This window comes from Burkholderiales bacterium (genome assembly GCA_035518095.1).
Classification (GTDB): Bacteria; Pseudomonadota; Gammaproteobacteria; order Burkholderiales; family JAHFRG01; genus JAHFRG01.
The window spans coordinates 1-57,422 of sequence record DATIXX010000010.1; the positions used below are offsets into that span (position 1 = coordinate 1).

56 protein-coding genes, 1 tRNA gene and 1 pseudogene (1 of these 58 running past the window's edge) are annotated in these 57,422 nt (G+C 55.2%); 21 read left to right on the plus strand and 37 right to left on the minus strand.

Features of this window, described 5'->3' with window-relative positions:
• Positions 1-339 (minus strand): hypothetical protein (locus tag VLV32_02095; protein HUL40688.1); only part of this gene is annotated, 339 nt, incomplete at its 3' end.
• Between the two features lie 866 nt (positions 340-1,205).
• On the opposite strand from VLV32_02095, the gene VLV32_02100 reads away from it, so the two are divergent.
• On the plus strand, positions 1,206-1,643 hold the full coding sequence (locus VLV32_02100; GenBank protein ID HUL40689.1) for an OsmC family protein: 438 nt from the start codon (positions 1,206-1,208) through the stop codon (positions 1,641-1,643).
• 53 nt (positions 1,644-1,696) lie between these two features.
• Here VLV32_02100 and VLV32_02105 read toward each other — a convergent pair whose 3' ends face one another.
• From VLV32_02105 to fdxA, 6 genes are all read right to left on the minus strand, one after another.
• On the minus strand, positions 1,697-2,455 hold the full coding sequence (locus VLV32_02105; protein ID HUL40690.1) for an SDR family oxidoreductase: 759 nt from the start codon (positions 2,453-2,455) through the stop codon (positions 1,697-1,699).
• Between the two features lie 80 nt (positions 2,456-2,535).
• Entirely contained in the window at positions 2,536-3,264 is a 729-nt protein-coding gene (locus tag VLV32_02110) for an SDR family NAD(P)-dependent oxidoreductase (protein HUL40691.1), read from the minus strand.
• Positions 3,265-3,321: 57 nt separating this feature from the next.
• Positions 3,322-4,032 carry a glutathione binding-like protein gene (locus VLV32_02115; GenBank protein ID HUL40692.1) on the minus strand — a complete coding sequence of 237 codons (711 nt, stop codon included), beginning with the start codon at positions 4,030-4,032 and terminating at the stop codon, positions 3,322-3,324.
• The gene (locus tag VLV32_02120; GenBank protein ID HUL40693.1) at positions 4,029-7,457 is read right to left on the minus strand and encodes a UvrD-helicase domain-containing protein; all 3,429 of its coding nucleotides are present in this window, start codon (positions 7,455-7,457) and stop codon (positions 4,029-4,031) included. The genes VLV32_02115 and VLV32_02120 overlap by 4 nt, the downstream gene beginning before the upstream one ends.
• Positions 7,450-10,137: a PD-(D/E)XK nuclease family protein gene (locus VLV32_02125; protein HUL40694.1), complete on the minus strand. Its 2,688-nt coding sequence runs from the start codon at positions 10,135-10,137 to the stop codon at positions 7,450-7,452. The genes VLV32_02120 and VLV32_02125 overlap by 8 nt, the downstream gene beginning before the upstream one ends.
• A gap of 91 nt (positions 10,138-10,228) precedes the next feature.
• On the minus strand, positions 10,229-10,552 hold the full coding sequence (fdxA, locus tag VLV32_02130; protein HUL40695.1) for a ferredoxin FdxA: 324 nt from the start codon (positions 10,550-10,552) through the stop codon (positions 10,229-10,231).
• Positions 10,553-10,981: 429 nt separating this feature from the next.
• Here fdxA and trxA point away from each other — a divergent pair, with 429 nt between their 5' ends.
• The 3 genes from trxA to rpmE all read left to right on the plus strand — a co-directional run bounded on the left by trxA (position 10,982) and on the right by rpmE (position 13,038).
• The gene (gene trxA, locus VLV32_02135; protein HUL40696.1) at positions 10,982-11,308 is read left to right on the plus strand and encodes a thioredoxin TrxA; all 327 of its coding nucleotides are present in this window, start codon (positions 10,982-10,984) and stop codon (positions 11,306-11,308) included.
• 146 nt (positions 11,309-11,454) lie between these two features.
• Positions 11,455-12,714, plus strand: coding sequence for a transcription termination factor Rho (gene rho / locus VLV32_02140; protein HUL40697.1), 1,260 nt, complete (start codon positions 11,455-11,457; stop codon positions 12,712-12,714).
• 108 nt (positions 12,715-12,822) lie between these two features.
• The gene (gene rpmE / locus VLV32_02145) at positions 12,823-13,038 is read left to right on the plus strand and encodes a 50S ribosomal protein L31 (GenBank protein HUL40698.1); all 216 of its coding nucleotides are present in this window, start codon (positions 12,823-12,825) and stop codon (positions 13,036-13,038) included.
• Positions 13,039-13,079: 41 nt separating this feature from the next.
• On the opposite strand, the gene modC is transcribed toward rpmE, so the two are convergent.
• The 3 genes from modC to modA are packed head-to-tail and all read right to left on the minus strand — an operon-like array spanning position 13,080 to position 15,684.
• Positions 13,080-14,171, minus strand: coding sequence for a molybdenum ABC transporter ATP-binding protein (modC, locus tag VLV32_02150; GenBank protein ID HUL40699.1), 1,092 nt, complete (start codon positions 14,169-14,171; stop codon positions 13,080-13,082).
• Positions 14,155-14,862 carry a molybdate ABC transporter permease subunit gene (gene modB / locus VLV32_02155; GenBank protein HUL40700.1) on the minus strand — a complete coding sequence of 236 codons (708 nt, stop codon included), beginning with the start codon at positions 14,860-14,862 and terminating at the stop codon, positions 14,155-14,157. Before modB ends, modC begins: the two co-directional genes overlap by 17 nt.
• A 21-nt stretch (positions 14,863-14,883) precedes the next feature.
• Positions 14,884-15,684: a molybdate ABC transporter substrate-binding protein gene (modA, locus tag VLV32_02160; protein ID HUL40701.1), complete on the minus strand. Its 801-nt coding sequence runs from the start codon at positions 15,682-15,684 to the stop codon at positions 14,884-14,886.
• A 103-nt stretch (positions 15,685-15,787) separates the two neighbouring features.
• Between modA and VLV32_02165 the strand changes: the two genes are divergently transcribed.
• The 5 genes from VLV32_02165 (at position 15,788) to VLV32_02185 (ending at position 22,063) form a co-directional block, all read left to right on the plus strand.
• Positions 15,788-17,239, plus strand: coding sequence for a M48 family metalloprotease (locus VLV32_02165; protein ID HUL40702.1), 1,452 nt, complete (start codon positions 15,788-15,790; stop codon positions 17,237-17,239).
• A 47-nt stretch (positions 17,240-17,286) separates the two neighbouring features.
• A complete protein-coding gene (locus VLV32_02170) occupies positions 17,287-18,177 on the plus strand; it encodes a Kdo hydroxylase family protein (protein HUL40703.1) in 891 nt (296 codons plus the stop codon).
• A 12-nt stretch (positions 18,178-18,189) separates the two neighbouring features.
• Positions 18,190-19,884 carry a hypothetical protein gene (locus tag VLV32_02175; protein ID HUL40704.1) on the plus strand — a complete coding sequence of 565 codons (1,695 nt, stop codon included), beginning with the start codon at positions 18,190-18,192 and terminating at the stop codon, positions 19,882-19,884.
• Positions 19,881-20,756 carry an Hsp33 family molecular chaperone HslO gene (gene hslO / locus VLV32_02180; GenBank protein ID HUL40705.1) on the plus strand — a complete coding sequence of 292 codons (876 nt, stop codon included), beginning with the start codon at positions 19,881-19,883 and terminating at the stop codon, positions 20,754-20,756. The genes VLV32_02175 and hslO overlap by 4 nt, the downstream gene beginning before the upstream one ends.
• 116 nt (positions 20,757-20,872) lie before the next feature.
• Positions 20,873-22,063, plus strand: a complete 1,191-nt coding sequence (locus tag VLV32_02185) for an acetyl-CoA C-acyltransferase family protein (protein ID HUL40706.1) — start codon at positions 20,873-20,875, stop codon at positions 22,061-22,063.
• 104 nt (positions 22,064-22,167) lie between these two features.
• Here the strand turns inward: VLV32_02185 and VLV32_02190 are convergent, their stop codons facing one another.
• Entirely contained in the window at positions 22,168-22,890 is a 723-nt protein-coding gene (locus tag VLV32_02190) for an EI24 domain-containing protein (GenBank protein HUL40707.1), read from the minus strand.
• 196 nt (positions 22,891-23,086) lie between these two features.
• Here VLV32_02190 and phaP point away from each other — a divergent pair, with 196 nt between their 5' ends.
• The gene (gene phaP / locus VLV32_02195; GenBank protein ID HUL40708.1) at positions 23,087-23,629 is read left to right on the plus strand and encodes a TIGR01841 family phasin; all 543 of its coding nucleotides are present in this window, start codon (positions 23,087-23,089) and stop codon (positions 23,627-23,629) included.
• A gap of 442 nt (positions 23,630-24,071) precedes the next feature.
• Positions 24,072-24,278 carry a DUF6494 family protein gene (locus tag VLV32_02200; GenBank protein HUL40709.1) on the plus strand — a complete coding sequence of 69 codons (207 nt, stop codon included), beginning with the start codon at positions 24,072-24,074 and terminating at the stop codon, positions 24,276-24,278.
• Between the two features lie 16 nt (positions 24,279-24,294).
• Here the strand turns inward: VLV32_02200 and VLV32_02205 are convergent, their stop codons facing one another.
• Genes VLV32_02205 through orn form a run of 3 tightly spaced genes read right to left on the minus strand, consistent with a single transcriptional unit; the run spans position 24,295 to position 26,277 of the window.
• Positions 24,295-25,122, minus strand: a complete 828-nt coding sequence (locus VLV32_02205; GenBank protein HUL40710.1) for an NAD(P)-binding domain-containing protein — start codon at positions 25,120-25,122, stop codon at positions 24,295-24,297.
• Between the two features lie 41 nt (positions 25,123-25,163).
• Complete coding sequence (locus VLV32_02210; protein ID HUL40711.1) at positions 25,164-25,694, minus strand: TIGR02281 family clan AA aspartic protease; 531 nt, start codon at positions 25,692-25,694, stop codon at positions 25,164-25,166.
• 37 nt (positions 25,695-25,731) lie between these two features.
• A complete protein-coding gene (gene orn / locus VLV32_02215) occupies positions 25,732-26,277 on the minus strand; it encodes an oligoribonuclease (protein HUL40712.1) in 546 nt (181 codons plus the stop codon).
• A gap of 69 nt (positions 26,278-26,346) precedes the next feature.
• Here orn and VLV32_02220 point away from each other — a divergent pair, with 69 nt between their 5' ends.
• Positions 26,347-27,594: a M48 family metallopeptidase gene (locus VLV32_02220; GenBank protein HUL40713.1), complete on the plus strand. Its 1,248-nt coding sequence runs from the start codon at positions 26,347-26,349 to the stop codon at positions 27,592-27,594.
• 31 nt (positions 27,595-27,625) lie between these two features.
• Positions 27,626-27,934, plus strand: a complete 309-nt coding sequence (locus tag VLV32_02225) for a hypothetical protein (protein ID HUL40714.1) — start codon at positions 27,626-27,628, stop codon at positions 27,932-27,934.
• A gap of 8 nt (positions 27,935-27,942) precedes the next feature.
• On the opposite strand, the gene VLV32_02230 is transcribed toward VLV32_02225, so the two are convergent.
• From VLV32_02230 to VLV32_02250, 5 genes are all read right to left on the minus strand, one after another.
• Positions 27,943-28,875, minus strand: a complete 933-nt coding sequence (locus VLV32_02230; GenBank protein ID HUL40715.1) for a CobD/CbiB family protein — start codon at positions 28,873-28,875, stop codon at positions 27,943-27,945.
• Between the two features lie 72 nt (positions 28,876-28,947).
• On the minus strand, positions 28,948-29,454 hold the full coding sequence (locus VLV32_02235; GenBank protein ID HUL40716.1) for a GreA/GreB family elongation factor: 507 nt from the start codon (positions 29,452-29,454) through the stop codon (positions 28,948-28,950).
• A gap of 693 nt (positions 29,455-30,147) precedes the next feature.
• Entirely contained in the window at positions 30,148-31,335 is a 1,188-nt protein-coding gene (locus VLV32_02240) for a patatin-like phospholipase family protein (GenBank protein ID HUL40717.1), read from the minus strand.
• A 20-nt stretch (positions 31,336-31,355) separates the two neighbouring features.
• Positions 31,356-31,784, minus strand: a complete 429-nt coding sequence (locus tag VLV32_02245) for a hypothetical protein (protein HUL40718.1) — start codon at positions 31,782-31,784, stop codon at positions 31,356-31,358.
• Between the two features lie 303 nt (positions 31,785-32,087).
• Positions 32,088-32,705, minus strand: a complete 618-nt coding sequence (locus tag VLV32_02250) for a CoA pyrophosphatase (protein ID HUL40719.1) — start codon at positions 32,703-32,705, stop codon at positions 32,088-32,090.
• 734 nt (positions 32,706-33,439) lie between these two features.
• Here VLV32_02250 and VLV32_02255 point away from each other — a divergent pair.
• Entirely contained in the window at positions 33,440-34,336 is an 897-nt protein-coding gene (locus VLV32_02255) for a fumarylacetoacetate hydrolase family protein (protein ID HUL40720.1), read from the plus strand.
• A gap of 16 nt (positions 34,337-34,352) precedes the next feature.
• Here the strand turns inward: VLV32_02255 and VLV32_02260 are convergent, their stop codons facing one another.
• Both VLV32_02260 and VLV32_02265 read right to left on the minus strand, forming a co-directional pair.
• Entirely contained in the window at positions 34,353-34,766 is a 414-nt protein-coding gene (locus VLV32_02260; GenBank protein ID HUL40721.1) for a hypothetical protein, read from the minus strand.
• Between the two features lie 108 nt (positions 34,767-34,874).
• Entirely contained in the window at positions 34,875-35,303 is a 429-nt protein-coding gene (locus VLV32_02265; GenBank protein HUL40722.1) for a thioesterase family protein, read from the minus strand.
• Between the two features lie 108 nt (positions 35,304-35,411).
• Between VLV32_02265 and VLV32_02270 the strand changes: the two genes are divergently transcribed.
• Positions 35,412-36,611 (plus strand): pyridoxal phosphate-dependent aminotransferase, encoded by a 1,200-nt coding sequence (locus VLV32_02270; protein HUL40723.1) that lies wholly within the window; start codon positions 35,412-35,414, stop codon positions 36,609-36,611.
• 264 nt (positions 36,612-36,875) lie between these two features.
• Here the strand turns inward: VLV32_02270 and VLV32_02275 are convergent, their stop codons facing one another.
• From VLV32_02275 to VLV32_02325, 11 genes are all read right to left on the minus strand, one after another.
• On the minus strand, positions 36,876-37,037 hold the full coding sequence (locus VLV32_02275; GenBank protein ID HUL40724.1) for a hypothetical protein: 162 nt from the start codon (positions 37,035-37,037) through the stop codon (positions 36,876-36,878).
• 20 nt (positions 37,038-37,057) lie between these two features.
• The gene (locus VLV32_02280) at positions 37,058-37,756 is read right to left on the minus strand and encodes a transglycosylase SLT domain-containing protein (GenBank protein ID HUL40725.1); all 699 of its coding nucleotides are present in this window, start codon (positions 37,754-37,756) and stop codon (positions 37,058-37,060) included.
• Positions 37,757-38,348: 592 nt separating this feature from the next.
• Positions 38,349-38,687 carry a histone-like protein 2 gene (locus VLV32_02285; GenBank protein HUL40726.1) on the minus strand — a complete coding sequence of 113 codons (339 nt, stop codon included), beginning with the start codon at positions 38,685-38,687 and terminating at the stop codon, positions 38,349-38,351.
• Between the two features lie 232 nt (positions 38,688-38,919).
• On the minus strand, positions 38,920-40,062 hold the full coding sequence (locus tag VLV32_02290; GenBank protein ID HUL40727.1) for a ribonucleotide-diphosphate reductase subunit beta: 1,143 nt from the start codon (positions 40,060-40,062) through the stop codon (positions 38,920-38,922).
• Between the two features lie 35 nt (positions 40,063-40,097).
• Positions 40,098-42,953 carry a ribonucleoside-diphosphate reductase subunit alpha gene (locus tag VLV32_02295; protein HUL40728.1) on the minus strand — a complete coding sequence of 952 codons (2,856 nt, stop codon included), beginning with the start codon at positions 42,951-42,953 and terminating at the stop codon, positions 40,098-40,100.
• A 201-nt stretch (positions 42,954-43,154) separates the two neighbouring features.
• Positions 43,155-43,727 (minus strand): 1,6-anhydro-N-acetylmuramyl-L-alanine amidase AmpD, encoded by a 573-nt coding sequence (ampD, locus tag VLV32_02300; protein ID HUL40729.1) that lies wholly within the window; start codon positions 43,725-43,727, stop codon positions 43,155-43,157.
• Positions 43,724-45,088 (minus strand): sigma-54 dependent transcriptional regulator, encoded by a 1,365-nt coding sequence (locus VLV32_02305; GenBank protein ID HUL40730.1) that lies wholly within the window; start codon positions 45,086-45,088, stop codon positions 43,724-43,726. Before VLV32_02305 ends, ampD begins: the two co-directional genes overlap by 4 nt.
• On the minus strand, positions 45,085-46,827 hold the full coding sequence (locus VLV32_02310) for a HAMP domain-containing sensor histidine kinase (GenBank protein HUL40731.1): 1,743 nt from the start codon (positions 46,825-46,827) through the stop codon (positions 45,085-45,087). Before VLV32_02310 ends, VLV32_02305 begins: the two co-directional genes overlap by 4 nt.
• Positions 46,828-46,853: 26 nt before the next feature.
• A complete protein-coding gene (locus VLV32_02315; protein ID HUL40732.1) occupies positions 46,854-47,081 on the minus strand; it encodes a PP0621 family protein in 228 nt (75 codons plus the stop codon).
• A 42-nt stretch (positions 47,082-47,123) separates the two neighbouring features.
• Positions 47,124-47,200, minus strand: a tRNA-Pro gene (locus tag VLV32_02320).
• Positions 47,201-47,298: 98 nt separating this feature from the next.
• The gene (locus VLV32_02325) at positions 47,299-48,228 is read right to left on the minus strand and encodes a polyprenyl synthetase family protein (protein HUL40733.1); all 930 of its coding nucleotides are present in this window, start codon (positions 48,226-48,228) and stop codon (positions 47,299-47,301) included.
• 228 nt (positions 48,229-48,456) lie between these two features.
• On the opposite strand from VLV32_02325, the gene rplU reads away from it, so the two are divergent.
• The 4 genes and pseudogenes from rplU to proB all read left to right on the plus strand — a co-directional run bounded on the left by rplU (position 48,457) and on the right by proB (position 51,271).
• Positions 48,457-48,777 carry a 50S ribosomal protein L21 gene (gene rplU / locus VLV32_02330; protein HUL40734.1) on the plus strand — a complete coding sequence of 107 codons (321 nt, stop codon included), beginning with the start codon at positions 48,457-48,459 and terminating at the stop codon, positions 48,775-48,777.
• Positions 48,778-48,779: 2 nt separating this feature from the next.
• Entirely contained in the window at positions 48,780-49,037 is a 258-nt protein-coding gene (rpmA, locus tag VLV32_02335; protein ID HUL40735.1) for a 50S ribosomal protein L27, read from the plus strand.
• Between the two features lie 86 nt (positions 49,038-49,123).
• Positions 49,124-50,125 (plus strand): annotated as a pseudogene (obgE, locus tag VLV32_02340) (GTPase ObgE).
• Positions 50,126-50,152: 27 nt separating this feature from the next.
• Positions 50,153-51,271, plus strand: coding sequence for a glutamate 5-kinase (gene proB / locus VLV32_02345; GenBank protein HUL40736.1), 1,119 nt, complete (start codon positions 50,153-50,155; stop codon positions 51,269-51,271).
• Between the two features lie 11 nt (positions 51,272-51,282).
• On the opposite strand, the gene VLV32_02350 is transcribed toward proB, so the two are convergent.
• The 5 genes from VLV32_02350 to VLV32_02370 form a co-directional block, all read right to left on the minus strand.
• Positions 51,283-51,873, minus strand: coding sequence for a DUF3501 family protein (locus VLV32_02350; GenBank protein HUL40737.1), 591 nt, complete (start codon positions 51,871-51,873; stop codon positions 51,283-51,285).
• Between the two features lie 37 nt (positions 51,874-51,910).
• A complete protein-coding gene (locus tag VLV32_02355; GenBank protein ID HUL40738.1) occupies positions 51,911-53,236 on the minus strand; it encodes a heterodisulfide reductase-related iron-sulfur binding cluster in 1,326 nt (441 codons plus the stop codon).
• A gap of 93 nt (positions 53,237-53,329) precedes the next feature.
• A complete protein-coding gene (locus VLV32_02360) occupies positions 53,330-53,749 on the minus strand; it encodes a rubrerythrin family protein (GenBank protein ID HUL40739.1) in 420 nt (139 codons plus the stop codon).
• 157 nt (positions 53,750-53,906) lie between these two features.
• Entirely contained in the window at positions 53,907-54,503 is a 597-nt protein-coding gene (locus VLV32_02365) for a CBS domain-containing protein (GenBank protein ID HUL40740.1), read from the minus strand.
• Positions 54,504-54,621: 118 nt separating this feature from the next.
• Complete coding sequence (locus VLV32_02370) at positions 54,622-55,137, minus strand: RNA pyrophosphohydrolase (GenBank protein ID HUL40741.1); 516 nt, start codon at positions 55,135-55,137, stop codon at positions 54,622-54,624.
• A 97-nt stretch (positions 55,138-55,234) separates the two neighbouring features.
• Between VLV32_02370 and VLV32_02375 the strand changes: the two genes are divergently transcribed.
• Positions 55,235-56,944, plus strand: coding sequence for a proline--tRNA ligase (locus VLV32_02375; GenBank protein ID HUL40742.1), 1,710 nt, complete (start codon positions 55,235-55,237; stop codon positions 56,942-56,944).
• An 83-nt stretch (positions 56,945-57,027) separates the two neighbouring features.
• On the plus strand, positions 57,028-57,422 hold the 5' portion of the coding sequence (locus VLV32_02380) for a lytic transglycosylase domain-containing protein (protein ID HUL40743.1). It continues 115 nt past the right edge of the window; only the first 395 of its 510 coding nucleotides appear in the window; its start codon is at positions 57,028-57,030; its stop codon lies beyond the right edge, outside the window.

Below are 57,422 nucleotides of genomic sequence, written 5' to 3' on the forward strand. Positions count from 1 at the left end.
ATCTTCGTAAAGCGACTGACTCCAAGGCCGAGGATGATGCTCCAAATATCCTAGATCGGAGAGTTCTGCATCCTTAGAACACTCGTAGCCTCCACTATCTACGAATACTACCTCCGCAAAGGTAATCGAGGAAGGGACGTAGTCGTAGTAGATGTCATATGCGCTCACCAGTAAACAATCTGTAATCGCTTCTTCCATCGTCTTAACGATTTTTTCGACGTCAGGAAATCCTTTACTCGAGAACGATGGAACTATCAAAGGAGTATGAACCACTTCTCGTCCGCGATAACGAACCACCCTTCTAGATGCTAACAGTTCAGTGCTGTCCGGTCCCGACATGAGTTGCACTCCCCACAAGGCGGGTTATGTCCCCGCTCACAACTGTATGTCTTACCTAATGGTAAATCATGGTCACGACAATATCGAACAACATCTGCTTTAATCCACGTCAAAAAAGGTGCAATTACAGAAATTCGCCCGTTTGTGTACTCCTGTACGAGCTCATTGATTCTAGTGACAAACCTCTCGGAACAATCGTAGTATGGTGTGCCCGCATGCACTCCTAGGGCAATTACACCAGTGTTCAGATCACCATATGTGAGCGCCCCAGAGACTAATAACCCATTCCTGCCAATAATTTCGCCTGCAGAAAATTGTAAGTGTGATTTAACACATAATTCGTGAAGGTCAATTTGTAGCCATTCAGCTATTTTTTTTGCAGCCAATTTTTCCAGTTCGGATGCCGCCTGACCATAGTCAACAAATAGTCCTCTCACATAGTTCTTTTGGTCTTTAAGTAACAATGCACATGCAGCAGAGTCGATGCCCCCACTGAGCAAGACTATTGCATTAGTCATTTGCGGCTCTAAACATCTGTGTTGGGCGAAAACACAATGAGATCATAGGCGAATTTTTTACTACTTCAATTTGCCTGGTCGGCAACCTTAAATAACCCACTCCCGCCACCTTTAAGTAATGAAAAGTATAGACCTAATTTCACCGGCCGGTTGTCGAGCGCGTGAACGACTGGTTTGTGCCTGACTGGAAGCAAGACTGTTGCCCGATGCAAACTAGCCGCGGTTCTAGCTCGAGTAAAATTTTCCCCTGAGGATGAGAAAGGAATGGTGACAAGGTAAAATATGTTGCTGTCCGATGACTAAACCACAACAAGCGATGAGTGCAGCACGTCTGGTAGGCGATACGCTATGACCGATCTTCCCCATATATATAAAGTCAAGACTTTCTCGCAGGCCGAAGGAGACGTGACTGCCGAAGGCGAAGGGCTTCCTTCGCTGGCAATCAACGCGCCGGCTCAGTTCGGCGGCCCGGGAAATCGCTGGTCCCCTGAAATGCTGCTGGTCGCGGCCGTGGCCGATTGCATTGTGCTTACGTTTCGCGCCATCGCGCGCGCTTCGAAATTCGCGTGGACTCATCTTTCCTGCGAGGTCGAGGGGACGCTAGATCGAGCTGATCATGTAACCCAGTTCACGCAGTTCGCTGTCCGAGCCACGCTCACTGTGCCAGCCGGGATGCGCGAAGAGCTCGCGCTCCGCCTCCTGAAGAAGGCGGAGGAAACCTGTCTTGTCACGAACTCCCTCAAGGTCAAGCCCACGCTTGATGCCCGTATTGTCGTCGCGCCCTGATAAAGAGCTTTGCCGAATTCAGCGGTTGTTGCTTGATGCGGAGCGGCTTTTCGCTACTGGGCGGTGAGCCCGCCATCGACTAAAAGCGAATGGCCGGTCACGAACGATGCCTTGTCCGAGCAAAGCCAAACCACTGCATTAGCGACTTCTTCCGCCGTGCCGATTCGCCCTATGGGATGCATTGCGCCCATCTGCGCTTTGGCTTCCGGGTTGTTGGCGACATGCGCCAGCATATCGGTTTCAATGGCAGCGGGGTTCACCGCGTTGACGCGAACGCCTAGTTTCGAATATTCCAGCGCAGCCGTCTTAGTGAGCCCGATAACCGCATGCTTGCTCGCGATATAAATTCCGAGCCCGGGAAACGCGACGACGCCGGCGACCGATGACATGTTCACAATCGCGCCGCCTCCATGCTTGAGCATTTCAGGAATTTCGTATTTCATCGATAGCCACACGCCCTTGACGTTGATATCAATGACGTGGGCAAACGTTTCCTCGGTCTGCTCGACCAGCGGCCCCGGTTTTGGCTCGATTACTCCCGCGTTGTTGAACGCGTAATCCAGCCGCCCGTAGGTTGCCACGGTTTTTTCCACCATTGTTTTGACTTCGGCGGCTTTAGCTACGTCGGTCTTGATAAAAAAGCCGTCGCTGCCTGCCTCCCTGATAAGGCGGACGGTTTCCTCGCCTTCCTTGACGCGGCGGCTCGCCACCACAACTTTTGCGCCCTCGCGGGCAAATGCCACTGCAGTTGCCCTGCCGATTCCCGCGCTGCCTCCAGTCACAATCGCCACTTTTCCTGTAAACATTGCCATTTCACACCTCCTTCATAGTCCATTCCCCCAGCCTTTCAGCAGCGGGATATAAAATTCAAACTGGATTGCGGCGCCCGGCCTTAAAACTTCTCCGCCCACGGCCGCAGATCGAGTTCGAGCGTCCACGCGCTCCGCCTCTGGCGATAAAGCTGGTAGTAGGATTCCGCAATATCCGCGGGGTCGAGCACTGCATCCGGGCCGAGCTCATTTGTGCGGTCACCCGGACGCTCTGATGCGATCTGGCCGTCAATGACTACGTGAGCCACGTGAATACCCCTGGGCTGGAGCTCGCGCGCCATGCTCTGGGCGAGTGCCCGCAGGCCAAATTTGCCCACGGCGAGATTGTGGAACATCGCGCTGCCGCGCAGGCTGGCGGTGGCGCCGGTGAAGATGATGGTGCCGCCCGGCGCGCCGCCTACGGGATTTCCAAGCATCAGCCGCGCCGCCGCGCGACCCACGTAGAATCCGCCCAGGCAGCCCACCTTCCAGCAACGCTCGAAATCTTCGGCGGTCGTTTCCAGGATGCCTTTGCGGAGGAACGCGCCTGCGTTGTAGACCACCAAGCGCGGAACGCCGAAATCCTTCTGCACCCGGCTGAACAGCGTTTCAACCGACTCTTCACTGACGACGTCGCAATCGTAGTTGCGCGCCCGCACTCCCAGGCGCGTGAGTTCGTCCACGAGCGACTTGAGCTTTTCCCCGTGGCGGGCGGCCACCGTTACGCTCATGCCGGCGCGCGCGAAGCGCCGCGCCAGAGCGCTGCCCAAACCCGGACCGACACCTGTTACCAATGCAACTTCGGCACTCATGGATCATCTCCCGGTCTCACGCTCTCCGATCGAGGGCGAAGACTTTATATTTTAAAGCTACGAACGTTCGCCGGAAATGTTTGACCTGCGACCCTGTCCGAACAGAATCCTTCTGGACTCTTCGGTAATCACGTTGGACGTGTTGACTTTCTCGGCGACCTGGTAAGCGCGCTGCACCGCGGGCCGCGCCCGGATCGTTTCGAACCAGCGCTTCACATTGGGAAACGTATCCAGGTCGATTCCCTGGCGCTTGTGGGGCACGGTCCAGGGATATGCCGCCATGTCCGCGATCGAGTAATCGCCGGCAATGAACTCGCGGCCGGCAAGCTGCGTATTCAGCACATCGTAGAGCCGCTCGGCTTCTTTCAGGTAGCGTTCGATCGCGTAGGGAATTTTCTCCGGCGCATACGTCAGGAAATGATGATTCTGGCCGAGCATCGGCCCAAGGTTTGCCATCTGCCAGAACAGCCACTGCAGGGTGTCGAAACGGACGCGCAGATCCGGCGACAAAAACCTGCCGGTCTTCTCCGCCAGATATTGCAGGATCGCGCCCGACTCGAACACGCTCAGCGGCGGACCGTCATCAAGAGGCGCATGATCGACGATGGCGGGTATCCTGTTGTTGGGCGATATTTTGAGAAACTCAGGATGGAACTGGTCGCCCATCGAAATGTTCACCGGCTTGATGGTGTACGCGACGCGCGCTTCTTCCAGGAAAATGGTGATCTTATGCCCGTTGGGCGTGGTCCAGTAGTAAAGATCAATCATGGTTCGGGATCCTTTTGTTCAGTTTTCCACTCCCGCCAGCCTTGCAGCAGCGGGAAATAAAGTCCCAGTTTGATTTCGCGCTTGTCGAGCAGTTTCATAACGGCGGCGTATTGCTCGAGCTGCTTCCGGTAACGCTCCTGTTCGCGGTCGAGGAACGCTTCAAGGTCGGCCCCTTCGTGGGTGCTGGCTTTATAATCCACGATCCAACGCGCGCCCTGCTCATCCACAAACGTCCGGTCAATCCTGACATCCACCAGTTCGCCCTCGAGCACGCCGGTGAGCCGCCATTCGCTGTGGGCTTCGCGCTTGCTGCCGAGCAGCCAGCGCCCGCGCTTGTCCTCCAGAGTTCGGACCAGCGCCACGCCAACCCGCTCCACCGCGGCGTTGATTTCCTCTTGCGGCACGCCCAGGCGTTCAAGCTCGGATTTGAATGATGGGCGCAACATCTCGATGCGGCCGCCGTTCCAGTTCTGTTTTTGCTCTTCGTCGCCGATCACCTGCAGCCAGCGGTGCACCACCGTTCCCACATGCTTCGCGGTTTCGGAAGCCCACGAAAATTCGACTTCGTCATGCGGACTCTTCGCTTCGTACGCGATTTCAGCGCGCGGCTTCCATGCAATTCCTTCAGGCGGCGCCGGAAGCCGCCAATCGGGTACAAAGCGGCGGATTACCGCAGTGGGCTCCAGCTTAAGCAATTCGGCGGACTCAGTGCGAACCGTTTGAGGCGCCTGCGCCGCTTTTTCGAAATCAGCCTGCACCACGGGCCACAGGCGCTCAAGCAGCGAATTCGATCTGGGCTTGAGGCTCTTTCCATTCCAATCCACCTGGCCTATCAGATGCAGACGCGTTTTGGCGCGCGTCGCCGCGACATAGATGAGCCGCGCGTCTTCATGTGCCTCCTTCACGTCATCAATCCGGTCGAGGTAACGGTAAATCTCATCGGTGCGCTCGCTCGCTTCCTTGATCGGCGCGAGCAGCAGGTCGGATGCCGCGTGCGTGCGCGGCCGCTCGAGCCAGATCAATAACCGCTGCTCTTTGCGCGGTGGAGCGTATCCCAACCCGGGCACAATCACGGTATCGAACTGCAGTCCTTTCGCCTTGTGCATGGTCATGACCTGCAGCCGCGCATCCGCTCTGGTATCCGGCAGCGCGTAGAGCGCCGCGGCGCGTTCGGCGAGCATTTCCATCTGGGGCAGATCGCCGCCCTGTTCCAGCTCTTCGACAAGCTTGAGGAAAACTTCGGCATCCTCGAGGTCCGTTTCGTCTTCAGCGCACGCGGGACCGCCCAGCGCAAGCCACGCGCCTTCAATCCAGCGCCGGAGCGGCTCGCGCCTGCGCTGCGCGAGCGCCGCGCGGAGCTCATCGCGCACACGCGTCAAGCGCTTGCGGCCGCCTTCGGATAAACGCGCGATCGCGACGCCGTCGTTCATAAGATCCCAGACGGTCCGATCATGGTCGTGGCCGGCGAGCGCATTCAGATCCGCGAGCGTCATTCCGCACCACGGCGCGCGCAGCAACGCAAGCCACGCGATGCGATCCGCAGGGTGAACCAGCGCGCGGGTGAGCGCGAGCAAATCCTGCACCACCGGGCGATGCCCGAGCTGCTCGATTTCGATGGCCTGAAACCGGAGCCCCGCGTCTTTGAGGCGCGGCGCGATTTGCGCAAGATGCGCGCGGTTTCTCACCAGAATTGCGGTGGTTCGTTCCGGATCATCAGCGCGGGCGGCTTGCACCAGATTTAAGACCAGATCGGCTTCCGCTTCGCGGTCCATTGCCAGCATGGGATGCAGCGTCACCGCTTCTTTCCCCGTTGCGGGATGCACGCCATCGGAAGCGACGAAGGGCACCGCGCCGCTCGCCAAATCTTCCTCATCGGGAAGCACGGTCGCGAAGGTCTTGTTTACCCAGTCGACGATACCTTGCTGCGAGCGGAAATTAAGCGCGAGCGTCAGCGGCTCGAGCCTGATTGCGCCGATGCCTTCGCGCCGCGCGCGCAGATACAGCCCCACTTCGGCTTCGCGGAAGCGGTAGATTGATTGCATCGGGTCGCCCACTACAAAAAGAGTACGGCCGTCGTTCGCCTGCCAACCCGCGGTAAGGCGTTCGAGCAATTCAAACTGGCTGAAAGACGTGTCCTGGAATTCATCCACCAGGATGTGGCGGATGCGGCAGTCCAGCGCAAGCGCAAGATCGGTGGGATTGTCCGGCTCGCCCAAGGCGCGTACCGCGGCCTGCGCCACCTGCGTGAAATCCACTTTGCCGCGTTCGCGAAACAGCACTTCGAGCTGCGCCACCGCAACCGGGAGCAGCGCGGCCAGAGCATCCACGATTTCCCACTGAGCATCGGTGTAAGCAGCGGGCGGCAGGATGCGCGTTTCATCCAGCAGCTCGATAAAGGTGCGGTGATCGGAAAGCAGCGCAATTAAAGCTCTGAGGCGCCGCTTCATATCCTCGCGCATTTGTTTTTCCGGACCTTTGGCTTTCGCCGGCGCGGGAAAGCCTTCATCTTCGGTGATGCGCGAGCGCAGTGCACCGGCGCTGGTGAGCACAAGCGCTGCAATCCCGCGCCAGCGGGAAAGATCTTCAAGCGCCGTTCCGGGAAGTTTTTTCATTCCGCGGCACGCGGCAATGGGCGCGTCGTTGCCTGCGGCGGCAAGATTTTCAGCGGCGTAAGCGGCGAGCGCGACAAGTTCCGGCCGCGCGTCCTGAGGCATGAGCTCTGCGAGTCTTGCGAGCGCGTCGCGGGTTACATCGGCGAGCGCGGTTTCCAGCGTCCCCTGCTCCAGGCGCGGCGAAGCCTGGTCCGCGACATGACGCAGCCATTGGTCGCGCCGCTTGAGCATGCCGGCGATCAGTTCCCGCGCCTTGTCCATATCATTGTCGAGATGACGCAGCACACGCGCCACAAGCTCCGACCATTGTTCCTTCGAATCGAGCCCGTCGAGCGTGCGCTGCGCGGCTTCTAGGTGAAGTTCCTCGGCTTTTTCCAGGATTGCGGGCTGCGCGCCGAAGCCGGACAGCACAGGCAGGTGGCGCGTGAGCCACGCGCACAGCGAGTCTATGGTTTCAATTCGCAGCCGCCCAGGATTGTGCGCGAGCGACCAAGACGTTTCCGCATCGCGCGCGGCGACCGCCTTTGCGAGCTCGCGGGTGGTTTTCTCATGGGGTTTTTCGGGCGGCGCCGCGCTATCCGCCGATGCCAGGGCGGCAAGCACGCGGTTGCGCATTTCGGTCGCAGCTTTTCGAGTGAACGTAATAGCGATGATTTCCTCGGGCGCTTCCACGCGCCCTAGCAGCGCCAGGTAGCGCTGAATCAAGAGTTCCGTCTTGCCCGATCCCGCCGGGGCCTGCACGATGAACGAATGCGCGACATCGAGCGCGCGCTCGCGGGCGCGCGCGTCGGCGGCGGCGCGCGATTCATTCATCGTTTTCTTCCGCGTCAGCCACCGGACCGCGGTCCATGATTTCCTTTACCCGGCACAACGGGCCCAAGTCGCATTCGCGGCAGGTTTGCGGATAATCTTTCGGCGAAACGTCGGCCCGGCCATCGAGATATTCGCGCGCGAGATTTTCCAGCATGAGGCGCCAGCCTTCCAGCATTTCCTGCCAGCTTGACCAATCCTGCGTAGCGCTTCTGTTTTCGCCAAGCGTCTGAATCCCGGGCAGCACTCCCTTGTCGCGCGAGAGTCCCTTGAACAGCACGTCCTGCGCGTGGAGCTGCACGAAAGCCACTGCTGCCACATCGTCGCGCCCTGCGCTTACGGTGTAGAGCGGCAGCTGCGGCTCGTCGGGCCGCTCGCCGATCCAGCTTCCGACTCCGGCTTTTCTGCCGGTCTTGTAATCCAGTATGACGCGGCTGCCGTCTTCGAGCTTGTCCATGCGGTCCGGCCGCGTGGAGACCTCGACTCCGGCGACCGTAACCTGCTGCGGTTTCTCCCGCGCAAGCAGCTCAAACGGCGCGCGCTTCCTTTCCAGTTCCAGCAAGCGCATGAGCAGCATCGTCACGCGCTCCTGTTCAAGCGCGGTAAAAGCCGGCGTCATCACGTCGGGGCGCCTTTTGCGCATGCGATCCAGGGCATCCTTTGCCGCCCGTGCCGCCGCTAATTTCAATTCCTCATCGCTTGCTGCGGCCAGCTGCCTGCTGTTTTTGAGTTCCTTCCAAAGATTCTCTGCGGCCCAATGCATCAGGCTGCCGCGGTCGAGCGCATCGAGCCCAGCGTGTCCGGCCTCCATGCCTTCGGCGCCAAGGCGGTAAATTGCGAAAGCGCGGAATGGGCACGCCGCCTGGTTCTTGAAGAATTGCGCCCCGCCTTGGACCTCGATTCCCGCGGGGAGCCGCGGCGCCTTGAAATCGGCGAGCGGCTCGATGGCGCGCGCAGCGAAGATGGCGCTGCGATAGAGCGCAGCTTTTGCCCCCGGCGCCTGCATTTCGGGCACGTCATCCAGCAGTCGGCTCGGCCTTAGCTCGCGGTCGCCGTCCCGCAAAAGGTAGCTAAAGCGGATTTGGTTTGCGCAGCCGCGCCAGTAATCGGTCATGCGGCGCGCAAACGCCAGCTGCCAGTTTGCGCCGGCGTAAGGCACATTAAGCCTGCGCTGCAGCGAAAGCGGCAGAAAAGGATTGGGATTGGGCGGCTGCGGCCACGCCTCGTCGGTAAGGCCGGTGACAAACAAGAAATCAAACTCGAGCGAGTTTGATTCCAGCACTTCCAGCACCTGCACTGGAACTTCAGGAGATTTGGGCTGAAACAGCGCCCCTGCCAGCCGCTTCAGATTTTTAAGCGCTTCGTCATATTCCAAGCGAGGCAAGATGACATCGAGCATGGAAAGTTTGGGTGTGATTTCGCGCCACTTCCTGAAAGTTTGGTGTTCATCGGAATCAAGCGTGCGCTCCCCCGGCCAACCCAACCCTGCGAGCAACTGCTGGAATGTGCTGCCCCATGCCGAAGGCGGCTGCTTGGCTTTCCTCGCTTCGCCGGCGACCTTCATCCAGGCGTCAAACCGCGTTGCAAGCTGCGGTGAAACGTGTATCTGGCGCGCGAGCATCCTGAGCGTCACCGCAGGCCGCCGCATTTTGCGCAATTCCGCATCGAGCCGCGCGCGCAAGGTGATTTCCTGCTCTGCCGCAACGAGAAAAGGACTTCTCAACAGCGACCCCAAGTGTTCCAGCCCGATCTCGCCTCGCGCGAGTTCCAGAATCAAAATTGCGCTTGCCACCAGCGGGTAATCGCCGAGCGCCAATCCCAATGAAATATTGTAGGGGCGCGCGCGCGCGCGGGAAGATGAAACCACGCGCTCGGGCTGCAGCACATCGTCGAAGATGCGCACGATGTCTGAGCGGTGCTGCTTGAGATCAGGAACAACGACACCGATGCGCATCTCCGGCTGATTAGCAAGCAATTGCTTAATCTGAGAAGCGACGCCGTAAAGCTCAGCTTCGGAATCAGTGTAGCCGGTGTGGATGGCGGGCGCGGCGCGCGCTTCCGCCTTCACTTCACTCACCGTGCCGCCTGCCACGGCCAGTGCTTCAAATAAATCCCGCTTCTGCGGCGAAGGCTCATCAAAACCGTAAAGCACGATATCGCGCGGCTTGAGATTCCCGGCTGCGGCGATGATGGCATCGGGGAGACGCGCGTTGTCAAGCCAGTTTTGCTCGGTGCAGATCTTAATGTACCCGTCCGCCCACCTGCGGAAAGCCAAGCAATCTTCATCAAGCAGCGCGGCGCAGCGCGCGAAATCAATGCGGTAAGCGTGGCGTTTGGCCCAGGCGTCGCTTGCCTGGCGCGCTGCTGCCTCCGGATTAAGGAGAATTCTTCCCTGCGCCGAAGCGGTTATCACCTGCTCCCAGAGCGCAATTTCCTGTTCTTCTGAAAGCAGCATTGCTCCGACCTCCAAACGCGGAAGCTCAGTCCATGCGCGTTTCAGGAAAGCGATGTAATCAAGGACATCGGCCGTGGGCCAGACTGAAATTTCGCGCTTTTGTTGCGCGGCGTCGAACTCACGCTTGATTGCTCGCGCGAGCCTGTCGTTGGCAGTGATTAAGGTTGCGCCTTGCTCGACGGCTTGCATGAGCGAGGCGCGCGGCAGAATGGGAAATGCGTTGCTCATTCGCTATAAACGGCTTTTCGGCAAGCGCCGCATACCTCGGCCGCGCGGCGGGCGGGAAACTACATGGAGTGAAATTTGTTGAACAGCCGGCTCAACGCTCAAGCAAACTAAGTTTTTCTTTCACATCCTTCCATTTATCGGCATCGGGCGGAGCGGGCTTCTTCTCAGTAATCGTTTTCCAGACCTTGGAAAGCTCGGCATTGAGCTCGGTAAAATGCTTCTGGTTTTCCGGAACGTCGTCCTCGGCAAAGATGGCTTCCACCGGGCATTCCGCCACGCATAGAGTGCAATCGATGCATTCGTTTGGGTCTATCACCAGAAAATTCGGTCCTTCGTGAAAGCAGTCCACCGGGCAGACATCCACGCAGTCGGTGTACTTGCACTTGATGCAGCTCTCGGTTACAACATATGTCATTCCTGCAACCCTTTTACAAAAGATATTTTAAATATTATTTTATCAGAAATCGGCATGCTAACATCCCTACAGCCATGAGGGCGAAGCCTGCATTAGAGTTTAGTGACAACGGCGGCTACTTGGGGTCAACAGGAAAAGCAGGAAAAACAACAATGAAGGCGGCACGGGGAAAGTAATGTCGCGGCAATACACAGCAACCCGTTGCGAATCGCTGATGTCGCCGGCATCGAAATGAACGAGATGAGCGCGGCGCGAAACGTCGAACGTTGTGCAAATACTGACGGCGCAAGCGGCGGTACGACGCGGCAGAGATTTCCGGCCAAGAAAAGGGTGACTTCCCAAAAAGTATAATTTTCGCTAGCATAATACCTCAAGCGGCAATTCACCGCCCTCTCCCGCCGCCGAATTCCCATTAAATATGAGGATTGCATGAGTAGTCATATACAGCATGTCACCGACGATACTTTTGAGACGGAGGTGCTGCAGGCACCCGTGCCGGTGCTGGTAGACTATTGGGCCGAATGGTGCGGTCCGTGCAAAACAATTGCGCCGATATTGGATGAAGTGGCGCAGCAATACCAGGGACGACTCAAAATTGCCAAGCTTAATATAGATGAGAACCAGGCAACGCCACCGAAATACGGCATCCGCGGCATACCGACGCTGATGCTATTCAAGAACGGCAACATCGAAGCGACCAAAGTCGGGGCATTGTCCAAATCCCAGTTGACAACATTCATTGACAGCAATTTATAAACCTATTAATCTTTGCCTTGAGCACCTCTTGATAGCCGGTTCCAGAATTCAAACCAATGCATCATGAAGGTGCGGGCGCAAGCGCCGTTCCGCTTCTCTTTAATTTCCCGAATCTCCGTTTTAACCCTCACTGAGTAATTTCCGCCATGCATTTATCCGAACTTAAAAATCTCCATGTCACCGAACTGGTGGACATGGCCATCACCAATGAAATCGACGGCGCCAACCGGCTGCGCAAGCAGGAACTCATCTTCGCGCTGCTCAAGAACCAGGCCCGCAAAGGCGAAAGCATTTTTGGCGAAGGCACGCTGGAAGTGCTTCCCGACGGCTTCGGCTTCCTGCGTTCTCCCGATACTTCCTATCTTGCAGGGCCGGATGACATTTATGTCAGCCCCAGCCAGATTCGGCGCTTCAACCTGCATACCGGGGATTCAATCGAGGGGGAAATTCGCACGCCGAAGGACGGCGAGCGTTATTTCGCGCTGGTCAAGGTGGACAAAGTCAACTCCGAACCGCCGGAGAATTCCAAGCACAAAATCCTGTTTGAAAACCTTACCCCGCTGTTTCCGTCCACGCCGCTGGTGCTGGAGCGCGACATCAAGGCGGAAGAAAACATCACCGGCCGCGTAATCGACATCATTGCGCCGATCGGCAAGGGACAGCGCGGGCTCATCGTCTCGCCGCCCAAGGCCGGCAAGACCGTAATGCTGCAGCACATCGCGCACTCGATCGCCGCGAATTTCCCCGAGGTGGTGCTGATCGTACTGCTGATCGACGAGCGGCCCGAGGAAGTGACTGAAATGCAGCGTTCGGTGAAAGGCGAAGTGGTTTCCTCTACATTCGATGAGCCGGCCACCCGCCACGTGCAGGTGGCCGAAATGGTGCTGGAAAAGGCAAAGCGCCTGATCGAACATAAAAAAGACGTGGTGATCCTGCTCGATTCGATCACGCGCCTGGCGCGCGCGTACAACACCGTGGTACCGGCCTCGGGCAAGGTTTTGACCGGCGGGGTGGACGCGAACGCGTTGCAGCGCCCGAAGCGCTTTTTCGGCGCGGCGCGCAACATCGAGGAAGGCGGCAGCCTCACCATTCTCGCGACCGCGCTGATCGACACGGGCTCGCGAATGGATGACGTTATTTACGAAGAATTCAAAGGCACCGGCAATATGGAAATCCATCTCGACCGGCGCATGCACGAAAAGCGCATCTATCCGGCGATCAACGTCAACCGTTCCGGAACGCGCAAGGAGGAATTGCTGATCAAATCCGATGTGCTGCAAAAAATCTGGGTTCTGCGCAAGCTGCTGTACCCGATGGATGACTTGGAAGCGACCGAATTCCTGCTCGACAAATTACGCTCGACCAAGAACAATGCGGACTTCTTTGATTCAATGAAAAGAGGCTAGTCGTAAATTGCCGAGGTTCCACCGGCTTGCACGACAGATGGATTTCGCGCATAATTTGCGCCTTTCGCAAAATCCGGGAACCTGATCAGGTTCCGCAAGGAGCAAGCCATGAAACCGGATATCCACCCCAAATACGAAGAAATTACCGTAACCTGCAGCTGCGGCAGTAAATTCAAAACCCGCTCCACGCTGGGGCGGCCGCTGCACATTGAAGTGTGTTCGGTATGCCATCCGTTCTACACCGGCAAGCAAAAAATCGTCGATACCGCGGGTCGGGTCGAAAGATTCCGCCAGAAATACAGCCGGAAGAAAACCGTGTCCTGAACGGATAAAAAAAGCAGCTTCGGCTGCTTTTTTTCGCTCCGTCAGGCAAAGCCGAAGCTGTGGCGGTCAAGAGCGATAGCTTTGATCAATGCATAAACCTCCTGCCCCGGCTCGAGACCCAGCTGATGAATGGAACGACGCGTCAAACGCGCCACCAGCCATGCGTCTCCGACTTGAACCCTGACATCGGCAACGGGTCCATCTTCGCTCGCGATTTCGATCAGCCGGCCGCGCAGCACGTTGAGCATGCTGATTCCGGCCGGCGGATGCAGCGCCAGCGCGACGTCGCGAGCTCGTATGCGTACGCGGACAGGTTCGCCCACTAGTGCATCGAGATGCGCGACTCGGAGTTCGCCGCCATTAAAACTCAGCGTGGTCAATTCAAATTTTTCGTCGTATGCCGTGACCCGCGTATCAATGACCGCACCCGCTTCGTACCGCCCGACCATGGGCCGCAGGTCCAGACGGCTCATGATATCTTCCAACTTGCCCGCGGCCAGCACCTTGCCGTCCGAGAGCAACACCATCGTCTCGGCGAGCCGCACGACTTCCTCGATGGCGTGGCTTACATATACGATGGGAATTTTAACTTCACCGTGCAGGCTCTCAATGTACTGCAGAATTTCGCTTTTGCGGTGAATGTCCAGCGAAGCCAGCGGTTCATCCATCAACAACACGCGCGGGCTGGAGAGCAACGCACGCCCGATTGCGACCCGCTGTTTTTCTCCGCCCGACAGCGCGGCGGGCCTGCGTTGCAGCAAATGCTCCAGGCCCAACAGCCCGATCACCTGATCCAAACCCACATAACGCTCATGCGCGGGCGTGAAATAGCGCCCGTAGAGCAGGTTTTGCCGCACTGTCATATGCGGAAACAGGCGTCCTTCCTGGAACACGTAGCCGATGCGCCGTTTTGAGGTCGGAATATCCACCCCGCGCTCGCTGTCGAAAAGCGGCTCACCATTGATTTCGACGCGGCCGCGGTCGGGACGCACCAATCCGGCAATGACGTTGACCAGCGTGCTCTTGCCAGAGCCGGAGCGCCCGAACAAAGCAGTCACCCCGGAGGCGCTGTCAAACCTCGCCTGCAGCTCAAATTTTCCGAGCCGTCGCTCAACGTTAATACTTAATGTCATGGCCCTTAACGCGTTGGGCCGCCCTGCGAGCGATGGCCTCGGAAACAACCAGCGCGGCGATCGAAAGCAAGACCGCGATAACGCTCAAGCGCAGGGCTTGAGCATCGCCGCCCGGAATCTGGGTAAACGTGTAGATGGCAAGCGGCAATGTCTGTGTTTCACCCGGTATGTTGGAAACGAAGGTAATGGTCGCGCCGAATTCGCCCAGGCTGCGCGCAAACGACAACAGCACACCGGTGATGACGCCCGGTACCGCCAGCGGCAGAGTCACTGTAAGAAAAATCCAAACGCGACCGGCGCCCAAGGTGCCCGCAGCCGCTTCAAGCCCGCGGTCAATTCCCTCCATCGATAGACGGATTGCACGCACCATGAGCGGAAATCCCATAATCGCTGCGGCAATTGCGGCCCCGGTCCAACGGAATGCCACGACGATGCCGAAGACATTTTCAAGCATTTCTCCAAGCGGTCCGCGGCGTCCCAGCAGTATCAGCAGAATGTACCCGACCACCACCGGCGGCAGCACCAGCGGCAGGTGCAGCGCCGCGTCGACAAGGCTCTTGCCACGAAAATGCGCACGCGCCAAAAGCAAGGCGGCCAGCACCGCAAGCGGCAGACTGCCCGCTACGCTCCACAACGCCACGCGCAGGCTTAATCGCAGAGCCTCGGCTTCAACCGGTGTAAGAGCGAACATGATATCGATTAGCCGCTTTCATCAATCCTGGAAACCGTATTTGCGAAAAATAGCGCGGCCTTGCGCCGAACCCAGAAATGCAAGCAGGCGCGCGGCCCCGGGATGAGCGCTACGTGCCGTCAACGCAGCGGGGTAAATGATCGGCGGATGCGTGTTCGCGGGAAATTCTGCAACGATGCGTACGCTCCGATCTGCCAGCGCGTCGGTTCTATACACAATTCCCAACGGTGCTTCTCCGCGCGACACCAGCGCCAGCGCAGCCCGCACGTTTTCCGCCGGCGCGACGCGGTTTTCGACCGCAGCCCACACGCCTAGCGTTTGCAGCGCCGCACGCCCATACCTGCCGGCCGGGACATAATCGGGTTGCGCCATGGCAAGGCGTGCACCGCCGAGCCGCTTAGCCAAAGGAAAATTCCTCGCAATCTTGATTTCGACGGGACTGTCAGCGGGCGCAATCAACACCAATTGGTTTTTCAGGAGATCAACCCGGGTCGCAGAATTTATGAGCATGCGTTTTGCCAAATAATCCATCCAGTCAGTGTCGGCCGAAATAAACAGGTCGGCCGGCGCTCCATTTTCAATTTGCCTGGCCAGCGCCGAGCTGGCGGCATACGAGACGACCACTTTGTCGCCGGTGCTGCGCTCAAATAAAAGGACGTTCTGGTCCAAGGCATCCTTAAGGCTTGCGGCAGCGAAGACAATTAAATTCTGCGCGCATGCCGCTCGCGGCGCGGAGCCGAGGAAAAGCGCTAATAGTCCCCAGCGCAAGAGCAAGGCGAAGCTCGCGATCCGGAGCGCGGGGACGGTCCAATTGAAAGACATTTTCAAAAATGAATATAACCGCTGGCAGCGATGAAGTAAACGCGACCCAATTTGCCCGCGATATGCTCTTTAACGCCGCTTAATCGCAAAGTAGAATGACCACATGAAGCGCACGTTTGACTTGAAGTTTGGTGTCATCGGGCTCGCGCTTTGGCTCACTGGGTGCGCAACCAATCCCGTTACCGGACACCCGAATTTGGTGACCATGAGCGAATCACAGGAAATCGCCATGGGCAGGCAATTCGACGTCGAAATCAGAAAGCAGTATCACGTTTACGACTCGCCCGATCTGCAGGGTTACGTAAACCAAACAGGCCAGAAGCTCGCTCACAACAGCCACCGGCCCAATATTGCTTACCACTTTACCGTCCTCGACTCGACTCAAGTCAATGCATTCGCCCTCCCCGGAGGGTACATCTATATCACCCGCGGGCTGATTGAATATCTCAACTCCGAAGCCGAGCTCGGCGCAGTGCTCGGTCACGAAATAGGACACGTGGCATCGCGTCACAGCGTACAGCAAATAAGCAGAGCCACCGCGACAAGTATCGTTGCACAAATCACCTCAGTGTTTGTCCCGATAATGCGCACACCGGTAGGAGGCAATCTCACCAACCTGCTGGGCAATACCCTGCTCTCGGGTTATGGACGGGAGGATGAGTTGGAGGCCGACCATCTCGGCGCAGTCTATTTGGCGCGAAGCGGCTACGATCCTCAAGCCATGGTGACGGTACTCACCGTGCTGAAGAACCAGGAGCTGTTCGACGCGGAAATCGCCAAGCAGGAGGGACGCGAACCGAATGCATATCACGGGCTTTTTGCTACGCACCCGGACAACGATACGCGCCTCAAGCAAGTAGTGAACGAGGCGCAGAACATCTCACGGCCGGATGGCGTTGAGAAACGTGAAGCGTTCTTGCAGCATATTAATGGCATGACTTTTGGCGACAGCCCCGAACAGGGCATTATCCGCCAGGGGAAGTTCTACCACAGCGGACTGGGACTCGTAATGCAATTTCCGGAAGGCTGGCGCGTTCGCAATTATGCCGACCATGTGCAGGCGAAAAGCGCGACCAACGATGCCGGAATCGAATTGCGCCTCGTCGACGAACCCCAAGGCTCGCCGGAAGATTACTTGCGCAGCAGGCAGTGGTTCAGTTTTGGGGAAGAAATCAAGTCGCTTACCATCAACGGTCTTCCTGCCGCCACAACTGAAACCACCAGCCTGGGCACGCCCGTGAAGATCACCGTGATCTATCTCAACGACAAGGCGTTTTCGGTGGTGGGCGGCGCAACCTCAAGAGAATCATTTAACCGCTATCACGACAACATAGAAGCGGCCACAATGAGTTTCCATGCCATGACCAACGCCGAGCGTGGGGGTTCAACGCCGCTGGTTATAAAAATAATCACCGCCAAGCCCGGTATCACGTATGCTGAACTTGCGCGCGGGTCACCGTTAGGGAAAAATGCCGAAAGTTATTTGCGCCTGATCAACGCCCAATATCCTTCGGGCGAGCCGGCGCCGGGTCAAGAACTGAAAATCGTGGAATGAGCGGCGACGCGTCCGCTTAATCTTGGGTTCAAATTAAGAGGAGACTCATGCTCTCACAGGACGATGTAATTGAAGTATCCGAAATCGACGATTGGTACTGCGTTCCCGACCCGCAAACCGGGGCGCGAATGATCCGGTCCCTGGAAGGCGGCAAGGTGATTTATTTCCCGCGCCTCGCTTTTGCCATTAGCGAGTCGGAACGCCGATTTCTCACCCCCACGTGCTCCGACGGCAAAGCCAAAAACGTGAGCTATGACCGGCGCGACGAGAGCATTCAAGGCACAAGCTGCACCGACCGCGATCGTGCCGATCTTGCAGCCATGATTTCACGCTTCGCCGCTCAGACGAGGGCGCTCGTCGAATCCCTGTTTCCCCACTACATCCCGCATCTTGAGCAAGCGCGCACCAGTTACCGGCCGATGCCGGTCGAAAAACGCTTTGCTTCGGTTCGCAAAGATGATTCGCGCTTGCACGTAGACGCCTTTGCCTCGCGTCCGAACTACGGCATGCGCATTTTACGCGTGTTTAGCAATGTAAATCCCGATGCTGAGCCACGCGTGTGGAACATCGGCGAGCCCTTTGAGAATTTTGCGCCGAGATACTGCGGGCGGATAACACCACAGTTGCCAGGCTCGGCCTGGCTGCTCCAGCACCTCGGGATTACCAAGGGAAAGCGCAGTTTCTATGATCACGTCATGCTGCAACTGCATGACCGCGGAAAAATGGACGACCATTACCAGCAGCACGCGGATAAAATTACTTTTGCTTTTCCAGCCGGCTCGACCTGGTTAATGTTCAGCGACCGCGTGCTTCATGCCGCGCTTTCCGGCCAGTATCTAATGGAACAGACTTTCAATTTGCCGGTAAACGCGATGCAAGATGAAAGTCGTTCGCCGCTTCGCGTACTCGAGGAGCTATATCAACGGAAGCTGGCTTAGAGCCGGATTGAAATGGATTTTTCAGAGAATATTTTTGAAGCGACGCGGGCGCCGTCACTCAAGCTTTCGCATCTTGCCGCCACCTGCCTGTTCTGCCTGGCCTGGATTCTTCCCGGACTATTAGGACACGAACCGTGGAAACCGGATGAACCCGGGACCTTCGGGGTGGTGCTGCATATTTACAATACCGGCGACTGGTTGGTTCCGGCTCTCGCTGGCGAGCCATACATGGATAAGCCGCCGCTGTTTTATCTAACAGCCGCGCTATTTGCCAAAGTCTTCTCTTCGCTCCTGCCATTGCCCGATGCAGCGCGACTTGCTAGCGGCTTTTACATGGCGCTTACGCTCATCTTCATCGGAATGTGTGGACAGGTCCTGTACGGGAGAGGAAAAGGAACCATGACCGCGTTGATTTTCATGGGCAGCGTAGGCTTGCTGGTGCGCGCGCATCAGTTGATTTCCGATCTCGGCCTGCTTGCCGGTTTCGCCTTATGTCTTTTCGGACTTTCCTTGAATCAGAAACGCCCGCTGGTGGCGGGGTTGGTCACCGGGACGGGAATCGGCATAGGCTTCATGTGCCGAGGCACGCTCGCCCCAATTGTGGCGGTGATCAGCTGTTTGCTGCTTCCAGTGTTCTTTAAATCCTGGCGTAACCGCAAGTATGTTTTATGTCTGCTGCTTGCGGTTATTGCGGCTGCCCCCTGGCTTATCATCTGGCCTATCGCTTTGTACCAGCGCTCGCCCGAGCTCTTCAGACAATGGTTCTGGGTAAGCGACCTTGGACGGCTATACGGCTTTGCTCCATATGGAAAAGAACCTTCAGCTCTATATTTCTTGAAAACCGTACCGTGGTTTGCCTGGCCCGCGCTACCGCTTGCACTGTGGACCCTTTGGCAGGGCGGCCGCAAGGGACTTGCCAAACCCGAGATTCAGTTGCCGCTGATGTTGATCGCGGTGCTGTTCATAGCTTTGAGCCTCGATACCGATGTACACGATCTCGATGCGCTGCCGTTTCTGCTTCCGCTCGCGCTACTCGCCACGCCGGCACTTGAAACATTGCGGCGCGGAGCGGCCAGTGCACTTGACTGGTTCGGCATCATGACTTTCGGGCTGTTAGCCGGCTGCTTGTGGCTGGGCTGGTTTAGCTTGATGACCGGTCACCCGGCCTGGATTGCGACTTCGCTTGCGGGTTACCTGCCGGGGTACAGCCTGCCATTTAACATGTTCCATTTTCTGGTGGGGGTGGCATTCACTTTAGGCTGGTTCGCGCTGATCAGCCGTATCGGCCGCTCCAACCGACGCGCCATAATCAACTGGGCGGGGGGGATGACCATGGTATGGGTGTTGGCGATGACGCTTTGGCTGCCGTGGCTGGACGTTAGCAAGAATTATCGCTGGATGTTTACGTCCCTCCAGCAATCGCTGCCATCACATTACAGATGCGTTACCAGCCGCAATTTGGGCGAAACGCAGCGCGCGATGTTGGAGTATTATGCCGGCATCATCACCCAACGCTCGGATGTCACCGGTACGATCGATTGCGATTTGCTGCTGATCCAGGGGAGAGCGCAGGAACAACCCTCGGTCGGCGCCGACTGGGAAAAAATCTGGCAAGGCAGCCGGCCGGGCGACAACTATGAACGTTATTACCTGTACCAGAATGCACCAAAACCACATCAAATCGGATTCCTTTCAGACCCGTCGTGAAACTTCCCGACACCTTACAACGCTTTGTATTTGAGCATGCGCCGGTAAGAGGCGAAATCGTGCACTTAGGGGCGACCTGGCGCGCGGTGCTGGAGCGCCACAATTATCCGCCGGCGTTGCGCGCCTTGCTGGGGGAACTCATGGCCGCAGCGGCGTTGCTCGCCTCCACGCTCAAATTTTCCGGAACTCTGACCATGCAAATGCAGGGTGGAGGGCCGGTACAACTTTTGGTGGTGGAATGCACCTCGGAACTCAATCTGCGCGCAACTGCAAAATGGGAAGGCGAGCTCTCGGACATGCCGCTAAAGGAACTGCTCGGTACCGGACGCTTTGCCATCACCATTAACCCTCTCGAGGGCAAACACAGCTATCAGGGCATCGTTAGTCTCCAAGGGACCACGGTAGCGCAGGTGCTGGAGCATTACATGGCGGAGTCCGAGCAGTTGGAAACCCGCTTGTGGCTCGCAGTTGACGATACGCAAGCCTCGGGCCTGCTTTTGCAACGGCTGCCTGCGCCCGAAAGCAAAGATCATGACGCCTGGAACCGCGCGGTATTGCTCGCCTCAAGTATCGAGCGCGCCGAACTGCTGCAGTTTTCAGCGCCGCAGATAATCCACCGCCTGTATCACGAGGAAGACATCCGGGTTTTTAGGGTTAAGCCCGTCAGCTTCCACTGCTCCTGCACGCGCGAAAGCGTTACTGCCATGCTTCGCATCCTGGGCTACGGCGAAGTGCGCTCGGTGCTTCAGGAGCGGGGCGCCGTGGAAGTATATTGCGAGTTCTGTAATCGCCTGTATATGTTTGATGCCGTCGATGCGGAACAGGTATTCGCAGCCGAGGTTATCACGCAAATCAATCAGACGCGTCATTAATCCGTGCGTTGTCTCGACAGCGCCCCGTTGTAAGGGTAAACTTATGTTGTGCGCTGCACCATGGCAGTTGCCGGTTTTATCTTCTGTTTTTTTCCAACGATAAAGGGATCCTGAAAATGAACAATTCGCGTGAAGTTGTAGTATTAAGCGGCGTGCGCACAGCCATCGGGGATTATGGCGGCAGTCTAAAAGATATTCCGCCGACTGAGCTCGCAGCCCGTGTAGTGAGAGAAGCGGTGAGCCGCGCCAAGGTGGATCCCAAGGAGGTGGAGCACTGCGTATTCGGCAACGTGATCCATACTGAGACACGTGATATGTACCTGGCTCGGGTCGCCTGTATTAAGGGCGGGCTTTCCCAAGAGACACCGGCGTTGACTTTGAATCGCTTATGCGGAAGCGGTCTGCAAGCGATCGTCAGCGCCGCTCAGCACATATTGCTCGGCGATATAGACGTTGCACTCGGCGGGGGAGCGGAAAGCATGAGCCGCGGTGGATACCTGGTGCCAAGCCTGCGTTGGGGACAACGCATGAATGACGGCGGTGTAGTCGACATGATGGTCGGGGCGCTAACGGATCCTTTCGATACCGTACACATGGGTGTGACCGCTGAAAATATCGCCGCGCGTTGCAAGCTATCCCGTGCAGAGCAAGACGCATTCGCCGTCGAAAGCCACAAGCGCGCTGCCAACGCCATTGCCAAGGGTTACTTCAAGGAGCAAATTCTTCCTATCGAACTCAAGACCAAGAAAGGCCCGGTTATATTCGATACCGACGAGCATGTGCGCACTGACGCAAGCATCGAAGGCATGGCCAAGCTCAAGGCGGCTTTTCAGAAGGAAAACGGCACGGTGACGGCTGGCAACGCCTCGGGCATTAATGATGCTGCTGCAGCCGTAGTGCTGATGGAAAGAAAAGCCGCCGAAAAGAAAGGGCTCAAGCCGATGATGCGGATGATTGCTTACGGTCATTCCGGAGTCGATCCCAAAATCATGGGCATGGGACCGGTACCGGCGGTGCGCAAGGCGCTGGAAAAGGCTAATTTGAAGCTGGAGCAGATGGATGTCATCGAATCCAATGAGGCCTTTGCGGCGCAAGCGATGGGCGTAAGCAAGGAACTCGGAATGAATCCGCAAAAGGTGAATCCGAACGGCGGCGCGGTTGCTCTGGGTCACCCTATTGGCGCCACGGGCTGCATTCTCACGGTCAAGGCCATGTATGAATTGCAACGTTCGGGCGGGCGCTATGGTCTGGTCACCATGTGCATCGGCGGCGGTCAGGGCATCGCCGCGATATTTGAGCGCATGTAGGCCTTAAGTCTGCAGGGCCTCCCTCGGGCCTCACCGATTCGCCAAATTGCTTCCCGGCTGTGCGTTGAAGTGGTCACTCACTTGGAATCGGCCTTCTGGCATTTTCAGGCTTGTCCGCTGCGCAGTCGTTGCAGCTCTCCAAGGCAGAAATAGACATAGGCAAGGCCTATATAGACAGGTGAAAACAGATTGAGCAGGGGCACAAACTGGGTCAGCGCTAAAATCGCCCCCAGCACGTAGAGCCTTATGCCCGACCGTTCCAGTATCAACGTAAATTCCTCTGGGCTCGCATGCTCTGCGAGCGCATCGTAGCGAAAAAGCCGTTGGCTCAAATATGCCGAGAGCAGTATCGGCAATACTGCAGCAGGCAAACCGAGCAGCCATATTGGCAGCGTCACTAGCCAGAGCAAAATAAATATTGCCGTCGCCGCCACAGGATTCCACAGGCTACCCCATATCGTGCCGCCGTGTTTCTTTTCCAATCCTGGAAAACTACGCTCTCCCACGTACCTGACCAGGACCGGCATGGCAAGCACCGAGGTCACTAGAAGCGAGGTTGCCAAGACCACTGGAACCAGCAGCAAGATCAACAGCGCGGTAGCCAAAGAAAGCGCAACCCAGTGAATTTCATGCCGTAATAAAAATTGCTGCAACGGCGTTTGGGCGAGCAGATGGCTTATTTCCCTAACCCAGTCCTGCCAGAACCACCACGATAGCCCGCCCCATATGACGAAAGCCAGGAACACGGGCAGCAAAATTAATCCCAGGATTTTTGGGTGAAAAAGGCTTAGCAAGGCGTCCCAGAGGGATCTAGCGATGCTTTCCATGATTAAGACCATGATAAATATGCATTTTACTCTGTCCTGGTCTGGTCCCTTGCTGCATGACAAAATATTTAAAAAAATTATGTTGACAGAGCTAATAAAATCAGTAGAATACGAAATTGATGCAATGCAGCATTACACTCAACTGCCACTGCAGATGCTTTAACCACTTGATAATTTATTTTTTAAGGAGATAACCATGTTTAACGTACCTGAGCAATTGGTTGCGGCCAACAAGAGCAACCTGGAAATTGCGGCCGGAATCACCGCCGCCACGCTCGATGCCGCAGAACGTTTGTTTGATCTGCAATTAACGGCGGCTAAGAACAGTCTGGCGGAAAGCACCACAAACGCCAAGGCTCTGATCTCAGCCAAGGACGCACAGGAAGTTATGGCGTTGCAGTCTGCGATCGCTGAGCCCGCGTTTGAAAAAGCCCTGGGGTACTCGCGGCGCGTGTATGAACTGGCGACCGAAACCCAAGCCGAAATCTCGAAGCTACTTGAAGAACGCGCTACCGAATTCAACAAGGCGGTGGTCGCCGCTCTGGATAAGGTTGCCAAATCAGCTCCAGTAGGATCCGATGTTGCAGTCGCCGCCATTAAATCGGCAATGGCTGCTGCCAATTCGGCCTACGGCACGATGACCAAGACCGCCAAGCAAGTCGCCGAACTGACTGAGGCCGGTGTCGCCGCGGCGACCAGCCAAGTGCACCACACCAAGAAGAGAGCCGCTCAAAGTTAAGTCTCCATCAAGCTCGCAAAGCCCCCGTGTTCAACCGGGGGCTTTTTATTTGCAGGTAAGAATCCAAGCGTAGGGCGGCGTAAAGCAATTTCACGCTACATTTTTGGCGGACTGAAGCCCAAATCATGCGCCGCGCATCCAGCCCTGCGATCTGGAGAGCGTTAGTGGCATACCGGGAGGCCATGGTGCCGCCGGCCTGTGCAAGCTGTCACACAGAGTTCAACAGTACTCCGAAAAAACTTCGCTGGGTGTAACTTGCAGACTGTTTGACTGTTCGCAAGGTCCGGGTCGGCAAATGACTCACAGCACCCTGGCGTTGCGGCCTCTTTTCCCGCGCAAAGACAAAGCCACAGGATTCCAAGACCCGCGACTTAAATGGTTACCGGCTTAATCAATTAGTGTTAGTCTTGTAACGCCCTCTCCAATACCCACAAGGACCGTTATGAACGAAGAAACATTTAACTTAAGCATCCGAAAGTTTCTGAAAATGGTCGGCGTTAAGTCGCAGCATGAAATCGAACAAGCGGTACACAAGGCGTTGGCTCAAGGATCGATTTCGGGCAAGGACACCTTGCCGGCAAGCATGAACTTGCGCATTGGTAAGTTGAAGCTCGACGTCAAATTCGACGGTGAGATCAGTCTGGATTAATTGCCGCGTATCGCGTTCAACCCGATTTGGCTTGCGCAATGCCGAGCAACGCGGCAATTTGCTGTTGGAATAGGCGCGAGCCCTGGTCCGCGAAATGCAGGGCGAGTGCCAGATTGAGCGCCGGCGTCATTTGCTGACGCAGTCCTGCCAGTTGTTGCGGGTCATTTGACCTGATACGGGACAGGATATTTGATTCGTTTAGAAACTCAACGGCCAGTTCTTGAACAGCGGCCTGGTCGGCACTGCCAATTTGCCAGACTTGCGCCATCATCGGTAAATCAACGGCAAAACTTCCGCTCATTCTGACTGCCGCCAGACTTTGATACAAGGTTTGCGCTACGGCGTACTCCAGGCGTCTGCGCACCTGCTCCACAAAATGCCCTGAACCGCTCGGCCCGCAATGTACCCAGCGCTGCGGCGAGAGCGCGTCAAAATGCGGTTTGAGCGTTTCGATCACCTGCGCTTCACCGCCGACCATCAGCGCGCAATGCGTGCCGTTGCTCGATAATCCGGCATCAACCAACTTTATTTCGCGTTCAGCCAGCTGCTTGGAGCGACGCACAGTATTCCGGTAATGAATAACGGAGCAATCGATGACGACGTCCTGGATTTCAAGCAGCGGCTCAAGGTGTTCGAGGCAAGCTGCAGCTCCAGGCATAACCCACAGCTTGCGCGGACTGCGTACGGAGGTCATGAGCTCCTCCAGGCTGTGGCAAGATTGAATTTCGCAAACTTCGGCGAACTTGATGCCAACGGCAGGTTCGGGGTCATATGCGGCCAAGCCGAATCCGTGTGCGTGCATGATGCTCGCCAGGCGTTTCCCGTCTCCGCTCAGTCCGATCACTCCGACTTTTTGCAGTTGATTTCTCCCTAAAAGAGCCGCGGCTAATGGGCCGTGCCGGCGGCGGGCTGCTTCAAGATCAAATGTCCATCGCGCTGGGTAAATTCCAGGCGCCTCAGAAAACTCATACCGAGCAATACGGTTTGCTGGTCAATGCCGTCGCTCGCCACCGCGCTCACATCATGCAACTCGATCGGGCCTACCCGTACGTCGGAGAGTCGCGTCAAATAACCGATTGCGTTGCCGTTCGCCGTGTCAAGCATAATCGCGGCGCCAAACTTTAACCCCAGCTGTCGGGCAAGCTGCAACGGCAGCGCAACCTGAGTCGCACCGGTATCCACGAGGAACGTCACCTTAGCGCCGTTGATCTCACCATCTGCGACATAATGTCCGGCGCGGTTGCGCTTCAACACCAGCTCACCGCTTTGCCGCTGCAGCAGTGCTTGCGGATTGGGATTAAATTGTCGCTGCTCCCAGCCGTTGAAATACCAGTACACCAGCCCGATAATCAGCAACCAGGCGATGATCAGCATGATAATTCCGCTGCGGCGCTCCGGATTTTTCTGCAGTTCCATGAGACGGCTATCGGGATCGACTTACAGACCCGTGAAATCACAATTTAATAAAATGCTCCCGATAATATTTCATTTCCTCTATCGATTCGTAAATATCCGCCAGCGCTTCGTGCTTGCCCTGCTTGAAAAGCCCGCCCGCAATTTCAGGCTTCCAGCGTTTCACAAGCTCCTTGAGCGTACTGACATCGAGGTTGCGGTAATGAAAATACCCCTCCAACTGCGGCATATACCGCGCCAGGAAGCGTCGGTCCTGGCAGATCGAATTGCCACACATCGGGGACGCTTTGGGAGGCACGTGCTGCGCCAGGAAGCTCATCATCTGCGCCTCGACCTCGGCCTCCCCCAAGTTCGACACCTTGACCTTGTCAATTAACCCTGTTTTGGCGTGCGTGGATTTGTTCCATTCATCCATCGCATCCAACAAAGCGGCCGGTTGGCGCACGATCAGTACTGGTGCTTCCGCCATAATATTCAGATTGCTATCCGTCACGACCAGCGCAACTTCAAGGATTTTATCGATGTCCGGATTGAGTCCGCTCATTTCCATGTCAATCCAGATGAGATGACTTGCGTCTTGTGCCATAATGTGCTCTCGAAATTCTAAAGACTTATTGTGTCATAACCTCGCGCCTTCCGTTACTCGAGCTTACGCATGCACGTTTTTACCGCAGTTTTCCTGGTCGCCTTGCTGCTTACTACCGCGGCCCGCCTGTGGCTTGCAATCCGTCACATTCACTACATCCGTGGGCACCGCGATACCGTGCCGCAGGAATTTGCGACGCAAATCAACCTGGCGGCTCACCAAAAAGCCGCCGATTACAGCTGCGCCAAAACCAGACTCCATATGGTGCACGCTGTCGTCGACGCGCTGTTGCTGCTTGCGCTTACGCTAGGCGGCGGGCTCCAGCTGCTGAGCGACGCTTGGGCCGGATGGCTGGGAAACGGTCTAGCATTCGGCATGGCGCTCATAATCAGTGTGGCGGTGATTGTCAGCATCATCGAAATCCCGATTGATATCTACCGTATTTTTGTTATCGAGGCCGGATTTGGATTTAACCAGATGACTCCGGTCCTGTTTATCGTGGACCTGCTGAAGCAAGCCTTGCTCGCGACCGTGTTCGGGGTGCCGCTTTTATTCTGCGTCCTGTGGCTCATGGCGAAAATGGGAACATACTGGTGGTTTTATGTTTGGCTTGCGTGGGTCGGTTTCAACGTGCTGGTGCTCGCCATTTATCCCACCTACATCGCGCCACTATTCAATAAATTCTCTCCGATGGAAAATCCCGAGCTCAAAACTCGCGTGGAGCAGCTGCTCGCCAGGTGCGGTTTCAAGTCACAAGGATTGTTTGTGATGGACGGCTCAAAGCGCAGCAATCACGGCAACGCCTACTTTACCGGTTTCGGCGCCGCCAAGCGGATCGTTTTCTTTGACACGCTGCTTTCCAGGCTGGAGCCCGCGGAAATCGAAGCGGTACTGGCACACGAATTGGGTCATTACAAGCTGTACCACGTGATCAAGCGGATGCTTTGGACATTTGCGGTTAGCCTGGGCTTTCTGTGGCTCTTGGGCATGCTGATAAACGAGCCGTGGTTTTATCAGGGACTCAATGTCACGACTCCATCCACTGCGATGGCACTGCTGCTGTTTTTCATGATCACGCCGATTTTCACTTTCCTGCTGCAGCCGCTGCTGAGCGCCTACTCGCGGATGCATGAATACGAAGCAGACCAATACGCGGTGCGGTTTGCGTCGGCTTCAGATTTAATGCGGGCACTGGTAAAACTTTATAAGGATAATGCATCGACCCTCACGCCGGATCCACTGCATTCCGCGTTTTATGACTCCCACCCGCCGGCGACGCTGCGCATCGCCCGGCTGCAAGGTGCGGTGCATAATTAGATCCTTCAGTTAATTCAATGAAAGGAAAAACGTGAACGCTCGGTTCGTGACGGCATTACTGCTGTTCGCCGCTATACCGGCCGCCGCAGATCCATTCGCCAACGGCGACGCGAAGTTAGGTGAAAAACTGGAGCAGAAATCTTGCAGAGGCTGTCATGTGTCCATGTTTGGGGGAGATGGGTCGAAGGTGTATACCCGCCCTAACCGTATCGTCAAGACACCGCAACAGCTGCTTTCTCGAATCGATACCTGCAATGCCAATACCAACGCTGGTTTGTTTCCGGAAGATGAAGTCAACATCGCGGCATTTCTCAATCAGCACTATTACAAGTTCAAGTAGCAAGCGTATTAGCCGCGCGCCCAAACCGCGAGACCGAATAGCAGCAGTACCAGCAGCCACAGGACCACGGCGCGCCATACCAAGCCTATGGCGCTTTCCAGATGCTGGACATCGGCTTCGTCGCCGAGCCCGAGCTCGGGACGATAGCTGAGGCTGCTGTCATATTGGTGCAGCGGTTCTCCCAGACGTACGCCCAATGCCCCGGCTCCGCTCGCCAAAATAACGCCCTGCTCGGCGTCAATCCATGACATTGCTTGTACACGCCAGCAGTGCAATGCATCCTCGAAATCACCAACGATAGCGAAGCTTATTGCGGTAAGCCGCACGGGCACCCAATCAATCCAATTGAATATTCGCACCGCAAAGTTGCCAAATCCGGCAAGCTGCACATCACGGCGGCTATCCCATTTCTCGCTCAGAACCGATGCAAAGCGGTACAACACGGCTCCAAGCGGGCCCGGCAATACAGCAAACCAGAATATCACACCAAACACGTAGCGGTGGGAACAAACCAGGCCGTCTTCTATTACCACCCGCACAATTTCATTGGTAGAAAACTGAGTCGCTTCTTCTCGGCGCCATTGGCTCAGCAGTACTCGTGCTTGCTGCAAGTCTCCTTCGCGCAGTGCCTTATGGATGCGGGTGAAGATATGGCTGAACTGTCGAAAACCCATGGTCGCGTATAGCAGCATCACGTTCCATAGCCAGCCAAGAAATGGATGAAGTTTGGTCAGAACATAGTAAACCGCGCCCGCAACAAATAGAGCAGGGAATATCGCGGCAAGCCAGGCTATTATGCCTTGATAGCTCGCACCGGCGTTGAGGCGGCGCTGCAGGAAATCAGCATAGCGCGCGTACCACTCGTAAAATCGGTTGTCTGGTCCAAGCGGATAGAATTGCTCGATTATGAGCGCTGCGATTACTGCAAAGACGAGGCTCATTAGACGAATGAATTGTTATGGAAATAACAGGACACCATTTCACCCTGTGCCCCGGACAACGCGTACGCTCCCTCAATCGCGCGCATAGCGAATTGCGGTGACCTCCAATTCCAAATTCCCTGCAGGGCGTTTCCAAACCACGTTATCGCCCACCCGCGCACCAATCATTGCGTGGGCAAGGGGCGAATCCCAACTCACTTTGCCTTTGGCTACGTCTGCTTCGTCTTCTCCGACGATAGTGAATTCGCGCGCTTCGCCGTTTTCATCCTGTACGCTCACGCTCGCGCCAAAATGCACTTCACCCGCGGGCTGCGTAGCCGGATCGACTACAATAGCGCGCTCGAGGCGCGCCTGAAAATAACGCAAATCCCGCTCCACCTGCTTGAGTTGTTGCGTGGCAAGCGGATCATCGACATCCGCGGCGAGCGCTGACCGCTGCTTGATCAATGCCTGGCTGCGCTCCTGCAGCTGCGCATAACCCTTTGGCGTAACGTAATTGGGATGCGGGCTTTGCGGGCGTTCCGGCAATTCATCTATTGCTGGTTTGTCATCTTGCTCTTTGACAAAGGCTCGGCTCATAGCAAATTTCAGTGGTGTATTGTTGTAGGTCCAACGTTGAAATTAACGGTGCGGCTCGATGGTGCAAAAACTTCCGGCAAAAAGACTCCTGTACTGATACATGTCGTGTATTGCTGCAACTACTGCTCGCCCGGTTCTATGTTTGATAGACATACCGTTCATTTCGCTTTTGACCGCCCTAATGTGATGTTTGTTTCACTATAGGTAACGCTGCGCGAATTTGCGAGCCAGTTTTTAATATACAGCAAAGGCGCGCAATTTGTGAAGCAATGAATTTTCCGGTGAAACTTTTCGTGTTAACTCAAAATCAACGCCGCAATTGTCACGGACCTGATCCCTTCGCGTTCAATCCTGTCCAAACCGCCGGCGAATCGGGTTAGGTAAGGCATACAGCACGCGCCTCATTCGAGTATCAAAAATTGTGCAGACATCGCGCGGTGGACCGCGCCTTACCGGCGGGGTTATCAGCCTGGAAACGCCGCCAAACGCCTGAGCACCGTATTATTCACCACACACTTGGGTCGCAAACTCCGCGCCGATTTTCTAGGCCGCGCGTCTCTATATAAAGCCCGGCCGCTGGAGTGTGACACGATCGAATCGAAGAAAGTCAGTGCCGGACTGCCCAAAGCTTATAACTCTATGCGGGGCGGAATCGCCGGGCGAAACCCGATAAGGACAAGACCGGGCAAATTTCTAGGCTGCGACGCCGGTCGGAGCAAAACCGAGAAACGTCAGGATTTCCTGCTCCTTGCGCATCGTATCATGGTAACCCAGATCTATAAGTTCGCGGCAGAACGATTTTTCAAATAATAAATAGCTCGCCAGGTTGGACCCGCTGCGCCGAGTCGCGCCCACACCGTGCAATAAAAAGCGGATGGCGCGCGGCAAAGTATGCACATGCTTTGCCGCGATGGACTCGATTGCCTCGCTTGGGGAAATCAACAGCACGTCTACGTGATGCAACGAAATTTCGCTTTTCTCAAGGGCTGTAGGAGGAACCAACTGTAATGTCTTATTGATACGCTGCAGCCGCTCCAGATCCACTTCCATGCTGTCGAGAAAAATGCTGTTCAGGGTGTGGCCGGCGATTTCGGCCAACGACGGGTATCCTTCTGATTTGACCCGCTTACCTTCCTCTCCCAGGGTCACGCCCACTACCAGCACGCGCTCCGCGCCCAGATGCAGCGCCGGGCTGATTGGCGCGTACTGGCGCATTGAACCGTCCCCGAAATACTCGCGGTTGATACGGACCGCTGGAAACATGAATGGAATCGCCGAGGAGGCAAGCAAGTGCTCGAGGCCGATTTGCGCAGGGATGCCTAGGCGGCGAGCGCGTTTCCACGGCGTCAGCGTGGGCACGCCTTGGTAAAAAGTGACGGATTGCCCGGAAGTGTAGCCCGAAGCTGTGATACTCAAGGCGTAAAGCGCACCACGGTCAATGCTCTCCTGCACTCCTTTGAATTCAAGCTTATTCCTGAGAAGCGCCTCAAGCGGTTTGTTGTCCAGTAGGGAAGCCGGGTTGTGCTTGCCCAAACCACCAATTAGCAATGCGGTCATCCAGCGCGCACCCGAAATGAAAACCCCGGCCGGATCGGATCGATACACCTGGCCCACGTGAAAATTCCGCCATACTGCCATCAATCGCCCCACGCCTACGCGGAAGTCGGTTGCGCTAACAGCCAATGCGGCGGCATTGAAGGCACCCGCGGACGTGCCGCAGATAATTGGAAATGGATTACGGGCGTTCCTGGGTAGCAACCGCGATACGGCCCACAGCACACCCACCTGGTAGGCAGCGCGTGCACCGCCTCCGGTCAAAATAATTGCGACTTTGGGTCTTGCGGCTTGGACATCCACCTTGCTCTCTGGACCAGTATGCAATAACTGCACCCTGTTTCGGACTACGTTTTCGTATCCTTCGCCGCGCCCCGCCCTTTCACCAAATCCAGCGCGTCACGCAATGTGTCTTCGGGCAGCTTATTCAAGCCTTCAGCCAACATTTCCGCCGATGCGTAACTCTCTCGGGGCAGGCTTCTGCTGTCCATGCCGGCTACGAATACCGCGGCGGCGCCGGTAACTCGGAGCAGGGTTTGGCGCTCCGACATAAGCATCTCGATTTCAGAACGCAACATTGAAATTTCCCGGTCTTTGCGATTGTCAGGCATTGCGGCCACAATTTTTCTTTGCAAGCCGCTATATTGCCACACGTACGCGTCGCACCGCCAGATATTGCCCGAAGCCAATAGACCCATAGTGTGCAGAAATCTTGGGCCGCAATACCTGGGCGAGATCAGGAAGACGTTGCCGAACAGCCCTCCCTGCGTATTCACAGGTTGCAGCTTTTCAGCCTGTCGGCATGCCCGATACTAAAGACTTGAGGATATAAGGCGCCTCAAACAGCTTCTTTTGGCTGCAGTTCTGATTTTCCCGAGCGCTTCCGCTTCACATTTTTTGCCGTTCACTGCCACGTGGATTTGAAAAACGAGAAGCCACTTGCCACGCACCCTCGGCGGACGCTCAACAATTGCGGTGACGAGATCGCTGCGCGCCGCGGGCGCGGCGCTGTGCACGGCAGTCGTACAAATTCCTAGATGCGCAGGTCAAGTCCCTGCTCAATCTCGCGATCCAATAGTCTATTCGGACCGACTGCTCAATACCTGATAGAGGTTGTATAGAATTCCCGCGGTCGCGCCCCATATAAAGCGACGTTGATACGGCATGGCGTAATATTGCCGCGGCCTGCCCATATAGCTTATGCTATGCCGTTCATGATTCGCGGGGTCGAGAAAGTAATGCAGCGGGACTTCGAAAATTTCCTCGACTTCGAAGCTGTCGAGTTTCACGGGAAATGGCGGATTAATCAACCCTACCACCGGAGCTATTCGAAACCCAGTATGGACAAAGTAATCCGGCATAATCCCCAGAACATCTACGCTTGAGCGTGGTAACCCAATTTCCTCCTCCGCTTCACGTAGCGCCGTGTCATGTGCACTTGTATCGCCCGCCTCAGCTCTGCCGCCAGGAAAGCTGATTTGGCCGGCATGGTCAGCAAGATGCGCGGTGCGCTGAGTGAACAATACTGTGATCCCTGATTCACGGTTTATCAGCGGCACGAGCACCGCGGCCTGAATGGCATGAATGGGCTCAAACAATGCCTGCTCGGGTCTACCCTGCCACTGCGGTGAAACTACGGCCCGTGCAAGCTGGTTGACCAACCATTTGCGATTCGAACCGAGTATGTTCGCTGACATGCCGCTCACCAGAATATCCGTTTTCTATCGCGATAAACGCCGCATGGGCAGGACAATGCCGCGAGCCACACCGCTGTATTGCGGCTCTTCATTGCCATTCTCAGCACGCGAGCACAGCCCATTTCCGCTCCAGCCCGGTCCGGATAAATGGAATTCACCAATCTATTACCCTTGTTGACAGTGGCCGCAGTGCCATTTCAAGCGGTTGAGCGCTGCCGTTGAAATGCGGTTTGCCCGTGCACCACGGTCCGCCGGTTCCGGAAGGTCGCCCAGGCCACTCGAAGCATTTGCAAGGCGGCCGCAATTCGTCACGCGCATCGACAATGTCAATCTTTGACGCGACCGCGTCGGCCCGCAGGCGTTAATTGCAATGATCGTACGTATGATGGGAAGCCGGCCATCCAGTATGGCGGAAACCCAAGTATCAGCCATAGCTTCCGCTGCGTAATCGCTGCAGGAATCCATAAAGCCTAATAATAGCGCAATGCATCTCTTTGAGCCGCCGGATAGGCCTGTTATAGTTTCATTCAACAGTTTCTCAGTCTAGGATCAACTATGATGCTCAGGCTGCTGATATCGCGACCGAACGCGCTTGGGAATCGGCCCGGAAGATGATTCATGTCGCCGATTGGACCAACAGCGAATGGGCGGGCCGTTCTCCTGCTCCGAACGCTTCACTTTTGCGGATGACGCTGCGAACTAACAAAAATATTGGTTGAAAGCCGGTATCCTCGATGCGATTTCTGACTTTTGTACGCGGCGGTTCGACTCGAGTCGGCGTGTTGCGTGACAACAAGCGTGTGCTCGACTTGGAGGAGCAAACAAAAAGACTTAACTTGAAGCTTCCGTTCGATGCTTCCGATATGCTGGCGCTAATCAGTTCCGGAGCAGCAGGGTTCGCCGCAGTACGGCGTCTGCTGGAAGCAGAAACTTCGGTTCTGGAACTGGCGGGGCTCAAGTTGGTCGCACCCATTCCGCGGCCGCGCAAGAATGTCTTCTGCGTAGGATGGAATTATCTGGAACACTTCGCGGAAGGGGAAACCATACGCCACTCCGGTCACGACTTGCCGGAGCACCCGGTGTTTTTTAGCAAGACCCCAACAGCGGTGACGGGTCCCTATGACCGGATCCCATACGACGCGAGAGTATCTGAGCAAATCGATTGGGAGGTGGAGCTTGCGGTCATAATCGGCAAAAGCGGCAAGGATATCTCAGAACGCGAGGCGCCGGATTACATCTTCGGTTACACCGTTGTGAACGACATTTCGGCGCGCGACCTGCAGCGCCGGCATGGTGGTCAATGGCTTAAAGGCAAAAGTCTCGACGGCGCCTGCCCGATGGGACCGTGGATCGTGACTCGAGATGACCTCGATCCCGCAAATCTGCGCGTGGTTACCCGCGTCAACGGCATTACCAAACAGGACTCAAATACTCGTTACCTCTACTTCAAAATCCCGCGACTTATCGCCGAACTATCCTTGGGAATGACTCTAGAAGCAGGCGACATCATCTCTACCGGCACCCCCGCTGGAGTCGGTTTTGCGCGCAAACCACCCGAGTTTTTAAAGCCCGGCGATTTGCTGGAAACCGAAATTGAGGGAATCGGTCGGATGGAAAACCGCATCGGCTGAGGCAGGCTGCCTTGCTTTACATTGCGCCTAAAAGTTTCGCTGTTTTCGCGACATCCTTGGGTTTGACCCAGAAAATTACCCCATAGCGCCCTTCGCCCGCTGTCACCGCGTCCAACGCAGTAACGTTTATTTTCGCGTCCGCCAGCTTGCCCAAGGTTTCAACAATGGCACCTACGCGATCTTCTCCTTGGATTAAGAACCCGGTCTTCTTGGCGCTGAGCTTAAATCTCGCCTTTTTTGCCGCGTCCTTTAGAGCCATTGCGTTTTCAGGAATAAAGTCGACTTGTGCCCGTCCTCCTCGCGGAAAACCTGAAAAGGCAAGCAAATTCACGCTGGCATCACGCAGCGCTTTGAGCATACGCACACCCTCTCCGACTTTATTGGGCGCACTCACGGTAAAGTAGTCCACTTTGCGAATAGTATCAGGCATGTTTCCTCCTTCTGCATACACGATATATTTAATTAACCTCAATTTATTTTTAGCAAGCTTTACGGCCGTTGGCAATCCCAAAATCAAAATAGCCAGAAGCTACAGCCGTTACTTGATCATACGGGGCGTTTTTTCGGCGACTCGTGCACCAAACTTTGCGCTGTCGATGATGAAGCGTTCATGCGTGCCCGTGGAAATGGTATCGAGACCATCGTGGGCGCTAACCGAAAATTCCAGCCGGCGTCCCTCGACTTTGTCTAGTCGGACCCTCACCGTGACGGTGAGACCGGGAGGGGTGGGAGCACAGTGAGTGAGATTTACCCGAGTGCCCAACGTTTGCTCACGCGGCCAGTCGAGGCACGGGCGAATCGCCTCGATGCACGCCCACTCGACCAGCCCAACCAGGAAACCGGTTGCCAGTACCGGCGGCATTTCTCTGAACAACTGCGATTCAGGATAGAGGTATGGAACGGTCTTGGTTGCCGGGATTTCGAACTTGAATTCATACCTAAGGCCGGCCTGCAAATTTGCTCGCATAAGATTCCTTAACTCACCCCGCCGATCTTACGCCAAATTTCCGCTTTTGCGCTTGGGGAGTTGATTGAATTACAGTAAGCTTTTTACAGCATCGTTTCATGCAAGCTAATGGAAACTCTTAAAGCAGCGGCGGATATACGGGAAAAGTCGCGCATCGCGCGCAGGATGTCGGACATTCAGCCGTTTCATGTAATGGCGCTACTAGCGCGGGCGCGTGAGCTCGAAGCACAAGGGCGCTCCATTATTCACATGGAAATCGGAGAGCCGGATTTCCCGACACCACATCCTGTCGTGGCGGCAGGTATACGGGCACTGCAGCAGGGCAATATTCACTATACTCCCGCGCTCGGCCTCCCTCAGCTGCGCGAAGCAATCGCAACGTTCTATTTAAAGCGTTACGGACTTAGGATTTCGCCTGCGCGCATTATCGTTACTCCCGGTGCATCCGGCGCCCTGCTTTTGGCTTTGGGCATTCTGGTTAATTCCGGTGATAAGGTGTTGATAAGCGATCCGGGCTACCCCTGCAATCGCCATTTCGCGCGACTTATAGAAAGTGTCCCAGTAAGCATAGTAACGAGCGCCGCTAATGGTTATCAGCTTACTTCTGAACTCATCGCCCAACATTGGGAGGCCACCACTGCGGCAGCAATAATTGCATCTCCCGCAAACCCGACGGGAACTCTGCTCGGGGCGCAAAATCTGCGACTCATTGTGGAAAAGGTGCGTGCTCTGGGTGGCGCGCTTATCGCCGATGAGATCTACCATGGTCTCGTATACGACGGGGAAGCCACAAGTGCGTTGTCTGTTTCGGACGGGGTTTTTGTCATTAACAGCTTTTCCAAATATTTTGGAATGACCGGCTGGCGCTTGGGCTGGCTGGTGGCACCCGAATCCTGTGTACACGATGCCGACAAACTTGCTCAGAATATTTTTCTCGCTGCATCCACTCCTGCCCAATACGCTGCGCTTGCGGCCTTTCAACCTGATAGCATTGCCATACTGGAACAGCGCCGCGCTGAATTCAAACTCCGCCGTGACTATTTGCTGCCCGCTGTACGCAAGCTCGGGCTTGAAGTTCCGGTTAACCCCCAAGGCGCCTTCTACCTTTATGCCGACAGCAGCCGGTATGCCGATGACAGCGAAACGTTCGCTTGGGAAATTCTTGAGCGCGCCGGGGTTGCCGTCGCTCCGGGAGTGGATTTCGGCAGCCACGAAGCAAGGCAGCACGTTCGATTCTCCTACACGACTTCTTTGGAAAATCTGATGGAAGGAATCCGGCGACTGGAAATTTTCCTCCACAATAGCTGATACACGGCTGTATTCCCACTTCGACCGAGCAATCTTGAACTAGAGTGACTTCGCCTTGCCTCAACAACTCGGAATTTGAATGCCTGGCTCGTATATAAAGCCGAGAAATTCCCCTTGCATCGGGTCGAGCGATGCCCAAAAGCCTTTGTCCATTCTCAGAATTCGGCAGGATCCGGCCAAAACAACTTTGAAGCCAGGAAAGCGAGCGCCTACTATCAAAACTGTAAGCTGCTGAATCTAAGTTCTATTCTAACCAGTTGCGATTCACTTGCCGCATGAGGTGTCTACGGTCAGCCTAACGTCACGTTTTTCCAGCAGCACTGGCGGCGCCGTAACCAAGCGGTTTACCGAAAACACGTCCCAGTATTCATCGTACACATACGGGTGTTGCCGGTGCCCCCCCGCAAGGCGCACCGTCCGAACCATTGATCACCGGGGATGGAATGTCAAACTTGGTTGCGGTAATTTTTCAGGATCTGCTGCAGCCGCTGTTTTTCACTGATGACCTTCTGTGCGTACTGATTGGATCCATCGTCCAGGGCCCCATTGTACATTTGAAGCCCGCCGGTAAGGTCCCCGCTGCGCACAATGCATTCCCTCAATATTCTGGCGCCGAGCAGGATATTTGTCTCGGGCTCGAGAACCGCTTTCTCCCCGCCCGACGCAATTATTTTCTCCATATGGTACTTCGGAATCACCTGCATCAAGCCTTTTGCGCCAGCGACGCTTTCCGCGATAGGGTTAAACCTCGATTCGACCGCCATTACCGCGATGATCAGCAAAGGATCTAGACCGGTCTCCTTGCCCGCGGAGAAAGCCGCTCCAACCAAGTTCAACGTGGCATCCAAAGACACCCGATATCGCTTCGAAACAAATTCCGCGAGCGCCAGCAATTTGCCATCCTCCGGCACCCTTGGCTGCACCATGTCTTGCTGCGGCGCAGTTTCCGTCTCTTTTTGAATCGGCGGGAGCGCATATTTTGGAGAATCGACTGCAGTGGTATCAATTTGAGGCAAGTTCGCAGACTGCAGGCTCAATGCGAGCGACAGTAGACTCACCAGCAAAGCTAAGAAAATGAGCAAGCTTCGGCCCTTCCCGGGCAACGAAGCGATATGATCCATTTCGATGTGCGTAGAATTAATCATGTTTGCAAATACCTCCTCGTTTACTAGCCGATATGCTGCATAAATACCGAAATGCATCCGAGGACCATTTATTTCCTGCGGGTCGCGTGCTCAAGCGGCTTTTAAACTGATTAGGTAAGACATTGCCGCTAGGGTATTTGTGCAAAGCAGCATAATTATATCATGCTGTTTAGAAACCGGTTATTAATTTTATGCGTTAGCAATCAACTCATTATGATGCGTTGCGATATAAGTACCCGCCTAAAAACCTATAAAAATCTTGCATCTAATTCCAGCCATTTCATAACTCATTGATTAATTAATAACTATTTTTTCTGAACGCCTGTTACAATCTGCCTCTGTAGCACTCGCTTTTTAACTATGCGTTTACATTCAGTAACATGGACATTTTAGAATGTCATCGGCCCTCCAACAGATACTAAGACCAAAAAGCTTTCTTTCCTATTCCGATTTCCCGCCCCGGCGTCCAAAAATGAGCGATAATATTAGCGCTCGCCCGGATAATCCGACTCGGTGATGAGGACGCAGCACAGCGACTACGGCTAACCCCCGCTTGAAATGGAAGGGCATTTCGTAGTCGCCGCCGAATTAGTTACAATGGCCTTGACCCGGTCGGAGCAAAAGGCCAAGCCGACGGTGCTGGGGTTGACATCGGCTTTGGTGCTGGCGCCGAGGCGGGACTGGTGGTTACTGGCGCTGCCGCCGGCTTGGTGACTCTCGCCGTTTTCCGGGCAAGTCTCTTGGCCGATTTCTTTCTTACCGACTTCTTTGCTGACTTCTTTTTGGCCGCAGTTTTCCAGGCAGACTTCTTTGCCACGGCCTTCTTTTTTTTGGTTGTTTTCTTTTTGGCCAACTTTCGCATCGCTTTGCTTCTTCCTATCGTTTTTTTATTTTTACCGGCCTTCTTTTTCGATTTACGTTTCGTTGCCATAACTGCCTCCTACACTAAGGTTAAACACGGTGCTACGCATGCTGCCACGTTCGACAACCACCTCACCACAATTTGTTATAGCTGCTTCGCCGACTCACCACGGCGGGGTTCAGCAGGAACGGTGCCAGTTTACAGCCGGCACAGTTTTGCTCTCAATCTCCTCGCGCGACCCAGGCTCAGGACCCATCCGGTCGCCTTTTCATGCCCGTTTCAGTAAAGCGACCACTTCGCATCAGTCCCAGTTCAATGCCCCGCCGGTTTGATACTCGGTGACGCGTGTTTCAAAAAAGTTTTTTTCCTTTTTCAGATCAATCAGCTCGCTCATCCAAGGGAAAGGATTGGTCGCGCCTTGGTATAGCGTGTCCAAGCCAATTTGCTGACAGCGGCGGTTGGCGACATAGCGCAAGTATTCCTTGAACATTGACGCGTTAAGACCCAATACACCGCGTGGCATGGTGTCTTCGGCATACCGGTACTCCAGCTCCACACCTTTTTGGATCAACCCTTTAATGTCTTCTCGGAACTCTGGCGTCCACAAGTGCGGGTTTTCCATCTTGATTTGATTAATAACGTCAATACCGAAGTTGCAGTGCATCGATTCATCGCGCATGATGTACTGATATTGTTCAGCCGCGCCGGTCATTTTATTTTGCCGTCCCAGCGCGAGTATCTGGGTGAATCCAACATAGAAGAACATCCCTTCCATGATGCACGCAAACACGATTAAACTCCCCAGGAGCTTCTGGTCGTTTTCCATTGAGCCAGTCTTGAATTCCGGGTTGGTCAACGTATCAATGAATGGAAGTAGAAATTCGTCCTTGTCACGTATGCTCGCAATTTCGTGGTACATGTTGAAAATTTCACCCTCGTCGAGTCCCAAGCTTTCCGTTATGTACTGGTAAGCGTGAGTGTGAATAGCCTCCTCGAATGCCTGGCGCAGCAAATACTGCCGGCATTCGGGGTTGGTGATATGCCGGTACGTACCGAGAACGATGTTATTCGCTGCGAGACTGTCGGCGGTGACAAAAAACCCCAGATTGCGTTTAACGATGAGTCGCTCATCTTCGGTAAGGCCGTGTGGGTCCCTCCACAGCGCAATATCTCGACTCATATTGATTTCCTGCGGCATCCAGTGATTGGCGCATGCGGCAAGATATTTTTCCCACGCCCACTTGTACTTGAACGGCACCAGTTGATTAACATCGGCGCGGCAGTTGATGATATGTTTGTCTTCCACCGAAATGCGCTTCACGCTGTTGCCGGCGGCATAGCGCTCGTCGGGTTTTGTAAATGCAGGCGCAGCTGCGATGAACCCCGCCACCGGCTGCAGGCCGAGACCCGGAACCGAATTCAAATCATCTTCGAATTGCAACATCTTCTCTCCTTTATGTAGTTATAGGTGGATGCTAATCACTGACAGGATTCACAACTGGGATTGTCGATGGAACATAACTCCACCCCATCCCGTTTCTGGCCCTCTGTTACCGGCACCGCATTGAGCTGTCCGGCCTTGACCGTGGACTTCTCTGCGTGCGTTGCACCCAACGTGCGCAGATAATAGGTCGTCTTCAGCGCGCGGCGCCACGCCAACCTGTATATCTCATCCAGCTTTTTGCCACTCGCTCCGGCCATATAAATATTAAGGGACTGCGCCTGATCAATCCATTTCTGGCGGCGCGACGCCGCCTCCACCAGAAACACCGGATCGATTTCGAAGGCAGATGCGTAAAGGTTGCGGATATCGCTGGGAATTCGATCGATTTTCGACAGACCACCATCAAAATACTTTAAATCGGAAATCATCACTTCATCCCACATCCCGAGTTTCTTCAGGTCCGCCACGAGATACCGATTGACTACAGTAAATTCTCCGGAAAGATTGGATTTGACATACAGGTTCTGGTATGTGGGTTCAATACTCGCCGAAACCCCGATGATATTGGCGATCGTAGCGGTAGGCGCAATTGCAAGACAATTGGAATTGCGCATGCCGTAGTTTTTGATGCGCGCACGCAGCGCACCCCAGTCGAGCGTCGACGATTCATCGACCTCGACATCGCCTCCACGCTCCTGCCGCAGTAGCTTTAAGGTATCCTGCGGCAATACGCCACGGTCCCACAGTGAACCGGCATATGAGGGATAGCGCCCGCGTTCGGCAGCGAGCGCGGTAGAGGCCCAATACGCATGATATGCCACCGCTTCCATGGAACGGTCGGCAAATTCAATTGCATCCTGCGATGCGTACGGAATGCGTAGTTCATGCAAACAATCTTGGAAACCCATGATGCCAAGCCCCACAGGCCGATGCTTGAGATTGGAATTGCGAGCCTTGTTGACGGCATAAAAATTGATGTCGATGACGTTATCCAGCATGCGCATGGCGGTACTCACGGTGCGCCTCAGCTTGTCATGGTCAAGCTTACCATCCTTAAGGTGGGCAACCAGGTTGAGAGAACCCAAATTGCACACCGCAATTTCCGAGTTGTTGGTGTTGAGTGTAATCTCAGTACAGAGATTTGAACTGTGCACGACACCCACATGTCGCTGAGGAGAGCGGATATTGCAGGCGTCCTTGAAGGTAATCCATGGATGTCCGGTTTCAAACAACATGGTTAGCATCTTGCGCCACAGCGTCAGCGCGGGGAGTTTCTTATATAGCTTAATTTCACCCTTGGCGGCTTTCGCTTCGTAAGCGGTATACGCCTGTTCGAATTCCTTGCCATATTTATCGTGCAGGTCCGGCACATCCGACGGTGAAAACAGCGTCCATTCGGCGCCTTCGACGACACGCTTCATAAACAGGTCTGGAATCCAATTGGCGGTGTTCATGTCATGGGTGCGGCGGCGGTCGTCACCGGTGTTCTTGCGCAGTTCAAGAAATTCTTCGATATCCAAATGCCAAGTCTCGAGGTACGAGCAAACCGCACCCTTGCGTTTGCCGCCTTGGTTCACCGCTACCGCAGTATCGTTCACGACTTTCAGGAATGGCACCACACCCTGGGACTTGCCGTTGGTGCCTTTGATATGGCTGCCCAGCGCACGTACCGGCGTCCAGTCATTGCCTAAACCCCCGGCATATTTGGCAAGAAGAGCGTTCTCCTTGATCGCTTCGTAAATCCCATCGAGATCATCTTTGACGGTCGCAAGGTAACAGCTGGAAAGCTGTGAACGTAAGGTACCGGAATTGAATAGTGTGGGCGTAGAGCTCATGAAATCGAAATTTGAGAGCACGTTATAGAACTCAATGGCGCGCGCCTCGCGTTCGACCTCATTGAGCGCTAATCCCATGGCCACGCGCATGAAGAATGCTTGCGGGAGTTCAATGTGGCGGCCGCGGATGTGCAAGAAGTAGCGATCATATAGGGTTTGTAATCCAAGGTAGCCGAACTGAAGATCACGACCCGCATCCAGCGCTGCGGCCAGGCGCCGCAGATCGTAACGCGCGAGGCGCGGATCCAATAGTTCAGCATCGATGCCCTCTTGCAGAAAGCGCGGAAAATATTCGGCGTAAGCGGCCACCATCTGTTCCTGAGTGACCTCTTCGCCGAGCGCCTCAAGGCGAATTGAGTGCAACAACAAGCGCGCAGTTACAACACTATAGGCCGGGTCTTTTTCAATCAGCGAGCGCGCCGACAGAATCGCCGACCTGCGCACCTCTTCCGCTGGCACGCCGTCGTAAAGGTCCTTGAGCGTAGATCTGAGGATCAGCCCTGCATCCACGGCCTGTCCCAGCCCCGCGCAGGAAGCTTGCAATCGCGCGCTCAAACGCTGCATGTCGAGCGGAACTTTGCGGCCGTTTTCGACCACATTGATTACCTGAGGTGGCGCAGCAGCTTCGATTAGCGCCTTTTGTTTGGCGCGGTTGCGGGCGCGCTCTTCGCGGTACAGCACATAAGAGCGTGCCACTTCGTGCTCTCCCGATCGCATGAGGGACAGCTCTACCTGATCCTGAATATCTTCGATATGGAAAGTACCGCCGTTCGGCTGGCGGCGCATCAGCGCATTCACCACAGTTTCAGTAAGCTTCGCAACCATTTCCCGAATGCGCGCCGAAGCGGCGCCCTGTCCGCCGTTCACGGCGATGTACGCCTTAGTCATCGCCAGTGAAATTTTGACCGGCTCGAACGCGACTACGCTGCCGTTGCGGCGGATGACCTTGTACTGCGCAAAACGTGGGTCCTGGTCAAGAATAGGCGCAATATCTGAAGGGCTGATTCCGGCCGCGGAGACGGCAGAATCGTTTTCAGTAGCAATGAGCTGCTGCATCTCGATGTCTCCTGATATTTTGTAATTTTTTTAAGTTTTTATATGTAACCACTTAAGGCAACAGGGCGTTGCCCGTTAAACTACTATATGTAGTCAAAAACAGCCCTTCCTTGACCAATTCTAGTAGGTTGACTTCGGGACTGCAACTACTTTTTGTGGTGAAAGGGTGGGAGGGATACTATATATTGTAAAACGATTGAATTAGCTGCGAACATCCTGAAAAAAGCGCTGCCAATCAAAAAAAGGGCCGGGGTCCGTCTTGCGCCCTGGCGCAATCGCAGAATGCCCGACGATATCCTTGACTGGGTAAACCCGCTTCAACTCTAAGGTTAGCGCAGCCAGCGCGGCATACTGAGAATCCCGAAACGGCAGTAGATTGCTTCCTTCCAGTTCTATTCCGATCGAAAAGTCGTTGCAGCGTAGGCGGCCGTGCCATTTCGATGTTCCCGCATGCCAAGCACGCTTTAAGCAAGGAACAAATTGCAGGATTTGCCCGTCGCGCCGTATAAAAAAATGCGCCGAGACCTTCAGTCCACAAATCACCCGGTAATAAGGGTGGCCCGACGCAGCGAGTCGGTTGGTAAACAGCTCGAGCACCGCAGGCCCGCCGAATTCGTTGGGCGGCAGGCTGATATTATGGATGACCAATAACTCGATTGCGCCGTCTATTGGCCGCTCGTCGCAATTGGGTGACGGGAGAAAGCGCGCGCCTTGCAATACACCTTGGGAATCTAGCTGCAAGCGCAGAGTCGAAGGCTGCCGGTTCTGGTTCAATCAATGCCCAAGCGTTCCATGCGATAGCGTAATGAACGAAAGGTGATGCCGAGCAATTTTGCTGCCGCGGTACGATTAAAGCGGGTTTTCCCCAACGCTTCCAGTATGGCGTCCTTTTCAACTTTATCGAGATAATCCTGCAATGGCCATTTCCCGTCGGGTACGGCCGCGCGTTCCGCAGGCTGCTGCGGGGTAAGCTGCAGATCCTCGAGAGTAATTTTGGGACCCGAGCGTAGCGCGAGCGAACGTTCCAGAATATTTTCTAGCTCGCGAACGTTGCCTGGAAAATCGTATTGTACGAGCGCTTGCAACGCGTCGTCATCCAGTTCGCTTGCGGGGGTTCCATGCTTTTTGGCAAGATCTCCTAACACGGCCCGCGCGATCAAGGGAATATCCTCGCGCATGTCGCGCAGCGAGGGCATTTTCAACTCAATCACGTTAAGCCGGTAATAAAGATCTTGGCGGAATTTTCCGTTCTCGACACCCTTCGCCAGGTTCTGGTGGGTGGCGCTAATAATGCGCACATCGGCGCTTTCCTCCTGAGTGGAACCGACCTTGCGCACTTTTTTTTCCTGAATCGCGCGCAGCAATTTGACCTGCATCAACAGGGGCAAATCTGCCACTTCATCTAGAAACAACGTGCCGCCGTTTGCAGCCTGAAAAAAGCCCTCGCGGTCTTGCTCGGCGCCAGTGAAGGCTCCTTTCTTATATCCGAAAAATTCGCTTTCCATCAAGTTTTCCGGTATCGCACCGCAGTTTACCGGTACGAACGGGCCGCTTCGACGTGCACTTTTTTCATGGATTAGCCTTGCTGCAAGTTCCTTACCGGTCCCTGATTCGCCGCTGATATAAACCGGCGCTTCGCTTCGCGAGAGTTTTTCAATCAATTCGCGCACCAGGCTCATGGCTTCAGACCCGCCGAGTAGCTCATTCTCGACGGTTTTGTCATCAGCAGGCCGCGCCAGACTTAATGCCGATTTCACCAAGGTGCGCAACTGTTCGAGTGACACCGGTTTAGCAATGTAATCGAACGCCCCTGCCTTCAAGGCAGCGACCGCATTCTCGGCGCTGCCGTGCGCCGTGATCACCGCGACCGGCAAATCGTCGCAGTGCGCATCGATATACTTCACCAGATCCAGTCCATCGCCGTCTGGCAAACGCATATCGGTGAGGCACAGGTCAAAGTGCCGCGTCTGTAATAACTTGGTCGCGGAGGCAAGGTTTTCTGCGCGTTCTACTTCCAGCCCCATGCGCAATAAGGTAAGTTCCAGCAGCTCAAGGATATCGACCTCATCATCGACAATGAGTACGTTGCGCCCTGGCCCTTCGTTTTCCAACTTCGTTTGTTTGCGTTTAGTCATGTGCTTGACTTGCAAATTACCCTGAAATGTCCGCCCTTTGTGGTCTCCACATAATCCAACGTGGCGTCGTTCGCGCCACAGATTTCGCGCGCGATGTACAGGCCCAGTCCCGTACCGCCAGCCTCCGTAGTAAAAAACGGTTCAAACAAGTGGCCGCGAGATGCCGGGGACACACCCGGGCCATCGTCAATGACGTCTAATCTTACCGCATCCTTGCCCGTACCGCCTGCTGTTACGAGCCGAATGCTGCCTTCCCGCCTCTGGCAATGGCGCAAAGCATTGCGGCAAAGGTTCCACATCACTTGATTCAAATGGCTACGATCGAAAAACAATACAGGTTGAGCATGGCTCTCAAGCTTAAAGGTGGCGGTTGCAATCTTTTCGTTTCGGCAGAATTCCTCAATAAACTTGCGCAGGAAGTTCACTAGCTTTATGTTCTCGCGCAGCGCCCGGTCACGGCGGTTAAGCTTGAGAATATCTTGCACCATGCGGTCAAGCCTTTGGGCATTTTCGCTGATTATTTCAAGCAAGCGGGTTTGCGTTTCAGTCTGCTCGGGTTCTTCCTGAAGCAGCTCGGTGGCATGGCTGATTGAACTCAAGGGATTCCGGATTTCGTGTGCGATATTGGCGGTGAGCCTGCCTAAGGCGGCAAGCTTGAGCTGCTGGGCTTGCGCTTGAACGCGGCTCAAGTCTTCAAGAAAAATGACGGTGCCAAGGGCGCGGCTGTCGCCGACAGCCACAAAACGTACCCCGATGAGACGTGTGCCCGAGATCGTTAGCGGTTCGACCGGGTCTTGAGGCCGGATGCGCCAGTGCGCAAGGCGCTGTGCCAGCGCCGGCGCATATTGCTCCAATAACACGTCGTCTCCGCGTTGCCGATTCAATCCCCCAAAAAACCTCTCCACCTGTGAATTATGTTGTCGAATCACCCCATTTTCGTTTACCACCAGCACGCCATCCTGCATATCCTGAATAACCAGCTGATTAACTTGTGCCAAGTTGGCAAGCTCGATGCCGCGCTGCAAGGCGAGTCGTTCACTGACCAAGGCATATTTGGCAAGGGTATTCGCGAGCCAAGCGGTGGCGAAGTAACCGATGCTGAGCATCCCCGACTGAATATACTGCGTGCGGTCCTCGTGCCCTTGCATTACCTGAACGGTTTGCTGGAGCAGCACCGCAATGCTGGCCAGCGCCGCATAGAATAAGGATAGTTGCCCGCGGCTTATGAGGCCTGCCGCGGCAAGCGATGCAAGAAGAAGCAAGCCGAGTCCGCTTGTGATGCCGCCGCTCGCATACATCAACGTTACGAGAAAAACAATATCACCAAAAACCTGCAGGCTTAATTGCAGCGAGAAATGCGGTCGTCGCGCGGAAATAGTGAAATGGCAGAAAATACCGAACAGCACATACAATATACTGCCGCGCCAAAATAAGCCTTGATCAAGCGACCCGAAGAGGGATTGTCCGAAATATCCGGCGGTGAAAATAAACGATATGGCGACGGCCAGCCGGTAAAAATTGAAATAGAAAAGGGAGCGCCAAAACGAAATCGGGTATTCCGAATGCTGTGCGGTCAGCAACTGCGCGGGCGCGGTGATTCCTTCCCAAAAAGCACGTCGAAGGCGTCCGAGGAAGGTTCCGGAACCGCGTATTGTTGCACGACTCCCGACCTCGAGATCCGCTCGGGCGGTTTTGCCCGATTTGCCCGAGTCACTTATTTGCGAATCTGGCGCTTGCATCGGCTGACCGCCATCAGCATTTCGGGTCATTTATTGCCCGAGTGCGCACGCAGATGTTCCTTGGAGCAGAAAAAATCACCGTGACTGTTAAGGCTCTCGCTCTTCGGCAGATTCACACCACAATGAGCGCAGCGCACCATGTCTTCCGCTGCGGTATCTCGATTCTCACCCGGTTTTGAAAGGGTCTTGCCGTATGCCTTGAGAACCCAGTAAACCAGTAATGCGGAAACTATTAAAAATAGCAGTTTGCTCAAATTCATTCTCCGCGGCAGAAATCAGAGCGTGCCAAATTAGTATGGTCGGGGTGACTGGATTCGAACCAGCGACTCCTGCGTCCCGAACGCAGTACTCTACCAGGCTGAGCTACACCCCGATTGTGGCAGTCCGGGATTATTTTAGGCCCGGTTGGAGATGGTTGTGGAATCTGGCGCATGGGCCGCGGCAACCGCCACCATCTGTGTGATAGACGTTCTAGCAGCTTCTGCTAACCGCAAAATCAGCCAATTGTAGCAAAGAATCGCGGTAAATTGAACGCGGCAGCACAGCACATGCGTCACACGCCGCTTGCGCTTCTTTCTCGGCCCGGGCATGCGCGTAGTCGAGAGCGCGGGTTTCATGTATGGTGTCAAGCACCGTCTCAAATTCCTCAAGCCCGCCTTGCTCGATTGCCTTGCGAATAATTGCTGCTTGCCGTCCGTCGGCGTGCTTCATGGCATATATGAGGGGCAAGGTGGGTTTTCCTTCGGCCAAATCGTCTCCGATGTTTTTTCCGGTTTGCTGGCGGTCGCCGGAATAGTCGAGAACATCGTCAATGAGCTGGAAGGCTGTGCCGAGATGCAGGCCGTAACGTGCTACGGCCTCCTCGTTGGGATGCGAAGCCCGGCCAAGTATCGCGCCAAGTCGCGTAGCTGCCTCAAAGAGTTTGGCGGTTTTACAACGAATCACCTGCAAGTAGCCTTGTTCATCCAGGTCGGCGTTATGACAATTCAGTAGTTGCAGTACTTCACCCTCTGCAATCACGTTCGTGGCATCTGCCAAAACCTGCATCACCCGCATGTTGTCGACCTCCACCATCATTTGAAATGACCTCGAGTATACGAAATCACCCACCAGCACGCTGGCGGCGTTGCCAAACAGAGCATTCGCGGTGGGGCTGCTTCGGCGCAACGCCGATCCGTCCACCACGTCATCATGGAGCAAGGTGGCCGTATGGATAAATTCGATTACCGCCGCCAAGTCGTAATGGCGCGTCCCGCGATAGCCGAACGCGCTGGCAGACAGAATTACCAGCGCAGGTCGTAAGCGCTTGCCGCCACTGTTGATAATGTATTCGGCAACTTGACGTACCAGGGCGACATTGGAATGCAAGCGCCTGCGAATGACCTGATCCACTTCGCGCATGTCCTGCTCAATGGATCCGCGGATGGCGTCAATTGACAAAGAGGTATCCAAGTTAAATTACCGCGGCGGAAAGATATTTCACAAGCATAACAGAATAATTTATTTTGTAGAGCCCGGGCCGGCGTGCATATGAAGTTAAAAGAAGCACGCTAGTTTTGACTCGATATGGCGGTTCATATAAAATTACCTTTTTATATTGAATAAATTAGGACGTACCGGGAGCATAATGTGTACGCGGTGATAAAAACCGGGGGCAAGCAATACCGGGTTGCTTCAGGCGAAAAACTGAAAATCGAGCATATATCGCAGGAAGTCGGCAGCGAAATTGTGCTCGAGCAGGTATTGCTGATCGCTGATGGCGACAAGATCGCGACTGGCGCGCCGTGGGTTCGCGATGCCAAAGTCAAGGCGACCGTGATCGCCCATGGACGCGGCGAAAAAGTGCAGATATTCAAAATGAGGCGCCGCAAAAATTACCGAAGAACCCAGGGCCACCGCCAGAACTACACGGAAATTCGTATTGACGCAATCTCGAACAAGGACGATTAGCCATGGCACATAAGAAAGCCGGTGGCAGTTCCCGCAATGGCCGTGATTCTCAAGCTAAACGCCTTGGTGTTAAGTGTTTCGGCGGCGAGCTAATTTCGGCCGGCGGCATCATTGTGCGCCAGCGCGGAACGCGGGTTCATGCTGGAGATAACGTGGGTACAGGCAAGGACCATACGCTGTTCGCCAAAATAACCGGGAAGGTGCAATTCAAATCCAAGGGACCCGAGAATCACAAAACGGTAAGCGTGGTTCCGGTCTAGCCGACATCTGGCCAAACGGGAAAGCCCTATCGCTTGATAGGGCTTTTTTCATTTCCCTTCGCATGAGAATCGACTCCGCTTCCGACATGAAATTTATAGACGAGGCAATAATACAGGTCGCCGCCGGCAATGGCGGGGACGGCGTAGCTCATTTTCGACGGGAAAAATTCGTGCCGCGTGGCGGGCCCGATGGCGGAGATGGTGGGCGCGGGGGCAGCATTTACGCCGTTGCCGACCGCAATGTGAATACGCTCATCGATTATCGCTACCAGCGCATCTATCGCGCGAAAAGCGGCAATCGTGGACGTGGCGCGGATTGTTACGGCAAAAGCGCCGAGGATGTCGTGCTGCGCGTACCCGTCGGAACGGTGGTCAACGACAATCGTACCGGAGAACTGGTCGCCGACCTTGCGCAGCACGGGCAAAAAGCGCTGCTTGCCAAAGGCGGTGAAGGCGGTCTCGGCAACCTGCATTTCAAATCCAGTATCAACCGCGCCCCGCGCCGGTTCACGCGCGGCACCGAGGGAGAAACCCGCGAACTCAAACTGGAACTCAAGGTGCTTGCGGATGTTGGTCTGCTTGGCATGCCAAACGCCGGCAAATCAACGTTTATACGCGCCGTGTCCGCGGCGCGCCCTAAAGTGGCGGACTATCCTTTCACCACCCTCGAGCCGCATCTGGGCGTAGTACGCGTGGATCACCATCGCAGCTTTGTCATTGCAGACATTCCAGGGCTGATTGAAGGCGCGGCGGAAGGCGCCGGACTCGGACACCAGTTTTTGAAGCACCTCGCGCGCACCCGTCTGTTGCTGCACCTTGTCGACATCGCGCCGCTCGGCGAAGCCACGAACCCGGTACGTGATGCCCGCGCAGTAATCGAGGAGCTCAAGAAATACGATGAAGTGTTGTTCCAAAAACCACGCTGGTTGGTGCTTAACAAGCTCGACTTGCTCACCCCGCTCGAGCGCTTGGAAAGAACCCGTCAGTTTCTGAGCGATTTTGGCTGGCAGGAAAAAAGCTTTATTATTTCTGCGCTCACCGGCAAAGGCTGCAAAGAGCTTATTTTGGCGGTGATGCGGTACTTGGAACAAAATTGAGGGATTCGGAGCTGAATTATGCGCGAGGCCTTAAAAAACGCCAATCGGCTGGTCGTGAAAGTTGGCAGTAGCCTAGTCACTAACCAGCAAAGAGGGCTGGACCACGCGGCATTCGCACGCTGGGCCAGCCAGATCGCTACACTGAAGAGCCAAGGCAAAGACGTATTGCTGGTTTCATCTGGGGCCATCGCCGAAGGCATGCAACGGCTGGGCTGGAACAAGCGCCCGATCTCCATGCACGAGCTGCAGGCTGCTGCTGCCGTCGGACAGATGGGTCTGATTCAAGCATACGAGACGTGCTTTCGGGAGTTCGGGTTGCACACCGCGCAGATCCTACTGACGCACGAGGATTTATCCGATCGCAAGCGTTATCTCAACGCCCGCTCCACCCTGCGCGCGCTGCTGGCCCTCAATGTCATTCCCATCATCAATGAGAACGACACAGTAGTGACTGATGAAATTCGTTTCGGCGACAATGACACGCTGGGTGCGCTGGTGACCAATCTGATTGAAGCAGACGTGCTGATTATTCTTACCGATTTGGCGGGATTGTATACCTCCGATCCACGTAAGAACCCGCATGCTGCATTGATAAGTGAAGCAAGGGCGGGGGACGAACAGCTCGAAACTATGGCGGGCGGCAGCGGTTCGCACGTAGGCAGCGGCGGTATGCTGACGAAAGTACTTGCCGCCAAGCGCGCCGCCCGCAGCGGTGCGCATACCGTCATCGCTTCGGGTTACGAACACAATGTCCTGCTCAGTCTCGCGCAAGGAGACGACATAGGCACCCACATCGCGGCCGTTACCATGACTCTCGCCGCGCGCAAGCAATGGCTTGCAGATCACCTGCAAGTACGCGGGAAACTGGTGCTGGATGCCGGGGCGGCGCGTGCGCTTTGCGCCGATGGCAAAAGCCTGCTGCCGGTCGGCGTGTGCGATTTATCCGGCGATTTCGAGCGCGGTGAAGTGGTGGCTTGTTTTGATCCGCAGGGACGGGAAATTGCGCGCGGGCTAGTCAACTATAATGCCGGGGACGCGCGGCGCATTATCAGATTGCCGAGCCACGAAATCGAATCGGTACTGGGCTATGTGGAAGAACCCGAACTCATTCACCGCGATAATCTCGTGCTCCTTTAACGCACGTTTTGTCAGGAACCGCGCAAGTCCCTGATAAGCGACACGCGCACTGACTCTGCAACGGATTCACCCGCCACTTCATACTCGGGATGGTCTACCCCAATGACGAGTGTGGCGCCTTCTTTGAGCGACCAGATAATTTCGGGCGTAAGCTCAAAACGCAGAAAATGCACTGATGAGGTTTTCTCCTCGTCCTCGCGTTCCAGATCCTCATCTGCGATCGCATAAACGCGACTGCAACCGGTGGCCTGCAACCAAACGCGTTTCTCTACGCCTTTGAGTTTGGCCAGCATTTGCCTGCGTTGTTCGACCTCCGGATACTCGATCAGCATTGTAGCTTTCAAATTGCCGCCGTCGGGAATCAGCGGGTTATACGCATCAAGCTCATCCCGAATACCGTCTTCCTCGAAGATCTTTTCGGCATGCAGCATTTCCTGGATCTGGTAGCGCATGGTGAGTTCGTCCTCGAACATGAGCGTCACGTTGCTGCCCAGATACACATTGCGGTTCTTCTTATGCGCCATCACCCTGGCGCGGAATTCCTTGCGCGCGCGCGCATATGCTTCAAGCGTCATTAGGCTGTCGCGGGTTACATGTGTCATATCGGGTTCCAGTCTTTTTTTAATTCAGTTGCATAGCCTACAAGCCGTAAGCAATGCGCATCAGCGTGAGCGGATGTTCCTTACGCGGTGCAGTATTACCCATACCTTGCGCTATGTGGCGGCCGGCAATTGCACAGTCGGAACTGATGTAATCCGGGGTATGCTCCGCCATTTGCCTGAACACCGGCCTGCCGATTTTCATCGAGATATCGAAAAATTCGGTCTTCACACCCCAGGTCCCGTCATGCCCCGAACAGCGTTCCACGGTATTGATTTGGGTGCCGGGTACCATCTGCAGCAGTTCCCGAGTTTTCTGTCCTATGTTCTGCACCCGCAGATGGCAGGGAACGTGGTACGAAACGTTGCCTAGCGCTTTCTTGAAATCAGTTTTGAGTAGGCCGTCGCGCAGCCGCAGCATGAGATACTCGAAAGGGTCGAACATCGCCTCCGCAACGGACTTCACCGCGGCATCGTCGGGAAAGAGTAACGGCAACTCCTTCTTGAACATCAAAGTACAAGACGGCACCGCTGTAAGTATTGCGTAGCCCTGCCTAGCGAAATTTACCAGCTGCGGAATGTTCACCTTCTTGAGTTTGGCTACTTCTTCGAGCGCGCCGAGTTCCAGCTTGGGCATACCGCAACATACTTCTTGTTCCACTATCGTTGCTGAAATCGCGTTGTGTTCGAGGATTCTCAGCAGATCGTAGCCTATGCCCGGTTCGTTGTAGTTGATGTAACACGTGGAAAAAATCACCACCTTGCCCGGGGTGTTGGCACCGTCTTTCACCGGAAAATCGCATTTACCGACTGCAGTTTTGCGGAATGTCGCGCTCCGGTATTCAGGCAAATGGCGGTCCTTGTGGATTCCCAGCATTCCTTGCATAGCTTTACGTGCTGTGGGCGCCTTGTTGACCGCGTTAACAATCTGCACCACCACTGGAATGCTGGCGAGTTTCCCCAGGGCATCGGTGCCGGAGAGCAGCTTGTCACGAAATTTCACCTCGCCACGCCGGTATTTGATTGTCTTGGCGCGCAGCATCAAGTGCGGAAAGTCAACATTCCAAGGATGCGGCGGCACGTACGGGCATTTGGTCATGAAACACATGTCACACAGATAGCATTGGTTCACGACGTCCCAGTATTTGCTCTTGTCGACCCCATCCAGTTCCCCTGTGGTCCCTTCATCAATCAAGTCGAACAGGCGCGGAAAAGCATTGCACAGGTTCACGCAGCGTCGGCAGCCGTGGCAGATATTGAACACCCGCCCAAGTTCATTGACCAGCTGCTCCTCGTTATAGTAGTCCGGCTTGCACCAGTCGATGGGATGGCGCTTCGGCGCTTCCAAGCTGCCTTCGCGGGTCATAACATGGAAGAAACGTCAGCGCCGGGAGGCAAAACAAGAGAAAACAAGGGCGGGATAATAGACTCCTTATTCCAGACCCCCTTGCATGAGCATTTATTCAGCCAATGCGTCCAGAGCTTTCTTGAATCGGTTGGCGTGAGACCGCTCCGCCTTGGCCAAGGTCTCGAACCAATCCGCAATTTCACCGAATCCTTCGTCGCGGGCAACCTTGGCCATTCCGGGATACATATTGGTGTATTCGTGTGTCTCGCCGTGAATCGCCGATTTCAAGTTGAGACGAGTGGGACCAAAAGGCTGATCAGTGGCAGGATCACCGCAGGCCTCCAGGTACTCGAGATGACCGTGGGCATGGCCCGTTTCCCCTTCTGCCGTGGAACGAAAAACTGCCGACACATCGTTTTGCCCTTCCACGTCGGCTTTAGATGCGAAGTATAAATAGCGCCGGTTTGCCATTGATTCGCCGGCAAATGCCGCTTTGAGATTGTCGTGGGTCTTCGATCCTTTAAGCTGCATTTTGCTCTCCTGTAATTAATTGACTGATTCAACACATAACTGTGAATTGCGCGCTTGCCGCACGTGCCAAACCCCAGAGGCGCAAATTAGACTAATTCTAATAAATAAACAAAGTTTAATCTGCGACTACGGCATTGTCAATAAACGTCGCCGAATGTTAATGGCTCAGCGCGGATTCGATTTCAGCAAAAGTCCGAGCCATTTCGGTGGTATGAATGAACGCTCCAAGTTGCCGTGCTACCTGGGTCGCCGAAAAAATGCCGCGCACTTTCTGCGTATTCTCGACAGGACCTGCATCCACCACCACAGCATGCTGCTTGCCGCTTTTTTTGAGTGTGGCAACCACGTGACCTACCCGCGCATTTTGAATATCTTCCAGTTTCAACACTTCGAGGCGATGCTGCGGAATCATGATGTCCCGAACTAATACGTCCTGACGCATGATTCCACGTTCGCGCACAAATAGCAGCGGTTTCTCGCCCAAGATGTCGGCAGCGCTAATCAATCCCAGTACTAAGCGCGATCTGTCTACCACCAGCAAAAGTCGCACCCCGCGTTCGATCATCGTCTGATTCGCTGCATCGAGAGTAGCTTCCGGTTCTATGGTTGCGGCGCACACATGCTTGAGGTCCGTCATGCATTCCTGGGCCGGGCTTTCAAGATTTAGTCGCGCAACCTTGCTTTGCGTAGGCTGGTGATAGGTTGTGGCTGTATTGAGCGAATATAGGGGAAGTGGATGGAAATCTCTAAACATGCTATTGCCTCCATTTGGGTAAGCTATACCCGATTTGCCTATAGCATCTTGCAAAAATAGCGGGCAACTACAAATATCCCAGCAGGCGCGCTAGCAGCCGGCCCGTACAGGCCGCGCGTCAAACACCGCGAGATTTGACCCTTTGGTGGCGCGTACCGTTATCGCGGTTTAGAAAGCGCGAGAGTTCGTTGAGCGCCTGCTGGTAAACATCGCGCTTGAACTCTATTACAGACTCCATTGGCACCCAATAGTTCTGCCAGCACCACGCATCAAATTCAGGATGCGCGTGCGCACGGAGTTTGACATCGCAGTCGCGACCAACAAGCCTCAATAGGTACCAGATCTGCTTTTGGCCCTTGTAAGAACCACGCCATACCTTCCTGACCCAGTTAAATGGCACGTTGTAACGCAACCAATCGCGCGTGCGCCCGATGATTTTCACGTGCTCACGGCTTAATCCGACCTCTTCCAGGAGCTCGCGGTACATGGCTTGCTCAGGTGATTCTCCGGGGTTGATCCCACCCTGCGGAAACTGCCAGGAATGCTCCTTTACCCGCTTGCCCCAAAAAACCTCGTTCCTGGAATTGAGAATAATAATGCCGACATTAGGGCGATATCCGTCTCTGTCGATCATATCAACCACCCGTCATTATCCAAATCAAGCTAATTTTTCCATATTTCACATAAGATTGTAAAATACGACACTTTTGGTCGGAGTTTAGCGGGTATCTATGCGGGTCTCGCAGTACTTTCTTTCCACCTTGAAAGAAGCACCTTCCGAAGCCGAACTTGTCAGCCATCGTTTAATGCTGCGCGCCGGCCTCATCAAGCGCCTGGCGAGCGGCCTTTATAGCTGGATGCCGCTTGGCCTGCGCGTGCTTCGCAAAGTGGAAGCCATCATTCGCCAAGAAATGGACAAGAGCGGCGCAGTTGAACTACTCATGACCGCCGTGCAACCAGCGGAACTGTGGCAGGAATCCGGACGCTGGGACATGTACGGCCCGGAACTGCTGCGGATTAAGGACCGACACCAGCGCGACTTCTGTTTCGGCCCGACACATGAAGAGGTCATCACCGACATCGTGCGCCGCGAAATAAAAAGTTATCGCCAACTGCCCGTTAATTTTTACCAAATCCAGACCAAGTTCCGCGACGAGATTCGCCCGCGCTTTGGCGTAATCCGCGCGCGCGAATTCGTAATGAAGGACGCCTATTCGTTCCACCCAGACAAGGCAAGCCTCGGTCGAACCTATCAGCTGATGTACGATACCTACTCGCGAATCTTCACGCGCCTGGGTCTCAAATTTCGTGCCGTTGCTGCAGCAACCGGCACAATCGGCGGAACCATATCGCATGAATTCCATGTGCTGGCGGAATCCGGCGAAGACGCGATCGCGTTTTGCCCAAACTCAAATTACGCGGCAAATGTCCAGCTGGCCGAAGCGCTTGCGCCTGAAGTCGCCCGAGGGGCGCCACGGCAAACAATGGAAAAAGTTGCCACTCCCGGGAAAAAAACCTGCAAAGAAGTGAGCGACTTGCTCAAACTGCCCCTCGCGAGAACCGTGAAGTCGCTGCTGGTCGCCTGCGATCAGCGGATGTATATGCTGCTGGTGCGCGGGGATCATGCGTTGAATGAGACAAAAACACAAAATATTCCCGGCCTCAATCGGTTCCGTTTTGCCACGGATAAGGAAATCCTGGCGGCAACGGGATGCCCGCCCGGCTACATCGGGCCCGTAGGTCTGGATCCGAATATAGTCACAATAGCCGATCGCAGTGTCGCGGCAATGAGCGATTTCATTTGCGGCGCCAACGCCAACGACTATCACTTGATCGGCGTCAACTTTGGCCGCGACTTACCGGAACCGTCGACCGTCGCGGACATACGCAACGTTGTGCTCGGGGACCGCAGCCCCGACGGCAAGGGGTTATTGGAGATTTGTCGAGGGATCGAAGTCGGCCACGTATTTCAACTCGGCACCAAATATTCCGAGGCCATGGACGCGAAATTCCTGGACGAAAACGGGCAAACGCGGGCAATGGAAATGGGCTGCTATGGAATCGGCGTGTCGCGCATCGTGGCGGCTGCGATCGAGCAAAATAACGACCAGCACGGAATCGTTTTTCCGCAGGCTATGGCGCCTTTCCAGCTCGCCATTGTGCCGGCCGGAACAAGCGCCGGTGTGCGCGCTGAGTCGGAGAGAATGCATGACGAACTTTCCGCCTGCGGTATCGAAGTCCTGCTGGATGACCGCGACGAACGTCCCGGAGTGATGTTCGCGGACATGGAGCTCATCGGCATCCCCCACCGGCTGGTGGTCGGCGAGCGAGCGCTCAGGCAGGGCGCGGTAGAATACCAGGAGCGCCGCAACGGGGAAATGCGAATTATTCCCTTGCAAAACTGCGTTACTTTTATAAAATCCCAGCTATGCGCGTACTAATTACCTGCTTTTTGCTAGCTACGTGCCAGCTCGCGTGGGCTGGTCCGCAAACTTATGAGCCGCTTTCGGCGAGCGTCCGCGCAATGTTGCGAACCGCTGTTAGCGATGACGCCACGCCTTGGCTTGCTTTCGGGTCCGAGGCCAAGGCCAAAGCGTGGCTCGCCGATATGTCACGTCGGCTAGCGGACCGAATGCCGAATGAGCAAGCGCGGATGGATTTTCTCCGGACCGTGCATTACGAGGCCTCCCGCGCCGGGCTCGACCCGCAACTGGTGCTGGGATTGATCCAGGTGGAAAGCCGCTTTAATAAATATGCAATATCAAGAGCCGGCGCACGCGGTTATATGCAGGTCATGCCGTTCTGGAAGAAAGAAATCGGCAGTAACGAACACGATCTGTTTCACCTCAAGACTAACCTCCGCTACGGCTGCACTATCCTGCGCTACTATCTGGACCAGGAAAACGGCGATCTTTTCCG

Coding starts and splice junctions, on each gene's coding strand:
- VLV32_02100 (HUL40689.1), top strand. CDS start 1,206: ATGACCGATCTTCCCCATATATATAAAGTCAAGACTTTCTCGCAGGCC.
- VLV32_02105 (HUL40690.1), bottom strand. CDS start 2,455: ATGGCAATGTTTACAGGAAAAGTGGCGATTGTGACTGGAGGCAGCGCG.
- VLV32_02110 (HUL40691.1), bottom strand. CDS start 3,264: ATGAGTGCCGAAGTTGCATTGGTAACAGGTGTCGGTCCGGGTTTGGGC.
- VLV32_02115 (HUL40692.1), bottom strand. CDS start 4,032: ATGATTGATCTTTACTACTGGACCACGCCCAACGGGCATAAGATCACC.
- VLV32_02120 (HUL40693.1), bottom strand. CDS start 7,457: ATGAATGAATCGCGCGCCGCCGCCGACGCGCGCGCCCGCGAGCGCGCG.
- VLV32_02125 (HUL40694.1), bottom strand. CDS start 10,137: ATGAGCAACGCATTTCCCATTCTGCCGCGCGCCTCGCTCATGCAAGCC.
- fdxA (HUL40695.1), bottom strand. CDS start 10,552: ATGACATATGTTGTAACCGAGAGCTGCATCAAGTGCAAGTACACCGAC.
- trxA (HUL40696.1), top strand. CDS start 10,982: ATGAGTAGTCATATACAGCATGTCACCGACGATACTTTTGAGACGGAG.
- rho (HUL40697.1), top strand. CDS start 11,455: ATGCATTTATCCGAACTTAAAAATCTCCATGTCACCGAACTGGTGGAC.
- rpmE (HUL40698.1), top strand. CDS start 12,823: ATGAAACCGGATATCCACCCCAAATACGAAGAAATTACCGTAACCTGC.
- modC (HUL40699.1), bottom strand. CDS start 14,171: ATGACATTAAGTATTAACGTTGAGCGACGGCTCGGAAAATTTGAGCTG.
- modB (HUL40700.1), bottom strand. CDS start 14,862: ATGTTCGCTCTTACACCGGTTGAAGCCGAGGCTCTGCGATTAAGCCTG.
- modA (HUL40701.1), bottom strand. CDS start 15,684: ATGTCTTTCAATTGGACCGTCCCCGCGCTCCGGATCGCGAGCTTCGCC.
- VLV32_02165 (HUL40702.1), top strand. CDS start 15,788: ATGAAGCGCACGTTTGACTTGAAGTTTGGTGTCATCGGGCTCGCGCTT.
- VLV32_02170 (HUL40703.1), top strand. CDS start 17,287: ATGCTCTCACAGGACGATGTAATTGAAGTATCCGAAATCGACGATTGG.
- VLV32_02175 (HUL40704.1), top strand. CDS start 18,190: ATGGATTTTTCAGAGAATATTTTTGAAGCGACGCGGGCGCCGTCACTC.
- VLV32_02185 (HUL40706.1), top strand. CDS start 20,873: ATGAACAATTCGCGTGAAGTTGTAGTATTAAGCGGCGTGCGCACAGCC.
- VLV32_02190 (HUL40707.1), bottom strand. CDS start 22,890: ATGGAAAGCATCGCTAGATCCCTCTGGGACGCCTTGCTAAGCCTTTTT.
- phaP (HUL40708.1), top strand. CDS start 23,087: ATGTTTAACGTACCTGAGCAATTGGTTGCGGCCAACAAGAGCAACCTG.
- VLV32_02200 (HUL40709.1), top strand. CDS start 24,072: ATGAACGAAGAAACATTTAACTTAAGCATCCGAAAGTTTCTGAAAATG.
- VLV32_02210 (HUL40711.1), bottom strand. CDS start 25,694: ATGGAACTGCAGAAAAATCCGGAGCGCCGCAGCGGAATTATCATGCTG.
- orn (HUL40712.1), bottom strand. CDS start 26,277: ATGGCACAAGACGCAAGTCATCTCATCTGGATTGACATGGAAATGAGC.
- VLV32_02220 (HUL40713.1), top strand. CDS start 26,347: ATGCACGTTTTTACCGCAGTTTTCCTGGTCGCCTTGCTGCTTACTACC.
- VLV32_02230 (HUL40715.1), bottom strand. CDS start 28,875: ATGAGCCTCGTCTTTGCAGTAATCGCAGCGCTCATAATCGAGCAATTC.
- VLV32_02235 (HUL40716.1), bottom strand. CDS start 29,454: ATGAGCCGAGCCTTTGTCAAAGAGCAAGATGACAAACCAGCAATAGAT.
- VLV32_02250 (HUL40719.1), bottom strand. CDS start 32,705: ATGTCAGCGAACATACTCGGTTCGAATCGCAAATGGTTGGTCAACCAG.
- VLV32_02255 (HUL40720.1), top strand. CDS start 33,440: ATGCGATTTCTGACTTTTGTACGCGGCGGTTCGACTCGAGTCGGCGTG.
- VLV32_02260 (HUL40721.1), bottom strand. CDS start 34,766: ATGCCTGATACTATTCGCAAAGTGGACTACTTTACCGTGAGTGCGCCC.
- VLV32_02265 (HUL40722.1), bottom strand. CDS start 35,303: ATGCGAGCAAATTTGCAGGCCGGCCTTAGGTATGAATTCAAGTTCGAA.
- VLV32_02270 (HUL40723.1), top strand. CDS start 35,412: ATGGAAACTCTTAAAGCAGCGGCGGATATACGGGAAAAGTCGCGCATC.
- VLV32_02275 (HUL40724.1), bottom strand. CDS start 37,037: ATGGTTCGGACGGTGCGCCTTGCGGGGGGGCACCGGCAACACCCGTAT.
- VLV32_02280 (HUL40725.1), bottom strand. CDS start 37,756: ATGATTAATTCTACGCACATCGAAATGGATCATATCGCTTCGTTGCCC.
- VLV32_02285 (HUL40726.1), bottom strand. CDS start 38,687: ATGGCAACGAAACGTAAATCGAAAAAGAAGGCCGGTAAAAATAAAAAA.
- VLV32_02290 (HUL40727.1), bottom strand. CDS start 40,062: ATGTTGCAATTCGAAGATGATTTGAATTCGGTTCCGGGTCTCGGCCTG.
- VLV32_02295 (HUL40728.1), bottom strand. CDS start 42,953: ATGCAGCAGCTCATTGCTACTGAAAACGATTCTGCCGTCTCCGCGGCC.
- VLV32_02305 (HUL40730.1), bottom strand. CDS start 45,088: ATGACTAAACGCAAACAAACGAAGTTGGAAAACGAAGGGCCAGGGCGC.
- VLV32_02310 (HUL40731.1), bottom strand. CDS start 46,827: ATGCAAGCGCCAGATTCGCAAATAAGTGACTCGGGCAAATCGGGCAAA.
- VLV32_02325 (HUL40733.1), bottom strand. CDS start 48,228: ATGCGCGAAGTGGATCAGGTCATTCGCAGGCGCTTGCATTCCAATGTC.
- rpmA (HUL40735.1), top strand. CDS start 48,780: ATGGCACATAAGAAAGCCGGTGGCAGTTCCCGCAATGGCCGTGATTCT.
- proB (HUL40736.1), top strand. CDS start 50,153: ATGCGCGAGGCCTTAAAAAACGCCAATCGGCTGGTCGTGAAAGTTGGC.
- VLV32_02350 (HUL40737.1), bottom strand. CDS start 51,873: ATGACACATGTAACCCGCGACAGCCTAATGACGCTTGAAGCATATGCG.
- VLV32_02355 (HUL40738.1), bottom strand. CDS start 53,236: ATGACCCGCGAAGGCAGCTTGGAAGCGCCGAAGCGCCATCCCATCGAC.
- VLV32_02360 (HUL40739.1), bottom strand. CDS start 53,749: ATGCAGCTTAAAGGATCGAAGACCCACGACAATCTCAAAGCGGCATTT.
- VLV32_02365 (HUL40740.1), bottom strand. CDS start 54,503: ATGTTTAGAGATTTCCATCCACTTCCCCTATATTCGCTCAATACAGCC.
- VLV32_02370 (HUL40741.1), bottom strand. CDS start 55,137: ATGATCGACAGAGACGGATATCGCCCTAATGTCGGCATTATTATTCTC.
- VLV32_02375 (HUL40742.1), top strand. CDS start 55,235: ATGCGGGTCTCGCAGTACTTTCTTTCCACCTTGAAAGAAGCACCTTCC.